Source organism: Sphingomonas sp. GC_Shp_3 (assembly GCF_026540945.1).
In the GTDB taxonomy this organism is placed as follows: domain Bacteria; phylum Pseudomonadota; class Alphaproteobacteria; order Sphingomonadales; family Sphingomonadaceae; genus Sphingomonas.
In genome coordinates this window covers 56,821-114,491 of sequence record NZ_JALNUT010000004.1, presented here as the reverse complement: position 1 = coordinate 114,491, position 57,671 = coordinate 56,821, and the positions used below count along the sequence as shown (strand labels likewise).

The 57,671-nt window shown below is 66.4% G+C and carries 48 protein-coding genes, 1 tRNA gene and 1 pseudogene (2 of these 50 only partly in view); 30 read left to right on the top strand and 20 right to left on the bottom strand.

Going from position 1 to position 57,671, the window contains the following annotated elements; all coding sequences use genetic code 11:
- Positions 1-1,030, top strand: the 3' portion of a protein-coding gene (locus OXR00_RS11135) for a hemerythrin domain-containing protein (protein ID WP_267388295.1). The gene continues 29 nt to the left of window position 1, outside the view; 1,030 of the gene's 1,059 nt are visible here — the last part of the coding sequence; its start codon lies beyond the left edge, outside the window; the stop codon is at positions 1,028-1,030.
- 43 nt (positions 1,031-1,073) lie between these two features.
- On the opposite strand, the gene OXR00_RS11130 is transcribed toward OXR00_RS11135, so the two are convergent.
- Genes OXR00_RS11130 through OXR00_RS11115 form a run of 4 tightly spaced genes read right to left on the bottom strand, consistent with a single transcriptional unit; the run spans position 1,074 to position 7,520 of the window.
- Positions 1,074-2,555, bottom strand: a complete 1,482-nt coding sequence (locus OXR00_RS11130) for a tryptophan halogenase family protein (protein WP_267388294.1) — start codon at positions 2,553-2,555, stop codon at positions 1,074-1,076.
- On the bottom strand, positions 2,552-3,529 hold the full coding sequence (locus tag OXR00_RS11125; RefSeq protein ID WP_267388293.1) for a cupin-like domain-containing protein: 978 nt from the start codon (positions 3,527-3,529) through the stop codon (positions 2,552-2,554). Before OXR00_RS11125 ends, OXR00_RS11130 begins: the two co-directional genes overlap by 4 nt.
- On the bottom strand, positions 3,529-4,287 hold the full coding sequence (locus OXR00_RS11120) for a SapC family protein (RefSeq protein ID WP_346731996.1): 759 nt from the start codon (positions 4,285-4,287) through the stop codon (positions 3,529-3,531). Before OXR00_RS11120 ends, OXR00_RS11125 begins: the two co-directional genes overlap by 1 nt.
- A 32-nt stretch (positions 4,288-4,319) precedes the next feature.
- A complete protein-coding gene (locus tag OXR00_RS11115; protein WP_242150451.1) occupies positions 4,320-7,520 on the bottom strand; it encodes a TonB-dependent receptor in 3,201 nt (1,066 codons plus the stop codon).
- Between the two features lie 327 nt (positions 7,521-7,847).
- On the opposite strand from OXR00_RS11115, the gene OXR00_RS11110 reads away from it, so the two are divergent.
- The 3 genes from OXR00_RS11110 to OXR00_RS11100 all read left to right on the top strand — a co-directional run bounded on the left by OXR00_RS11110 (position 7,848) and on the right by OXR00_RS11100 (position 12,694).
- Positions 7,848-8,858 (top strand): LacI family DNA-binding transcriptional regulator, encoded by a 1,011-nt coding sequence (locus OXR00_RS11110; protein ID WP_267388292.1) that lies wholly within the window; start codon positions 7,848-7,850, stop codon positions 8,856-8,858.
- Complete coding sequence (locus OXR00_RS11105) at positions 8,858-10,111, top strand: MFS transporter (protein WP_267388291.1); 1,254 nt, start codon at positions 8,858-8,860, stop codon at positions 10,109-10,111. The genes OXR00_RS11110 and OXR00_RS11105 overlap by 1 nt, the downstream gene beginning before the upstream one ends.
- An 87-nt stretch (positions 10,112-10,198) precedes the next feature.
- Complete coding sequence (locus OXR00_RS11100; protein ID WP_267388290.1) at positions 10,199-12,694, top strand: exo 1,3/1,4-beta-D-glucan glucohydrolase; 2,496 nt, start codon at positions 10,199-10,201, stop codon at positions 12,692-12,694.
- Between the two features lie 73 nt (positions 12,695-12,767).
- Here the strand turns inward: OXR00_RS11100 and OXR00_RS11095 are convergent, their stop codons facing one another.
- The 3 genes from OXR00_RS11095 to OXR00_RS11085 all read right to left on the bottom strand — a co-directional run bounded on the left by OXR00_RS11095 (position 12,768) and on the right by OXR00_RS11085 (position 21,956).
- Positions 12,768-15,791, bottom strand: a complete 3,024-nt coding sequence (locus OXR00_RS11095) for a glycosyl hydrolase family 28-related protein (RefSeq protein ID WP_267388289.1) — start codon at positions 15,789-15,791, stop codon at positions 12,768-12,770.
- Between the two features lie 92 nt (positions 15,792-15,883).
- Complete coding sequence (locus tag OXR00_RS11090) at positions 15,884-18,910, bottom strand: TonB-dependent receptor (protein WP_267388288.1); 3,027 nt, start codon at positions 18,908-18,910, stop codon at positions 15,884-15,886.
- Positions 18,911-18,932: 22 nt separating this feature from the next.
- Complete coding sequence (locus tag OXR00_RS11085; protein ID WP_267388287.1) at positions 18,933-21,956, bottom strand: glycosyl hydrolase family 28-related protein; 3,024 nt, start codon at positions 21,954-21,956, stop codon at positions 18,933-18,935.
- A 247-nt stretch (positions 21,957-22,203) separates the two neighbouring features.
- Between OXR00_RS11085 and OXR00_RS11080 the strand changes: the two genes are divergently transcribed.
- Together OXR00_RS11080 and OXR00_RS11075 are read left to right on the top strand one after the other, a co-directional pair.
- On the top strand, positions 22,204-22,704 hold the full coding sequence (locus OXR00_RS11080; protein WP_267388384.1) for a gluconokinase: 501 nt from the start codon (positions 22,204-22,206) through the stop codon (positions 22,702-22,704).
- A gap of 15 nt (positions 22,705-22,719) precedes the next feature.
- A complete protein-coding gene (locus OXR00_RS11075) occupies positions 22,720-23,610 on the top strand; it encodes an alpha/beta hydrolase (RefSeq protein ID WP_267388286.1) in 891 nt (296 codons plus the stop codon).
- Positions 23,611-23,613: 3 nt separating this feature from the next.
- Here OXR00_RS11075 and OXR00_RS11070 read toward each other — a convergent pair whose 3' ends face one another.
- From OXR00_RS11070 to OXR00_RS11060, 3 genes are all read right to left on the bottom strand, one after another.
- Positions 23,614-24,300, bottom strand: coding sequence for an FCD domain-containing protein (locus tag OXR00_RS11070; RefSeq protein ID WP_242150431.1), 687 nt, complete (start codon positions 24,298-24,300; stop codon positions 23,614-23,616).
- A 43-nt stretch (positions 24,301-24,343) separates the two neighbouring features.
- Positions 24,344-25,690, bottom strand: a complete 1,347-nt coding sequence (locus tag OXR00_RS11065; protein WP_267388285.1) for a gluconate:H+ symporter — start codon at positions 25,688-25,690, stop codon at positions 24,344-24,346.
- A 115-nt stretch (positions 25,691-25,805) separates the two neighbouring features.
- A complete protein-coding gene (locus OXR00_RS11060; RefSeq protein ID WP_267388284.1) occupies positions 25,806-26,015 on the bottom strand; it encodes a hypothetical protein in 210 nt (69 codons plus the stop codon).
- A gap of 40 nt (positions 26,016-26,055) precedes the next feature.
- Between OXR00_RS11060 and OXR00_RS11055 the strand changes: the two genes are divergently transcribed.
- The 4 genes from OXR00_RS11055 to OXR00_RS11040 all read left to right on the top strand — a co-directional run bounded on the left by OXR00_RS11055 (position 26,056) and on the right by OXR00_RS11040 (position 28,581).
- Positions 26,056-26,289, top strand: a complete 234-nt coding sequence (locus OXR00_RS11055) for a LuxR C-terminal-related transcriptional regulator (RefSeq protein WP_267388383.1) — start codon at positions 26,056-26,058, stop codon at positions 26,287-26,289.
- Positions 26,290-26,314: 25 nt separating this feature from the next.
- Positions 26,315-27,421, top strand: coding sequence for a Gfo/Idh/MocA family oxidoreductase (locus OXR00_RS11050; protein ID WP_267388283.1), 1,107 nt, complete (start codon positions 26,315-26,317; stop codon positions 27,419-27,421).
- Positions 27,418-27,903 carry a cupin domain-containing protein gene (locus tag OXR00_RS11045; protein WP_267388282.1) on the top strand — a complete coding sequence of 162 codons (486 nt, stop codon included), beginning with the start codon at positions 27,418-27,420 and terminating at the stop codon, positions 27,901-27,903. The genes OXR00_RS11050 and OXR00_RS11045 overlap by 4 nt, the downstream gene beginning before the upstream one ends.
- A gap of 90 nt (positions 27,904-27,993) precedes the next feature.
- Positions 27,994-28,581, top strand: coding sequence for a CDP-alcohol phosphatidyltransferase family protein (locus tag OXR00_RS11040; RefSeq protein WP_267388281.1), 588 nt, complete (start codon positions 27,994-27,996; stop codon positions 28,579-28,581).
- On the opposite strand, the gene OXR00_RS11035 is transcribed toward OXR00_RS11040, so the two are convergent.
- The 4 genes from OXR00_RS11035 to aepX are packed head-to-tail and all read right to left on the bottom strand — an operon-like array spanning position 28,558 to position 33,363.
- Positions 28,558-29,646 carry a 2-aminoethylphosphonate--pyruvate transaminase gene (locus OXR00_RS11035; protein WP_267388280.1) on the bottom strand — a complete coding sequence of 363 codons (1,089 nt, stop codon included), beginning with the start codon at positions 29,644-29,646 and terminating at the stop codon, positions 28,558-28,560. The two genes, OXR00_RS11040 and OXR00_RS11035, sit on opposite strands and share 24 nt — an antisense overlap.
- Entirely contained in the window at positions 29,643-30,602 is a 960-nt protein-coding gene (locus tag OXR00_RS11030; RefSeq protein WP_267388279.1) for a flippase-like domain-containing protein, read from the bottom strand. The genes OXR00_RS11035 and OXR00_RS11030 overlap by 4 nt, the downstream gene beginning before the upstream one ends.
- On the bottom strand, positions 30,599-31,735 hold the full coding sequence (gene aepY / locus OXR00_RS11025; protein WP_267388278.1) for a phosphonopyruvate decarboxylase: 1,137 nt from the start codon (positions 31,733-31,735) through the stop codon (positions 30,599-30,601). The genes OXR00_RS11030 and aepY overlap by 4 nt, the downstream gene beginning before the upstream one ends.
- The gene (gene aepX / locus OXR00_RS11020) at positions 31,735-33,363 is read right to left on the bottom strand and encodes a phosphoenolpyruvate mutase (RefSeq protein WP_267388277.1); all 1,629 of its coding nucleotides are present in this window, start codon (positions 33,361-33,363) and stop codon (positions 31,735-31,737) included. The genes aepY and aepX overlap by 1 nt, the downstream gene beginning before the upstream one ends.
- An 85-nt stretch (positions 33,364-33,448) precedes the next feature.
- On the opposite strand from aepX, the gene OXR00_RS11015 reads away from it, so the two are divergent.
- The 4 genes from OXR00_RS11015 (at position 33,449) to OXR00_RS11000 (ending at position 36,652) form a co-directional block, all read left to right on the top strand.
- Positions 33,449-34,210: a phosphocholine cytidylyltransferase family protein gene (locus tag OXR00_RS11015; RefSeq protein WP_267388276.1), complete on the top strand. Its 762-nt coding sequence runs from the start codon at positions 33,449-33,451 to the stop codon at positions 34,208-34,210.
- A gap of 1 nt (position 34,211) precedes the next feature.
- Positions 34,212-34,985, top strand: a complete 774-nt coding sequence (locus OXR00_RS11010) for a phytanoyl-CoA dioxygenase family protein (RefSeq protein ID WP_267388275.1) — start codon at positions 34,212-34,214, stop codon at positions 34,983-34,985.
- 117 nt (positions 34,986-35,102) lie between these two features.
- Positions 35,103-36,200 carry a histidine kinase dimerization/phosphoacceptor domain -containing protein gene (locus OXR00_RS11005; protein WP_267388274.1) on the top strand — a complete coding sequence of 366 codons (1,098 nt, stop codon included), beginning with the start codon at positions 35,103-35,105 and terminating at the stop codon, positions 36,198-36,200.
- A gap of 2 nt (positions 36,201-36,202) precedes the next feature.
- A complete protein-coding gene (locus OXR00_RS11000) occupies positions 36,203-36,652 on the top strand; it encodes a response regulator (RefSeq protein WP_267388273.1) in 450 nt (149 codons plus the stop codon).
- A gap of 3 nt (positions 36,653-36,655) precedes the next feature.
- Here the strand turns inward: OXR00_RS11000 and OXR00_RS10995 are convergent, their stop codons facing one another.
- A complete protein-coding gene (locus OXR00_RS10995) occupies positions 36,656-39,151 on the bottom strand; it encodes an ABC transporter permease (protein ID WP_267388272.1) in 2,496 nt (831 codons plus the stop codon).
- Positions 39,148-39,867, bottom strand: a complete 720-nt coding sequence (locus OXR00_RS10990; protein WP_267388271.1) for an ATP-binding cassette domain-containing protein — start codon at positions 39,865-39,867, stop codon at positions 39,148-39,150. The genes OXR00_RS10995 and OXR00_RS10990 overlap by 4 nt, the downstream gene beginning before the upstream one ends.
- Here OXR00_RS10990 and OXR00_RS10985 point away from each other — a divergent pair.
- On the top strand, positions 39,852-40,514 hold the full coding sequence (locus OXR00_RS10985; RefSeq protein ID WP_267388270.1) for an arylesterase: 663 nt from the start codon (positions 39,852-39,854) through the stop codon (positions 40,512-40,514). The two genes, OXR00_RS10990 and OXR00_RS10985, sit on opposite strands and share 16 nt — an antisense overlap.
- Before the next feature lie 62 nt (positions 40,515-40,576).
- Here the strand turns inward: OXR00_RS10985 and OXR00_RS10980 are convergent.
- Positions 40,577-40,662, bottom strand: a tRNA-Tyr gene (locus tag OXR00_RS10980).
- Between the two features lie 232 nt (positions 40,663-40,894).
- Between OXR00_RS10980 and rlmB the strand changes: the two genes are divergently transcribed.
- The gene (rlmB, locus tag OXR00_RS10975; RefSeq protein WP_267388269.1) at positions 40,895-41,647 is read left to right on the top strand and encodes a 23S rRNA (guanosine(2251)-2'-O)-methyltransferase RlmB; all 753 of its coding nucleotides are present in this window, start codon (positions 40,895-40,897) and stop codon (positions 41,645-41,647) included.
- Between the two features lie 138 nt (positions 41,648-41,785).
- Here rlmB and dnaA read toward each other — a convergent pair whose 3' ends face one another.
- The 3 genes from dnaA to mutM all read right to left on the bottom strand — a co-directional run bounded on the left by dnaA (position 41,786) and on the right by mutM (position 44,869).
- The gene (dnaA, locus tag OXR00_RS10970) at positions 41,786-43,198 is read right to left on the bottom strand and encodes a chromosomal replication initiator protein DnaA (protein ID WP_267388268.1); all 1,413 of its coding nucleotides are present in this window, start codon (positions 43,196-43,198) and stop codon (positions 41,786-41,788) included.
- Between the two features lie 485 nt (positions 43,199-43,683).
- Positions 43,684-43,947 (bottom strand): 30S ribosomal protein S20, encoded by a 264-nt coding sequence (gene rpsT / locus OXR00_RS10965; protein ID WP_242150379.1) that lies wholly within the window; start codon positions 43,945-43,947, stop codon positions 43,684-43,686.
- Positions 43,948-44,056: 109 nt separating this feature from the next.
- Complete coding sequence (gene mutM / locus OXR00_RS10960; protein WP_267388267.1) at positions 44,057-44,869, bottom strand: bifunctional DNA-formamidopyrimidine glycosylase/DNA-(apurinic or apyrimidinic site) lyase; 813 nt, start codon at positions 44,867-44,869, stop codon at positions 44,057-44,059.
- 90 nt (positions 44,870-44,959) lie between these two features.
- Here mutM and OXR00_RS10955 point away from each other — a divergent pair, with 90 nt between their 5' ends.
- From OXR00_RS10955 to OXR00_RS10890, 14 genes and pseudogenes are all read left to right on the top strand, one after another.
- On the top strand, positions 44,960-45,691 hold the full coding sequence (locus OXR00_RS10955; protein ID WP_242150373.1) for a class I SAM-dependent methyltransferase: 732 nt from the start codon (positions 44,960-44,962) through the stop codon (positions 45,689-45,691).
- Positions 45,692-45,704: 13 nt separating this feature from the next.
- Entirely contained in the window at positions 45,705-47,252 is a 1,548-nt protein-coding gene (gene ubiB / locus OXR00_RS10950; protein WP_267388266.1) for a 2-polyprenylphenol 6-hydroxylase, read from the top strand.
- 4 nt (positions 47,253-47,256) lie between these two features.
- Entirely contained in the window at positions 47,257-48,360 is a 1,104-nt protein-coding gene (locus OXR00_RS10945) for a hypothetical protein (RefSeq protein ID WP_267388265.1), read from the top strand.
- A pseudogene (coaBC, locus tag OXR00_RS10940) lies at positions 48,357-49,579 on the top strand (bifunctional phosphopantothenoylcysteine decarboxylase/phosphopantothenate--cysteine ligase CoaBC). Before OXR00_RS10945 ends, coaBC begins: the two are co-directional and overlap by 4 nt.
- 46 nt (positions 49,580-49,625) lie before the next feature.
- Complete coding sequence (gene dut / locus OXR00_RS10935) at positions 49,626-50,075, top strand: dUTP diphosphatase (protein ID WP_267388264.1); 450 nt, start codon at positions 49,626-49,628, stop codon at positions 50,073-50,075.
- Positions 50,072-50,467, top strand: a complete 396-nt coding sequence (locus OXR00_RS10930; protein WP_267388263.1) for a hypothetical protein — start codon at positions 50,072-50,074, stop codon at positions 50,465-50,467. Before dut ends, OXR00_RS10930 begins: the two co-directional genes overlap by 4 nt.
- Positions 50,464-51,225 (top strand): molybdopterin-synthase adenylyltransferase MoeB, encoded by a 762-nt coding sequence (moeB, locus tag OXR00_RS10925; RefSeq protein WP_267388262.1) that lies wholly within the window; start codon positions 50,464-50,466, stop codon positions 51,223-51,225. Before OXR00_RS10930 ends, moeB begins: the two co-directional genes overlap by 4 nt.
- Before the next feature lie 246 nt (positions 51,226-51,471).
- On the top strand, positions 51,472-52,611 hold the full coding sequence (gene wecB / locus OXR00_RS10920) for a UDP-N-acetylglucosamine 2-epimerase (non-hydrolyzing) (protein WP_267388261.1): 1,140 nt from the start codon (positions 51,472-51,474) through the stop codon (positions 52,609-52,611).
- The gene (wecC, locus tag OXR00_RS10915; protein ID WP_267388260.1) at positions 52,595-53,893 is read left to right on the top strand and encodes a UDP-N-acetyl-D-mannosamine dehydrogenase; all 1,299 of its coding nucleotides are present in this window, start codon (positions 52,595-52,597) and stop codon (positions 53,891-53,893) included. The genes wecB and wecC overlap by 17 nt, the downstream gene beginning before the upstream one ends.
- Positions 53,894-54,407: 514 nt before the next feature.
- Positions 54,408-55,826 (top strand): sugar transferase, encoded by a 1,419-nt coding sequence (locus OXR00_RS10910; protein ID WP_267388259.1) that lies wholly within the window; start codon positions 54,408-54,410, stop codon positions 55,824-55,826.
- Between the two features lie 77 nt (positions 55,827-55,903).
- Complete coding sequence (locus OXR00_RS10905) at positions 55,904-56,125, top strand: hypothetical protein (RefSeq protein WP_267388258.1); 222 nt, start codon at positions 55,904-55,906, stop codon at positions 56,123-56,125.
- A 329-nt stretch (positions 56,126-56,454) separates the two neighbouring features.
- Positions 56,455-56,742, top strand: coding sequence for a hypothetical protein (locus OXR00_RS10900; protein WP_267388257.1), 288 nt, complete (start codon positions 56,455-56,457; stop codon positions 56,740-56,742).
- Between the two features lie 15 nt (positions 56,743-56,757).
- Positions 56,758-57,282 (top strand): DUF1003 domain-containing protein, encoded by a 525-nt coding sequence (locus OXR00_RS10895; protein WP_267388256.1) that lies wholly within the window; start codon positions 56,758-56,760, stop codon positions 57,280-57,282.
- A gap of 37 nt (positions 57,283-57,319) precedes the next feature.
- On the top strand, positions 57,320-57,671 hold the 5' end (the start) of the coding sequence (locus OXR00_RS10890; RefSeq protein WP_267388255.1) for a glycosyltransferase family 2 protein. The gene runs 710 nt beyond the window's last position; the window shows 352 of its 1,062 coding nt (coding positions 1-352); the start codon lies at positions 57,320-57,322; its stop codon lies off the right edge, out of view.

Genomic DNA, 57,671 nt, shown 5'->3' with positions numbered 1-57,671 from the left:
GCGGGACCGCGCAACCGTCGCCGCCGGCGAGACCTACGAAGTCGATGCGTTCGCCAACAAACGTAACATCAGCCGCGACGAAGCAAAGGCGCTGATCGAACGGGTCGGCAACAACCGCGCCAAGCTTGACGCGGCGGTCGCGGAGCAACAGCGGCAACCGGCCGTTAAGCCGGTCAAGCGTGCACGCACACCGCGCACGACGCCACAGCCGAGCGCCACCGCGAGACGCGCCCGAGCGCCCAAAATGACGATCTCCGATACGGTTGCCGACACAGTGGCACCAGCCGCAGCCGCTGTGGAAAAGGCGGTTGTCGAGCCGCTCGCCAAGGCTGCGGCACCGACCAAGCGTCGTGCGACGGCTGCCGGCCGCAAAGCCAACGTGGCGGCGCGGCGCGGCACTGCGCGCGCCCGCGCAACAGCGGTTACCGCACCCAGAACCGCGCGCAGACAAGCGCATGCCGCTCTCGAAACCGCGAAAGCCGGTGCGACAAGCCGCACTGCCAAGCTGGTCGGTATGGCCGCAGCAGGACTGGTAACCGCGTTCGCCGTCAACCTTGGTCGCAAGGCGACGGTGCAGGCGCCGACCGCCCTCGCCGGCGACTGGTTTGACGGCATCAAGGTCGAACACAAAGCCGCGCTCGCGCTATTCGACCGTATCCAGGCGACCGACAGCAGCGATACCGTCGAACGCACCGCATTGCTGACGCATCTGAAGCATGCGTTGTCGAAACATGCCTATACGGAAGAGAACGTCATCTACACCGCGCTGCGCGCGTGGGGGGACAAGGCCGATGCCGACAAGCTCAACCACGATCACGGCTATGTGAAGCAGTATCTCTACGAACTCGCCGAGATGGACAATGCCGAGCCCGCCTTCCTCACGAAGGTCGCCGCGTTCCGCGCGGACCTCGAAGCCCATATTCGCGAGGAGGAAAACGCGATCTTCCCGCCGCTTCACGTAAGCCTGGGCGACGCCGGCAACGCAAAACTGACCGCGCTCGCCAACAAGGAAGGCTTCAAGCTCGCCTGAGCGCCGGATCAGTCAATGCCGAGGTGTCACGCGACCAAGTCGTTCACGCGGCGCAATATTGCCTGAGAAACGTCTCGTGCGTCGGCATCCTCGCAACGGTTTGGGCGATATTCTGCTGCACCTCTGCAAAGGCACGCCGCAGATGCGCCTCGCTGAGCATATGGCCCATCCGGTGGTAACCCTCTGGCTCCAGTCGCTGGCCGAACATCACCTGTAACCAACTGTCCGACTGGAACAGATCGTCCGCACTCTGCGGGGTCAGTGCCGCCTCGCGGAACAGGTCGATGCGGTGGGCGAGGCTGTCGGGGATCGGCATCGTACGGCACCGCTCCCAGAACGGATCGTCGCGACGCTGGTTTAGGTAATAATGCAGGATGATGAAGTCCCGCACCCGCTCCAGTTCGGTCTCGGCCAACGCGTTATAGTGCCGCACCAGCGACGGCTTGATGCCGCCGAACGGGAAATTCTGGATCAGCCGCGTCACGCCGATCATGATGAGGTGGATGCTCGTCGATTCCAGCGGCTCGACGAAGCTGCTGGCGAGGCCGAGCGCGACGCAGTTCTTGCTCCACACCTGTTTGCGCCGACCCGTCACATAGCGGATCAGGCGCGGCTCGGTGGTCGGCGGCCCATCAATGCTGCCGAGCAGCGTCTCATGCGCAGCTTCGTCGGACAGGTAATCGCTGCAATAGACCAGCCCGTTGCCGACGCGATGCTGCAACGGGATCTGCCACTGCCAGCCGGCCTCATGCGCAATCGCGCGCGTATACGGGCGTGCCGGGACGAGCGACGCCGTCTGCACGGCAAGCGCGCGATTGGTCGGCAGCCAGTGGCTCCAATCCTCATACCCGGCGTGCAAGGTCTGCTCGATCAGCAGCCCGCGAAAGCCGGTGCAATCCACGAAGAGATCGCCCGCGACGACCCGTCCGTCGCCGAGGTCGAGCGCTTGGATAAAGCCGGTTTCGGCATCTTGTCGCACGCTGGCGATCTTGCCCTCGATCCGCGTGACGCCGCGCGCCTCGCTGAAGCTGCGCAAAAAGCGGGCATATAGCCCGGCATCGAAATGATAGGCGTAGTTGATCCCGCCTTTGTCCGATGTGGCGAACTTGCCCGCTTCGGCAGCGGCCATTTCAAGGCAGTACGCAGCCAGATCGTCAGCGATGCCCGCCTCACGTCCGCGCAGCCACATATGCTGGAAATCGCCCATCCAGATCGACTGTCCGACGCGCCCGAACGCGTGGAAATACCGGTCGCCGCGCCGTGCCCAGTTCTCGAACGCGATGCCGAGCTTGAAGGTCGCCTGCGTCGCGCGCAGAAACGCGCGTTCGTCAAGTTCGAGCAGACGGTGGAAGGTGCGGATCGTCGGGATCGTCGCTTCGCCGACGCCCACCGTGCCGATTTCGTCGGATTCGACCAGTGCCACATCGATCAGCGGACCGAGATGTTTCGACAGCGCCGCCGCCGCAACCCAGCCGGCGGTGCCACCACCGGCGATGACGACGCGCTTCACGGGGGTGGTGCTCATCGGTTCAGCCTCTGGAGAAGGTGCGCGCGCAGCCGGCGCGCGGTGGTCGCATCAAGCGGCGCGAGCGCGCCGCGCGCGCCCTCGGGGAGATGCTCGGCCGCACGGCTCGGTTCGCCGAACACATAATAGTCGAAAAGCGCTCGCCACGCCTGCTTCTCGCTGTCGGATCGGTCGCGGAGGCTCAGCAGGCCGTGCAGCAGCGTCGTCATTGGCGTGTCGAGGAAGCGCGGCGCATCGTTCCACCAGAAATTGACGAGGATGTTGAAGTCGTCCAGCGCCTCGACATGGTGCCACCACAGCGCCGGATAGACGAGCACGTCACCCGGATCGAGATCGAACACCTGCGCCACCTGTAACGCCTCGGCGAAGCGGGGATAGCGTGCAAGATCGGGTGCGCGCACGTCGACCATGCTCACCACCTGCCCGCCCGGTGTCGGTTCGAGCGGGCCGGGGTAGAGGTTCGCGACCTGATCCGGCGGAAACAGCGTGAAGCGCCGCCGCCCCGCCGCGCAGCACGCGACGTTGTTCGACTGGTCCCAATGCGTTGCCGCGATGGTGCGATTGCCGATCCAGATACTCGCCAGGGGTGTCGTCGCCCCGAAACCGGATCCCGGAAGTGCAGTCTCTCCGCGCAGACCGGGCAGATAGGTGTCGAGGTCCGTCGAACCGACGTACAACGCCTCGTCACCACCTGCCAGCAGCCGGTCGAGCCAGCCGTCCAGCGGTATGCGTGCGGCCGTGAAGTTCATCCCCGTCAATGCGGCGTCGTAGAAGAACCGCCCGCCGGCCTCGCGTGGCGCGGTATAGCCGACCACCGGCTTACCATTGTAGAACCGCTTGAGATACGTGGCCGCAGCTGCCGGCCCGGTCAGCCCCGCCTGCACCAGTGGCCAGTCGCGCACCAGCCCGCGCAGCACCACCGGCTGCTGCGCTGCGATCAGGGCAGCCGGATCGAACGCGGCGTCCGCTTGCATCACGCCGCCACCGCAATCCCGTTCAGCCCGCTCCGTCGCCGGTTCTTCATGTCGATCAACCGGCTGATATTTCCTAGCGAGGACGCGACCAGAAAGCCATGCCGAAGGAATCCGGCATGGTTGAGCGCGGCCAGCCCGGCGGCGTCCAGCCCGGCAAGCCGCCCCGCACCGATCGTATAGCAATCCGGAATATCGTAACGGGTCGCTTCATCGAGCGCGATCTCCAGCCGCACCGGCTCGATCAGGTCGGCCGCTTCGAAGGCCGCGAACATCGCGGCGCGCTGCGCAAGCCCGTCGTGCACCACCTGCAACACCCGTACGATATGGTCGAGATACGGCGACTGCCCACCATGCGGCAGGAACACCGCCTGCCCCTCTCCCGAGCCGACGCGTGGATGATCGAGATCGACGTGGATCATCGGCTCGCGCTCGCCCGTGCCGCGATCGACCATGCCGATCATGAAGGCGCCGCGCTGATGCACCACCGGCACGTGCCGCGCCTGCCAGCCAGCGTCGTCCAGAAAGAGGTTCTCGTCGCGGTCGAGCCCGAGGAGCGCCACCGCGTAAAATGCCCCGGCCGCGTCCTTGCGGAACAGGATCGGATATTCGCGCTGAACCTCGTCGAACTCGGTCGGGAACACCGCGCACTGATTGACTGAATCGCCGAAGCGCACGGCATAGCCCGTCGCCACGCGCAGATCGGCGTGCGCGACGTTGTCGAGAAGTACCACCCGCGTCATCACGCCCCCATCGGTCATGCCCGGGGCACCGACACCCCGGGCACCCCTTATCAGAACTTGTAGCGCGCGCCGAACAGGAAGCGCCGCTTCAGTTCCTGTGCGAACCACAGGTTGGTCTCGGACCGACCGTAGGTGCGCAGGCTCTCGTTGGTCAGGTTGATGCCTTCGATCGACAACGCGACGTGCGGGTTGAGATCGTAGCTGATGTTGGCATCGAGCTGACCATATGGCTTGGTGTAGACCGGGTTCTTGTAGCTGTCCCGGTTGAGCGACGTCAGGAAGCTGTCGCGCCAGTTATAGCTCAGCCGTGCCGAGATGCCGTTCTTGTCGTAGATCAGCGTGGCGTTGGCGGTGTTGCTCAGGCCGGTCAGCGCGAACTGATCGATGTTGGGATCGCCCGCGTTGTTGAAGCCGATGTTGCCCTTCACGTAGGTGAAGCTGCCCGACACGCCGAAACCGGTCTGCCCGAGGAAATATTGGCCGGCGATCTCGAAGCCGTAGATCTCCGCGTCCTTGTTGTTGATCGGCCGCGACACGGTGAAGTTATACAGCGGGTCCTGCGCGGTGCCGTCGAGATCGACCGCCGACAGCACGGTGTTGATGAACGCCTGATCGACCGACTTCGTCGTCGGGCTGTAATGCTGCTGGAACTGCGTTGCGGCGGATGCCGCACCATCGCGCAGCAACAAGGCCGAGTAGGTGAACAGATTGACGTCGCTGATATCCGCACCGAGATTGGTCAACGCCGCCTTGGCCTGGCCCGAGATCGTCCCCGCCGCGCCAGAGCTCGGGTCGCGCAGGCCGAACAGCGGGCTCTGCGACTGGCCGGTGCCGATGAAATTGTGCACCCGCTTGTCGAAGAAGCCGACCGAGAAATACGTGTCCGGGCGGAAGTAATATTCGAACGATACGTCGAGGTTGTCCGAAATCAGCGGCGCGAGGTTCGGGTTGCCGGTGTTCGCCGTCGCCACGCCGCCGATCGCGGTCGGGCGCGGCGGGGCCGCGACCGAATAGGAGGCGAACAGATTGTCGTAGTTCGGCCGCGCGATCGTCCGGCTCGCCGAGAAGCGACCGATCAAATTCTGCTTCAATTCGACCTGGAAATCGAACGAGGGCAGGATGTTGTCGTACGATCCGCGCCCGCTCAGCGGTTGTGGTTGCGAGCCGACGTGCACCGTGAAATCGTTGTCCGCCACCCAGCTGATCGAGGTCGGGATCGACTGAAGCGAGATCGCCTCTTCCTTGGTATGCTCATAACGCGCGCCGGCGACGAGGCTGGCGTTGTGCCCGGCCAGTTCGCCCTTCCACGTGACCTGCGCATAGCCGGCGAAGATGGTCTCCTTGACCGTGTTGTTCTGGCTGGCGGTGATGCCGACCGTATTGCCCTGCCCGGCATAATAGGCCGACAATGCCTTGTTCAGCGTCACCGCGTTGCCGCGGAACGCGTCGAGGTTCACGCCCGACGCCTTGGGGTCATAGGCGCTGAACTTGCACAGCAGGCAGAACGGCTGGAGCACGCCGGGTGCGATCTGTTCGATGTCGCCGGGGTGATCGACGCTCCAGTTGCCGAGCGTCTGCTGCGTCGAGACGAGCTGCTGGTTGGTATCGGAATCGCGGTACAGACCACCGAAATCGAACCGGCTGCCGCTGCCCAGATCCCAGCCGAAGTCGATCCGGCCTTCCTTCACCGTCTGGCGCTGGCTGGTGGTATAGGTGCGGCCAATCGTCGAGCCGACATCGCCCACGTCGAACGTGCCGTTGTTGTTACCCTTCGACGCGTCGCTGAACACGATATCCTGCACCGGGATCGGGCCGCTGTAATCGACCGAGTGCGACGTGATGACGTTGGCGCCGGTTGCCACCAGCGTCGAGCTGGTGCCGTCCGGATTGTTCGGCAGCACCGACGATTTGCCGTAATGGCCATCGACAGCGATGGTGAAGTTGTCGGCAACGTCCCACTTCAGGTTGAGGCCGTAATCCTGCAACTCGTTCTTCTGCGCGCGCGACTGCTGCTCGAAATCCTCGTCCTTCACGCCGGCGATCGTCTCGTGGAGGAAGGTGGTAGTCGCGACGTTGGGGTTGTTGTCGAACGTGACGACGTCGAACGGGCGGTTGAACCAGTTCGATTCGTCCGAACGCTGCTCTTCCTGCTTGGTGCGCGCGTACAGCGCATCGGCGGTGACAGTGAGCGAATCGGTCGGCTTGAATTGCACGATCGCCTGACCGTTCAGCCGCTGATATTTGTCGTCGGAGAAGTGATAACGGCTGTCGTTCGGCACCGAGACGAGGTGGTTCGGGTCGGTGGGCGCGTTGTTGATCTTGGTCGCAGCGTTAACGAAGCCGTTGGCCGGATCGATGAAATCCTTATAGGTCCGGATATTCCAGTCGTTCGACGTGGCTGACACGGTCGAGAAGTGCCGCTCCTGATAGCTCCCGAACAACGACACGCCAAAGGTCTGGTCGGCGTTCGACCAGCTGCCGAGCCCGGTGAACTCCGGCGTGACGACCGAGCCGCAATCCACGCAATCGCTCGCGCTGGTGTCATAGTTGAGCTTGGCGCCGACGCTGCCGTTGAAGCCGGATTCGCGCGCATCGAGCGGACGGCGCGTCACCACGTTGATGGTCGCGCCGATGCCGCCCGAGGGGACCGCGGCGCGGCCGGTCTTGTAGACCTCCAGCGTCTTAACGCCTTCCGAGGCGAGGTTGGAAAAGTCGAACGAGCGCGTCACGCCGACGGTGCCGTCCGCGCTCTCGTCGCCGCCGACCGTCTGCGCGTAGGACGAGGCGAGCGTGCGGCCGTTCAGCGTGACGAGGTTGAAGCTCGGCCCGAAGCCGCGCACCGTAACCTGCGCGCCCTGCCCGTTGACGCGGTCGATCGACACACCGGTGATGCGCTGGAGCGATTCCGCCAGGTTGGTGTCGGGGAACTTGCCGATGTCTTCCGCCGAGATCGCGTCGACGATGCCGGTCGAGTTGCGCTTGATCGCGATCGAGCGTTCGAGGCTGGCGCGTACGCCGGTCACGACAATGTCGTCGGCGGCAGCAGCAGGGGTGTCCGGCACGGCGTTGGTCGCGGTGGCACCAGTCTGGGGCGAAGGCGTCGCGGCGGCGGTATCGGCCTGCGGGGTGCCCTGCTGCGCCGACACCGATGCGTCTTGCGCGAATGCGGCATGCGGCAGTGCGAGACCTGCGGCGATCGCGACGACGGACGCCGACCAGCCCAGTACGGACGCGTGATTCCTGCTCTTCATAAATCCCCCTCTCCCAAGTCGCGGCACATTGCGGCCGCCAATATCGTCTCCGATCCCCCTGTTCGGGACCGACGATCGCTGCGCTACTCTCTTGTCCTACGTTGTCAACATTATACTATTCCGGAATGGCGGGACTTGAGTGAACTGCGATGATGCTAACCTGTCGCGTTGCCGCAGAATTACGTCCGATCGCGGCATTGATGCGCGTAGCCTGTCGGTAGCCTATTCGTTCACCGGCGCAATTTGGTGCTGTCAACGCAATCTGGATCGCTGGTGCGGCTGCGCCATTGTCGCTATCGCGTAAAGCGAATGGTTTCGGACGTTGGAATGAAGCGAACCACGATTGTCGATGTAGGACGGCTGGCCGGGGTTTCGGCCAAGACGGTTTCGCGCGTGCTGAACGACGAGCCGCACGTCAGCGCAGCGGTGAAACAGCGTGTGCGCGAGGCGGCGGATCAACTCGATTACCACCCCAACGTCTTTGCGCAGGCGTTGGTCCGGCGCAAATCGAACATGATCGGACTGATCTACGAGAACCCGAGTCCAAGCTATGTCGTCGAGCTGCAGCGCGGCGTGCTCGAACGGCTAAAGGGTGAACGCTATCGGCTGGTGGTGATCCCGATCCGATCCGTGCAGGAACATGCCGCCGAGGTTGTCGGCATCCTTCGCTCCGCCGCGCTCGACGGGGTGGTACTGGCGCCGCCGGCATCGGATAATCCGATCATTCTCACCCAGTTACGGGATGCGCGCATTCTCTGCGCCCGGATCGTGCCGACCCGCATGATTGAAGCGGCGCCAAGCAATCTGGTCGACGACGTCGCCGCCGCCCGCGCGATTGCGGACTATGTGATCGAACTCGGCCACCGCGAGATCGCGATCATCCGTGGCGACCCGACCCACGCCTCGACCGAGGCGCGGATGCTCGGCTACATGCAGGCGCTGCACACGGCCGGCATCGACATGCGGCTGGAACGGATCGAACCCGGGTTGTTCACCTTCGACAGCGGCCTTGTCGCCGGACGGCAGATCTTCGGTCGCGGCGATCGGCCGACCGCCATTCTCGCGCAGAACGACGACATGGCGGTGGGCGCGATGATGGCCGCGCGCGAGTTCGGCTTGTCGATCCCCGACGACGTATCGATTGTCGGGTTCGACGATTCGGAAGTCTCGCGCGTCACCTGGCCCCGGCTGACCACGATCCGGCAACCGGTGTTCGAGATGGCGGTCGCCGCGACCGAAATGCTGGTCGCGCAACTCGAAGGTCAGGAGTTCGCGATGCGCATCATGCACCCACACGAACTGATGATCCGCGAGTCCGCTGCGCCGCCACGGCCCTGATGCTGCGGCGGCGGGAAATCTGGTCTTATGCGGCCGGCGATTTCGGGTTCAACACCGTATGGCAGTCGATCGAACTCTACCTTCTATTCTACTATATCCGTGAACTCGGCATTGCGCCTGCGGTGGCGTCCTCGATCTTCCTAGCCGGCGCGGCTGCGGACTGGCTGATGGACATGCTCGTCGGCGTATTGGCCGACCGGCTGGCGCCACGCGTGTCGCTCGGCGCATGGGTGTCGATCGGCGGACCGCTGTCGGTGCTGATCCTGTGCGCAGCGTTCGCGCCGCCGCCCGTGGCGCCGATGTATGTGCCCTGGTATGCACTCGCTGCCTACCTCGCGCTGCGCTGCGCTTATGGCATCGGCAACATCCCTTACGGGGCACTGACCGCACGGATTTCAGCGGACCCGGCCGATCATCTCCGGCTGACGGGGGCACGGATGCAGGCCGCCGCACTGGGCGGCCTGGTCGCGGCCGCCGTCTATGCCTTGTTCCCGACGGGCGGGCGCAGCGGCGCTGATTTCTCGCTCGGCGCGCCGCTGCTGGCGGGGATCGCCGTGCCGACGTTCTTCGCCACCACCTTCGGAACGCGCATCCGTGTCGCAGCGACGCGCTCGCCGGACCACCAGTTCGGCCGCGCGCTGGCAGGATCGTTCACGCTGCTCACCCGCTCGGCAGCGTTGCGCCGACTGATCGCGACGATCCTTGCCGTCGGGCTGGCCGTATCGCTCATCAACGTGTCGCTGTTGTTCGTGTTCGACCGGCTCGGCGCGCAACGCTGGGGCTATTGGGCCGCGCTGCTGCCTGCGCTATCGCTGCTGCTGACAACACCGCTGTGGACGCAGGCGGCATCGCGTCTTGGTCGGGTCGCGACCCTGCGCATCGCCGCCGCGCTGATGTTCGCGGCTGCGCTGTTCGGCATCGTCGGGCACGGGATCGCACCGACGCTGGCCAGCGTCGCGGTCGTTATCATCGCCAGCCAAGGCGTTTCGGTGATGTTCTGGTCGCTCGTGCCCGCGACGGTCATCGCCTGCGAACAGGACGGTGCAGCCGCCGGCTATGCCGCGCAAGTCTATGCCGCCGCGACGATCGCCCGCAAGCTCGCACAAGCTTTGGCCACGCAAGTGCTTGCATTCACGCTGATCGTTCCCGCTTTCCCAGCCCTCGGAGGCGTGGCGCTGGCAGCGTTAGCCGCACTGCTCTGCGCCTTGATTTACAGCCCTGTTGAGCATCGATCCCATACCGATCAGCCTTGACATCGTTATGTCAACGTTGTCAGTGCATGTTTGACAAGAAAGCGTGTCTGGCAGCGTCGAACTGTCGCGCGGGAGAGAGGATCATCCATGAAAATCATGCTCGGCCTTGCGGGCCTGGCCTGCACCACGACGGCTGCCGTTTGCGCGCAAGCACCGCAGGCGAAGCCAGTGGCCCCCGCACCGACCATCCACCCGGCGCTATGGCCAAGCGCGACCTGGCCAGTGCGTCCGATCGCCGCCGACGAGGCGCGCATCGCCGATCTGCTGAAGCGCATGACGGTAGAGGAGAAGGTCGGCCAGATCCTGCAGGCCAACATCACCGATATCACACCGGACGAGGTGCGAAGGTATCACATCGGCTCCGTGCTCAACGGCGGCAACGCCGGGCCGGGCGGTGACGATTACGCGCCGCCGCCCAAGTGGCTGGAACTCGCCGACCGATTTTGGATAGCGTCGACCGACACGTCGCAGGGCGGCGTCGGCATCCCGATCCTGTGGGGTACCGATGCGGTGCACGGCCATAGCAACATCATCGGCGCTACGCTGTTCCCCCAGAACATCGGTTTGGGCGCTATGCGTGACCCGGCGCTTATCGCGCGGATCGGCGCGGCCACGGCGGCAGAAATCCGCACCACCGGGCAGGAATGGACCTTCGCACCGACGATCACGGTGCCGCAGGATTACCGCTGGGGTCGTGCGTATGAGGGCTATTCGTCAAACCCCGACCTGGTGGCGAGCTACGTCCAGAACATGATTCTCGGGCTGCAAGGAGCGCCCGACGGCAGTCGCATCCTCGCCGGGCCGCACGTGCTTGCCAGCACGAAGCACTTCATCGGCGATGGTGGCACTTTCGAGGGCCACGATCAGGGTGATGCCAGGATCAGCGAGACCGAACTTCGCGACATTCATGGCAAGCCCTACATCCCGGCGGTGGAGGCGGGTGTCGGCACGGTGATGACGAGCTTCTCGAGTTGGCAGGGTCGCAAGATCGCCGGTGAAAAGGCCCTGGTGACGGGTGTGCTGAAGAGCCGGATGCACTTCGGCGGTTTTGTTGTGACCGACTGGAACGCGCACGGCCAGATCGCGGGCTGCACCAACGAAAGCTGCCCGCAGGCGATCAATGCCGGGATCGACATGTATATGGCGCCGGACACGTGGAGGTCGCTTTACACGTCGCTGATCGCGCAGGTGAAAGACGGCACGGTGCCGATGGCGCGGCTTGACGATGCGGTCGGGCGGATTCTGCGCGTGAAGCTGCGGCTCGGCCTGTTCGAGGTCGGCAAGCCTTCGTCGCGCGCGCTCGCCGGCGACTGGAGCATGCTGGGCGCGCCCGCGCACCGCGCGATCGCGCGCGAGGCGGTGGCCAAGTCGCTGGTGCTGCTGAAGGATACCGGCGTGCTGCCGCTCAAGCCGTCCGCCAACATCCTCGTCGCGGGCGATGGCGCGGACGATGTCGGCCGCCAGTCGGGCGGCTGGACGCTGAGCTGGCAGGGCACCGGCCTTTCGGCAAGCATGTTCCCGGGCGCGACGAGCCTGTGGGCGGGCATTAAGGCGGCGGTGAGCGCAGGTGGCGGCCACGCCGAATATGCGCCGGACGGCCACTTCACCAAACGGCCGGATGCGGCCATCGTGGTGTTCGGCGAGACGCCGTATGCCGAGTTCCAGGGCGATCTGCGCACGCTGCAACTGCGCCCGGAACTGCGCCGCCCGCTGGAAACCATGCGGCGGCTGAAGGCGGCGGGCGTGCCTGTCGTTGCAGTGATGCTGACCGGGCGACCGCTGTTCGTGAACCCGGAGTTGAACGCAGCCGACGCGTTCGTCGTGGCGTGGCTGCCCGGCACGGAGGGCGCGGGCCTCGCCGATCGACTGTTTGCCGCCGGCCCGCGCAACGCCAGCTTCACCGGCAAGCTGCCCGCCGCCTGGCCGATGACCGCGCGGCCCGGTGGCCCGGACCTGTACCCGTTCGGCTATGGCCTGAGCGGGGGTGAGCATCATGCCGCCTGGACGCCGCTGTCGGAAGATGCCGGCGTGGTCGATGACAGCAACACGGGCGTCTATCTCGCCGCCGGCGTCGCGCAGCCGAGCTGGTCGCTACAGGTCAGCGACGGCGTGGGCGGTAACACCCGCATCACCACCGTACCCGCGCAGGCGCTGAATGGCCGCATCAAGGTGACCGCGATCGACTATGACGTACAGGAAGGCGCGCGGCGCTTCTCGCTGGCGGGCGGCGGCGCGCAAGTGGTCGAACTCACCACCCATGCGCCGATCGATCTCCGGCGCGAGACGAATGGCGATGTCCTGCTGCTGACGACGATGCGGATCGAGAGCGCCGTTCCCACCGACCTGTCGATCGGCATGGGCTGCGGCCCGGAGTGCCGCGCGAGCGTGCCGCTTCAGTCCACCAAGCTACCGACCGACCTGTGGCAGACGATCGGCATCCCGCTGAAATGTTTCGCGACGACAGCCGACATGGCGAAGATCGACACGCCGTTTCGTCTGAGCACTACGCAACGGTTCCAGGTGAGTATCGCCCGCGTCGCGGTCGGCACGGTGGCCGACAAGGTCATCGCCTGCCCGCGTTAGCCCTGTAGCGGGCACGCTCCCGACGTATCCCTGATGGAGTAGCGCGTCGGACCGGGCGCGCTACTCCGCCGGATCAGCGGCGGACGCGGTACAGGCCGTGGTGGGTTAGGATGAACAGACTGTGCTTGTCCTCGCCGCCGAACACCAGTTGCAACGGCCGTTCGGGAACGTCGATCCGCCCGATCTGCCGGCCGTCGGCGTCGAACACGAACACCTGTCCGTTGGCGACATAGACGTTGCCATCCGGGCCGGCGACCACGCTCTCCCCGCCGCGATCCGCGAAAGCGCGCAGATCCGTGATCGCGCCGTTTTCGCCGAGCAGGCCGCTGTAGGTCTTGTCCTCAGATTCATTGCTGACGAACACGCGGCTGCCGGGTGTCGCGGCGACGAAGCCATAGGCATCGAGCGGATCGGAGAAGCGCCAGCCGCGGAAGTCGGTCGGCCCCTGCCGGATGGCGCGGTACGCAGGCAGCACCAAACTGCCATCGGGCGATACGTAATGGCTGGGTCTGGCGATCGCCATGTCGCGCGCGAACATCCCCGCCAGCGTGGTGAAGCGTAGCGTCGCCGGATCGATCTGATCCTTGAACTCGCCATTCACCCAGTAATTGACCGGCAGCACCGTCTGCGCGTTCGCGGGCGCAGCCGCATCGGTCGGCGCGATGGTGATGATCGCATCGTCGGGGCCACCGGGCTTGAAGCTGTAGACGCTGCCGGCGTGCCCGTCTGATGACAGCACCATCAGATCGCCCGAGCGCGCCACCGCGAGATTGACCGGGTCGAGCGGGCTTTGCTGCACGATCGTCAGTTTCCGCGTGTCCGACCAGCCGTAGATGCGCTGCTGGTGGTGGTCGACGAAATACAGCGTGCCGTCCGGCGCGGCGGCGGCACCGGAGATTGAGTAGAAGCCGTCGGCAAGCTTTTCGACGCTCGCACCTGCCGGAAACACTGCGGGCCTAACCGGGGCCGGAGCGGCGGGGACGTCGAGCGTGGCGAACTCGCGCTCGCGCACCGACAAACCGTGGGTGATATCCTGGATCGCATCACCATAAGGGAATTTGCTCGCGCGCAGATACGTCGCGCAGCCTTCCGCGTCGCACATGCCGATGCCGCTTTCGGCGTTCACATGCACATTGCGGAAACGAATGTCGGCGGAATTGTAGAGCTTGACCGCGCTGTCTGCGGGCTTGATCGTCCGCGTGACCCGGTAGGCATGGTAATTCGCGACGAGGATATCGCGAGAGTCGCGAATTTCGAGCGATACCGTGTCCTGGCTTTCGCCCGCCTCCTCCTCGGTCTGCGGCGCGAGGAACTCCCAGTGCGCGACGCGGTTTAGCGCGATCTCGGTGCGGGCGTGGTGCTCGCTGGAGAGTTGATAGACGTGGCCGGGCGTACCGGTGTCGGACACGTACATGCCGGCCTGCGCGAAGGTGTTCGGCGTCCAGATGTTGGAGAAGGTGCCGCCGCCGCCACGCGTAACCCACAGGCTTGGATATTGCGCGTCCCACCGTTTGGCGGGATCGGGATCGCCGGTGTGGTTGGCATTGTACGGGTCCACGCGCGTGCCATCGGCCAGATTGGTGCCGTGGCCGCCCTGGAACTTCACGTCTTCGACCAGTGAGCCTGCGCCCGCGGTCCAGAACAGCCCGGTCGCGCGCGGGTTGATGCCCCCGGTCGAGATGCCCAGACCCGAGACGATCGCCGCGCCGCCATCGGCCGAGCGGATCACCGCCTTGGGTGCGCCGATTCCCTGATAGCCGGGTGTGCCATCGGGCAGCACGATCTGGGTGAGGCTCGGGTGCAGGCCGATCAGCACCGTGTCGGGCTTCAGCCGCAACGTGTCGCGCACGACATAGCGCCCGGCAGGGAAGTACAGCACGCGGTGCGTATCAATCGCCTGTTGCAGCGAGGCGGTATCGTCGCTGATGTTGTCGCCTTTGGCGCCGAGCGTGCGGACGTCGACCCATTCTGCGGTAGCGGGCAGCGTCGGCAACGCGGGAGCGACCGCGGGCGCCGGAGCGCTGAGCGCCTCCGCCTTCATCACGGTTGTGACCTTACCCATCACGCCCAGCGCCGGCACCGCGACGCCGTGGCTGAACGCGGTGACACGGTAGTTCGCCCCCTGCCCCGAAACCGCCTTGCCGCTGTCGCGCAACCGCGCGAACACCGGCGTGGCGGTCGCGACCGCGTTCTCGAAGCCGATCTGCGTATAGGCGCTGGCTTCGTTGGAGATCACCACGCCCGCGCGCGACACGCGATCGAAGCGGACGTTCTTGCCCCACAGCCAGTCGTTGTAGCCCGCATCGATATCCACGCCCACCGGCACGTTGCGGATCGCGACGTTGACCATGGTGAGGCCCGCCTGATGCTCCCGGATCGCGGCGTCGCGCTGTCCATCGAAGGTGGAATCGATGAGGCTGAACTGCCACGCCGGCGACGTGCCCTCGGCAAGGATGCCGTACCGCCCGCCACGAAAGTGCAGATCGCTGGCGAGGTTGGCGACCTGATAGATACCGGCCAGCCCCGAACCGATATCGAAGTCGATATGGCTGAGGTACGCATGCTGCGCGGCGTGGAAGCGGATTGCGGTCGCCGCCGGATTGCCGTTGCCGATCGCGAAGTCCACGTTGCTGAGCGCGGAATAGAAGGTGCCAGGGTTAGCATCGGCGATCTGTGGGTCATACGGCACGCTGCCGGGGGGCGGGAACGGCACGTGCTTGACCTCGCCTCGCGTCGCCCCGGCGAAGATCAGCATGTTGGCGATGCCGCGCTGAAAGCCGGGTGTCGCATCGCCCAGTACGATCACCGGTCGCGTCGCGCCAACGCCGAACACACGCACGCCCGGCCACAGGTAGATCGTGCGGGTGATGCGGTAGCGACCGGACGGCACGAACACGATGCCGCCGCCAGGCTTCGCCGCGGCGTCGTCGATCGCGCGTTGCAGCACGCCGCTGTCGTCGGCACGGCCATCGCCCCGCCCGGCGACGGTGATGGCGCGCGGATCGTTCGGCTTTGTCTGGAGCACCGATGGTCCGGCAACGGCCACCGCCGGTATCGCAAGCAGGCCAAGGGCAAGGGCAGACCTCAACATGCGCATACTCCTCGATCGGGTATCTGAAATAAAGCGTCCCGACCTTTCGGCCGGGACGAGGAAGCCGCTACCACCGGTTGCGGCAGGGGTCGAACGATCTAGAAGTTATACCGCACGCCGACGCGGAACAGCCGGCCAAGCGTGTCGTACAGCGCCTGGTTGATGTCGATGCCAGTATTGGTCTGCGGCGAAGGCGTGGGATCGCGATCGAGTAGATTGTCGATCTTGAAATAGGCGTTGAGCTTGGGCGTGATGTTGTACGATCCGCCGAGGTCGAGATAAAAGGCGCCCGGCATGGAGTTGTTGTCGATCGTCGGGTGCTGTGTGTTCTCCAGCGCGGTGCGCCCGGTCGGGCAATTACCAGCGCTGCACACCACATATTCCTGCGCGTACACGCCGTCGCTGAACCAGCGCTGCTGCACGTTGAAGCTGAACTTGTCGGTCGTCCAGTTCTCGGTCAGCAGCAGCTTCCACGATGGTGTGTTGCCCGCATTCACCCCCGCGCTCTGAATCGGGATGGTGCCGGGTACGCCGGGATCGGTGATGAAGTTCTTCACGTTGGTGGCAAGGCCGCGCAGCACGAACCGGCCGGGCAGCCCCACCGCGCTCGCCTCCATCTGATAGCTCGCCTCGATATCGAAGCCGTCGGTAAAGATCGACGCAAGGTTGAACGCCTGCAGGTTGACGAAGGCGGTGCCGCTGGTCGGCGTCAGGTCGAACGCGCTGCACAGCGTGGTGATGCCGCTGTAGCACAGGTTCACCTCCTGCTGCGCGCCGAGCGTCGAGATGACCCCGTTCACCTTGATCCGATAGTAATCGAACGAGGCGCTGAACCCGGGCAGCCAGTGCGGCCGCGACAGCGTGATGCCGGCGGTGGTGTTGCGCGCGATCTCCGGCTTGAGATTGGGGTTGCCGATCGCGTTCTGCAGGATCGTCAGCGTCGAGGGCACACCCGCCGCGCGGTTCGGATCGGGGTTGGTGAAGTTCGGCACGGTGGTGGTGATGGGTGCCGCGAACAATTCGGACAGGTTGGGCGCGCGCACGTCGCGCGAGGTGACCGCGCGCAGCCGCACGCCGTCGATCGGCGTATCCCAGGTGCCGCCGATCTTCCACGTGTAGACCGTGCCCGACGTGCTGTAATTGGTGACGCGGCCAGCGACGTTGAGGTTGGCGCTGCCGAGCGTGTCCGACTTGAGGAACGGCAGATTGACCTCAACGAACCCTTCCGCGACGTGATAGCTGCCACGACCGTTGTGGTAATTGCCCGCGTACCAGTTCGCGCCGTTGGTCGAGAGCAGCGGATCGGCCGGATAGGCTGTGCTGTACGGGCTCTCGTCCGACACGCCGTTGCCATAGGGATCGCCGACGACATGGTAGAATTCGTTGCGATATTCCGCACCGAAGGCGAGCGACACCGGCCCTGCCCATAGTGACAGCGGCGATCCGCTGAAGCTCGCGCTCACCGCGTCCTGCGTCTGTCGGGTATGCTGGGTCGGGCCGTTGCCGGGCTCGATATAGTCGAGCGCGGCCTGGCTCGGCGCCGCACCGCCGATGATGTTGATCGGCACGCAGCCGTTCGCGCGCGCGACCGGGTTGGCGCAGACGATCTGGCCGCCCAGGCTGATCGCCTGGATCGCGGCGTTGTAGCGCGGCGTCAGCGTGATGTTGTGGACGGCGATGTCGGTGATGTTCTCGCCGTGTTCATAGGAGACGTCGTAGCTCCAGCTCGATCCGAACACCTGCAACTTACCCGCCGCGCCACCGACGAAGCGGTATTGCTTGCGGGTGGGATAGACCGAGATGTTCTCGGGCAGTTCGCCGTTGCTGGTGCCGAACTGGAACTGCGTGATCCCGGCGTTCTGGCACGCCGAGACGATCGAGGCGGGCACGAACGGGTTGGAGCATTGCAGCGTCAGCCCGGATTTGGTCGCGCCGGGGTTGGGCTGGTTCATCGTGTCGACCTGCGCGATGTTGACGGTCGCGTAGATCTCGTTGTCGGCATCAAGATCGAAACCGATTCGCCCGTAGCCATTATAGCGGTCGAGCCGCGATTGCAGCGTCGTGCCGATGCCGACATTGCCTGACAGATCTCCGCCGAGGCAGAACCCGCCCGAGGTGTAACACCCCGATACGGTGCCAGCGGCGTTGCGCGACGGCACCCCGCCAGAACCGTAATTGAACGGGAACGGATTGCCGCTCGCGTCGAACGCGGTGCCCTGCAACGGGCCGGAACTGATCAGGCCGTATTTGGTGTACTGGTAGGCCTGCGCATGGTCGCGGACGAGGTACTGCGGCGACCCGTCATTGGTCACACCGCGGTTGACGAAGGTGGAGGTGCGATACCAGCGCCGCCCGCCCGGCGCCGCCTCGCCGAAGCCACCCGCAGGCACGCCATCCTCATGATCATATTCCCCGCTTACCTCGACATGAAGGCGATCGTTGAGGAACGCGCGGCCGGCGGCGGCCTGGAACAGCACCTGCTTGTTGTCGCCATACGTGGTGATGCCGCCGGCGAGGTTCGCCTTGAACCCTTCGAAATGCTTGCCGGTGATGAAGTTGACGACGCCGCCGACCGCATCCGAGCCGTAGGAGGCGGACGCGCCGCCGGTCACCACGTCGACCCGCTTGATAAGCAATTGCGGGAACAGGCTGATGTCTGGCACGCCGGTCACGTTCGCACCCACCACACGCTGCCCGTCAAGCAGCGTCAGCGTGCGGATCGTGCCGAGCCCGCGCAGCGAGAACGAACTGAGCCCCTGCTGGCCGCTCGACGTGCTGTTGGTGCCGGTGGTGACGCCGCTCGACCCTTGCAGCGAGGGCAATTGCGCGATCGTGGTGAAGACGTTCGGCTCGGCATTGCGCGCGATGTCCGCCGCACCGATCATCGTGGTCGGCGTCGGCGCGGTGAAGCCACCGGTGGTGATGCGCGAGCCCGTGACGACAATGTCCTTGCCGCCATTGGCGGTATCTTCCGGTGCGGCCGGTTCGGACGGCGCCAATGCCGACTGCGCCGGGTCGGCAGGCGTGGCCGGTGCCTGCGCGTGTGCCGGAAGAGAAAGGCCGATCGCCACCGCCGCGCCGACGGATGCGAGCAGCCGCCCGCGTGTTGCTTTACGTTGAAACATAACGAACCTCCCCATTTATGTTTTAGATCTGAACCGCATAAAGCGCGTGGTGTGTCAGGATGAACAGCGTGCGCCTGTCGGTGCCGCCGAGCAGCAATTGCAGCGGGCGTTCCGGCACGTCGATACGACCTAGCGGCTTCCCGGCCACGTCATAGGCGAACACCTGCCCGTTCGCGATGAAGACGCGGCCCTCGCTGTCGGTCGTCACGCTCTCGCCGCCACGATCAGCGAAGACCTTGAGATCGCTTAGTGCGCCGCCCGTGCCAACCGTAGCGGCATAGGTGCGCGCTTCGGATTCGTTGCTGACCAGGACACGTTCTCCGGGCTTGGCAGAGGTAAAGCCGTACGCATCGAGCGTGTCGGAGAAGCGCCAGCCGACGTGATCGGTCGGGCCCTGCTGCCATACGCGGAACGCAGGCAACGCAAGGCTATTGTCCGGGGAGCGATACTCTAGCGGCTTTGGCATGCCGGCATCGCGCGCGAACATCTCGGCCAGCGTGGTAAAATGGTCGGTCGCCGGATCATACTGGTCGCGGAACTCGCCGTTATTCCACCAGTTCACCGGCAGCAGTGTCGTCGCCGCACCGCCCGCGACCGGCGTCGGCGCGATGACCTTCAGTGCTTCGCGCGGGGCATCGGGATCAAAGCTGTAGACGGTGCCCTGCGGACCCAGCGACGACAGCACCAACAGGTGCCCCGAGCGATCCACCGCGAGGTTGACCGGATCGAGTGCATTGTCGCGCACCACCTCCAGCCCCCGCGCGGCCGTCCAGCGGTAGATACGTTGGAAGCGATGCTCGACAAAATAGAGCGCGCCCTTTGCGTCGACCGCGCCGCCGGAGATCGACCAGAAACCGTCCTCCAGCTTCCGCAAAGGACCCGTGCCCGGCAACGTCGCCGGCGTGACCGCGGCGGGCGTGGCGGCCACGTCGAGCGCGGCGAACTCCCGCTCGCGCATTTCGAGGTGGTGCGTCTTGTCCTGTATCGCATTCTCGAACGGGAACTTGCTGGCGCGAAGATAGGTGCCACAGCCGGCCTCGTCGCAGCTCGCGAAACCGCTCTCGGCGTTCACGTGCACGTTGCGGAAGCGGATATCGCCCGAATTGAACAGCTTCACCGCGCTCGCTGCCGGGTGGAAGGTGCGGGTCACACGGTAGGAGTGATAGTTCGCCAGCAGGATGTTGCGCGAGTTGCGAATCTCGAAGGATACCGCGTCCATGCCCTCTGGCACTTCCTGTTCGGTCTGTGGGGCGAGGAACTCCCAGTTCTCTACCCCGTCGAGCACGATCTCGTTGCGGACATGGTGTTCGTTGGACAGTTCATAGACGTGGCTCGGCGTCTTGGTGTTGGACACGTAGAACCCGGCCTGCGCGAAGGTGTCGGGCGACCAGATCGCGGCGAACGTGCCACCGCCGCCATCGGCGACCCAGATGCTCGGATATTGCGCGTCGATCCGGTTGTCGGCGACCGGATCGCCGCTATGCGCGGACAATGCGTTTAGAGGCTTGCCGTCGGCGGTGGGCGTGCCGCCGCCGCCCATGATCTTGACGTCGTCGATCAGCGAGTCCGCGCCCGCCTTCCACAAAATCGCACTGGCGCGCGGGTTGACGCGTCCAGTGAACAGCCCCAGCCCGGAAACGATGTTGCGCCCACCTGAGGGTGCGGACAGGATCGGGGCGACCGTACCGACGCCGGCGTGGCCGGGATCGTTGTCGGGAATGACAATTTGGGTGATCGCCGGATGCAGCCCGAGCAACACAGTGTCGGCGCGCAGGTTCAGCGTACCGCGCACCATGTAGAAGCCGGCCGGGAAATACAGCACGCGGTGGGTGTCGATCGCGCGCTGCAGCGCGGCGGTGTCGTCCGTCTGCCCGTCGCCTTTCGCACCGAGCGTGCGCACATCGTTCCACTGCGCGACCGGCGGCAGCGGCCTGATCGCGGCGGTGCGTTGGACGGGAAGTTTCGCGAGCGGGGTAATCTGGCTGGTGGTGGCGGTGGTGCCCATCTGGCCAAGGCCGGGCACCGCCAGACCGTGGCTGAAACTCGCTACCCGGTAAGCCGCCCCTGCTCCCGTCACCGTCCGCCCGCTCTCGCGGAAGCGCGCGAACACCGGCGTATTCCGCGCTACCGCATTGTCGAAGCCGATCTGCGTGAACGGGCTGTTCTCGCTCGAGATGATGACGCCCGCCTTCGAGACGTTCTCGAATCGCACATCCTTGCCCCACAGCGAGTCGCTATAGCCCTGGTCGATATCGATCCCGACCGGCGTGTCCCGGATCGCGACGTTGACGAGGGTCAGGTCGACCTCGTGTTCACGGATCGCCGCCGCGCGCTGGCCGGTAAAACTGGAGTCGATCAGCGTGAACTGCCAGGCGGGCGAGGTCTTCTCGGTAACGATACCATAACGGCCGCCGAAGAAGTGCACGTCCTCCATTTCGTTACCGGCCTGGTAGATGCCGGCGAAGCCCGAGCCGAGCCGGAAGTTCATGTGGCTGAGGAAACCATGCTGCGCGAGCCGGAAGCGGATCGCAGCGGCGGCGGAGTTACCTTCACCAAGCTCGATATCGACGTTCGACATGGCCGAATAGAAGGTGCCGGAATTGGCATCGCGCACGATTTTACCGGCGGGGACGATGCCCGGCACCGGTACCGGCACCTTGCCGACCTGATACTGGTCGCCGCCGGTGAACACGATCATCATCGCGAGCCCTGACTGGAAGCCGGGCGTGTTGTCGCCCAGCACCAGCACGGGTCGCGTCCTGCCGACACCGAAGATGCGAACCCCCGCCGGCACCAGCACCGTGCGGCTGATCCGGTAGCGGCCCGAGGGCAGGAAGACGATGCCGTGCCCGGTCTTGTCACGCGCCGCGTCGAGTGCGGACTGGATGGCGGCGGTATCGTCCGCACGGCCATCGCCGACGCCTTGGACGGTCACCGCGCGGGGGTCGGTCGGGGCGGTCACGAGTGCCGACGGCGTGGGCGCGGCCGATGCGACGTGGGGTACGCCCAGAAGCACCGCCGCCGTCATCAACCAAACCGTCTTCATGCCGTCCTCCGCTCGCGCCCGTCTCTTGCGGCCGGCGTCGATTGCACTCGATTACGGCGCAAGCGATCCGCGAACATCCGCGACCAAGGTCGTAGTTCCCGCAAGCGGCGGTGCGGCCGATATGCTCGTACTCGCGCGCCCTCAGGATCATTGCCGGCGCGTGCCCGTTGGGAGGGGCTATGGTTCGAGGCACATCGTGATTGCGGCAGTTCCGGATGGCGCGCTTGCGCCCGTGGCGATCGTCGTCATGGGGGTCAGCGGCAGCGGCAAGTCGACACTTGGCGCGCTGCTGGCGGAGCGGCTCGGCTGCGCGTTCCTGGAGGGTGACGCGTTTCACGCGCGCGAGGCGGTGGCGATGATGCAAGCGGGTCATCCGCTTTCCGACGAGGATCGCTGGCCGTGGCTGGACCGCATCGGTGCGGCGCTCGCCTCGGAGGTCGCCGCGCATGGCGTCGTGGTGGCGGCGTGTTCAGCGCTGAAACGGGTGTACCGCGATCGGCTTGCCGGAGCGCTCGCTGCGCCGGTGCGCTTCGTGCTGCTTGATAGCGATGCCGAAACGCTGCGCGGTCGCGTGAGCCACCGTGCCGGACATTTCATGCCGCCAAGCCTGCTCGCCAGCCAGCTCGCCACGCTGGAACGCCCGCAACCGGACGAGGCCGCGCTGATCCTCGATACCGCCGCCACGCCCGAGCACCTCGTGCATGCGGCGATGACGTGGCTTGCGGCGTCACGCACGGCGCGGCCCTGATACAGGAGAACTAGCATGAGGATCGCGTCCGCACTTCTGTTCGCAACGGTCACACTGGCCGGCCCTGCGGCTGCGCAGGCGCCTGCGGCGCCACCCGCCGTCGCGCTGTGGCCGCAGGGCGCACCGGGTTCGGAAGCCCGGCGCAACGAGCCCGAGATCGTCGAGAACAGCTATGTCCGCAACATCCACCAGCCCTCGTTGACGATCTTCCGCGCCGACGCCGCACATGCCAACGGTGCGGCGATCATCGTCGTGCCGGGTGGTGGCCACCGCATGCTGGTGTGGGTCAACGAAGGCGTGCTGCCGGCGCGCACGCTCAACCGCTTCGGTGTCACGACGTTCGTGTTGAAGTATCGCCTCGCGCGGGAGGCCGGGTCCAAATACGATATCGCACGCGACGCCGCCGCCGATGCCCGCCGCGCGGTGCGATGGGTGCGCGCCCATGCCGCCGAATACAGCGTCGATCCGCACCGCATCGGGCTGATGGGCTTCTCCGCTGGCGGTGAACTCGTGTCGATGGTGGCGGACGCACCCGCGCCGCCGATCGCCAAACCGGACGCGGTCGACCGCACCGATGGGCGGCCCGATTTCCAGGTGCTGATCTACCCCGGCCCGCTCGGCATCCCGGTACCGGCAGCGGCGGGCGCACCACCGGCGTTCCTGGCGGCGGGCACGCTCGACCAGTGTTGCGCGATGCCGACCATCACGCTCTATCAGCAGTTGCGCGCAGCCGGCGTGTCGGCCGAACTGCACCTGTTCGCAGATACCGACCACGGCTTCAACGTCGCCGCTCATTCCGAAAGGGTGAGCTTGGCGCACTGGCCGGATCGGCTCGGCGACTGGCTGAGCGATGGCGGCTGGCTGCGCCCAGGCGGCGGCGCGAAGCCTACGCCGAGCAGTTACTGAAGGTCACGCCTCACCCGGTAACAACCGCTTGCGTCCTTCCGACAGGTGCCAGCGCATCGCCAGCGCGGCGGCGTCGCAATCCTGCACGCGGATCGCCTCGACGATCATCTCATGCTCACGCATCATCACGCCGATGACCTGCGGGGGGCGCGAGCGTGAAATGTCGACACCGGCGCGCATCACGCGCTCGATATCGCCGAACAGCGCCTCGAACGCGAGGCCGAAGGCAGGGTTGGCGGTGGCGGCGGCGATGCAGCGATGGAGCGCCATATCCTCGGCATGGGCGGGTGCGTTCGACAGCAGCGCCTCGCGCAGCCGGTCGAGCGCCGCCTGGATCTCGGCCATCTCCTCGGTCGATCGCCGCGCCGCCGCCAGCCGCGCCGCCTCCGCCTCCAGCACGAAGCGCACCTCGTAGCTGCCCAGCGTAGAGGACATTTCGGCCATCGGCAGGTACGTCATCAGCCGTTCCGAGGGGCGGCTCTTGACGAACGAACCGGCGCCGCGCCGCGCTTCGGTGATGCCGTCCGACGCGAGCCGGACCAGCGCCTCGCGCACCATCGTGCGCGAGATACCGAACATCTCCGCCAGCCGCGCCTCGGACGGTAATCGGTCACCGACATCGAGCGCGTCGGCCTTGATGATCTCGACGATACCCGCATAGGCCTTGTCGGCGAGCCGCTGCTCGGTCATGCCCCCTCCCCGTTGCCGGTCGCCTTATCGCGCAATCGGCAGTTCACAGGAAGTGGCTGGCGATTAGGATGAGAACCAGCCCCACCACCGAGATCGCCGTCTCCAGCAGCGACCAGGTGCGAAACGTGCCCGCCATGTCGGTACCAAGGTAGCTCTTCACCAGCCAGAAACCGGGATCGTTGACGTGGCTGAAGAACACCGACCCCGCGCCGATCGCCAGCACCGTCCATTCCGGCGATACGCCCGAACTGACCACCAGCGCGGGCATGATGCCGGCGGCGGTGATGGTGGCGACGGTGGCCGAACCGATCGACAATCGGATCGCCGCCGCCAGCAACCACGCCACCAGCAGCGGCGACAATGCACCATGGCTGGCGAGCCGGGCGAGCAGATCGGAAATGCCGGCCTGCACCAGCACCTGCTTCAACGCGCCGCCAGCGCCGATCGCGAGCAGGATCGTCCCCGCCGGCGCCATCGCCTCGCTCCACACCGCCTCCTGCACTGACCGGTCGAACAGACGGCGCCCGAACAATAGCGGCAGCGCGGCGAGGCATGCGATCAGCAGCGCCAGCACCGGGTTGCTGGCGACGCTCGCCCACGCGAAACTCGCCGCCACCGGCTTGGGCAGCAGCGCCTCCGCCTGACCGCCAGCGATCAGCACCACCGGCATCAGGATGACGATCAGCGCACGGCCGACGCCGGGCTCCGGCACGTCGAGCCTCGCCGCCGCCAGCACCGGCGGCGCGATCCGCACGCCGCGCGCGGTGAACTTCGAGAGCAGCGGTCCGGCGATGATCGCGGTCGGGACGCCGACCAGCAAGCCGTAACCGATCGTGCGCGCGAGGTTGGCGTGCAGCGCATCCACCGCAAGCAGCGGCCCCGGATGCGGCGGCACCAGCGCGTGGACCACACCGAGCCCGGCGATCGCGCAGAGCATCAGCGACAGCTTGGCTTCGTCACCCTTGCCCTTGACCGGCAACGCCGCCGCCGCCGTCACGACGATCGGCAGCATCAGCACCAGCCCGGTTTCGAAGAACAACGGCAGGCCGATGACCAGCCCGGCGGCCAGCGCCGCGAAGGGCGCGCCGGCCACGCCCGACGCCCTTAGCGCGGCACGGGCAAGCCCCCCCGCCCCGTCCGACAATTGCAGCATCGCACCGAGCGCAAGGCCGAGCGCGACAACCAGGCCGGTGCCGCCGAGAATGTCGCCGACGCCCTTCTGCACCGCCTTGGCAGTATCCGCGATCGGCATGCCCGACAGCAGCCCGACCGCGAATGCGCCACACAGCAGGGCGACGAACGGATGCAACCGCCCCCGAATGACGAGGATCACCGAAAGGGCAATGCCGATGATCGCGGCACCGATCAGCCGTGCGTCGGTTTCGATCATCGCCGCGCCACCGCGCGCGCGCATTTCAATCGACAGGTTTCGAAGCGCAAAGCCAGCTCTCCCTTATCGTACCACGGTCGTCCCTTATCGGGCGCCACGGCATCACTCCCGACAATCAGTATGACAGCATTTGCGTGATCGCCATCGAAAAGTCGCGGCTGCAGCGGCAATTGTGGCTGGAATGTTGCTTTGCCGCTTGAGTCTGTCCAACAAATTCCGCTAATCTCCCTGCATAGGCCGACTCGATCGGCGTCAAGACCGGTGCAAGCCGGCTGGCAGTTGGGGCGAAGTCGAAAGGCAGCGCTTCACAGGGATGAGGTGACATGATGGCGATCCTTACCGAAGACGAAGCGTCCCAAAGCGGAATGTGCGATCCGCGCGAGCGGAGCGTGCATCTCACGCCGACACAGCGCAAGGTTCTCGATGGGGTACATTCGGGCCGCCTCAACAAGCAGATCGCGTTCGATCTCGGCATCGCGGAGGCGACCGTGAAAGCGCATATGACGATCCTGATGCGCAAGCTGAACGTCCGCAACCGCACACAGGTCGCCATCGTCGCGGAATCGATGAACGCCGGGCGCAAGGCCGCAGCCCGCTGATCCACGCCAACGGACGGAGAACGATATGGAACTGGGAAGACGCGACCTTCTGCTCTCCGCGGCCGCCGTCATCGCGGGCTCCAGCGGGGTGGCGCGAGCGGTGCCGGACCGACCGCTTGGCTATGCGATCGTCGGGCTGGGGAGTTACGGACTGAAGGTCATCATTCCGCAGTTCGCCAATTGCGCGCACAGCCGCCTCGCGGCGGTGGTGAGCGGCGATCCCGCCAAGGCGCGGCGTGTCGCAGCCGAACACGGCCTGCCTGAGCGCGCGATCTATTCCTACGAAACGTTCGACACGATCCGCGACAATCCCGATGTCGACATCGTCTACGTCTGCCTGCCCAACTCGATGCACGCCGAATACACCGTGCGCGCCGCCCGTGCCGGCAAGCACGTGATGTGCGAGAAACCGATGGCGGTCTCGGTCGCCGAATGCGAGACGATGATCGCGGCATGCAAGGCCGCCAAGCGCAAGCTGATGATCGGCTATCGCTGCCATTTCGAGCCGTTCAACCTCGAAGCGATGCGGCTGGCGCGCACCGGCACCGCGGGCAAGATCCGCTACGTGCGGTCCGAACATGGCTTCGTGCAGCGTGATCCGTCGGTGTGGCGGCTCAAGCGCGCACTCGCCGGTGGCGGGTCGTTGATGGACATGGGCATCTACAGCCTTCAGGCGGCGCGATACATGACCGGCGAGGAACCGATCGCGGTGACGGCGCGCGAATCCACCGACCGGCGCGACCCGCGCTTCACCGAGGTCGAGGATATCATCGACTGGACGCTGGAGTTCCCCTCCGGTGCGATCGGCAGTTGCCAGTCGATGTATAGCGCCAACCAGAACCACATCCTCTTGATGGGCGACAAGGGCCGGGTCGAGCTTGAACCCGCGACGCGCTACGACGGCAATCACATGTGGATCGGTAAGGATGGCCGCGAGCAGGAGGTGACACCGCCGCCGGGACCGGGCAAAACGCAGTTCGCGGGGCAACTCGACCATTTCGCCGGATGCGTCCGCTCCGGCGCGGAGCCGATCGTATCGGGTGAGGAAGGATTGCGGGACATGCGTATCGTAGAGGCGATCTATCGGTCGGCGCGTGAAGGCCGGACCATTCGGCTGGATCAACGCACATGAGGTGGCGGACCACCTTGGCGGTCGTGGCGCTGCTGGCGCTGGCCTCCTCCGCGTCGGCGCAAATCACGAGCGGCGCATCCGACAGCTTCGCGGGCGCCGGCGACGTGCGTGCCGAAGTTGCGGCAATGGCGGCGGCGATGAAGCCGGGTCAGGGCTTCGCCTGGCATCCGTTGCTGCGTGATGGCGAGCGGGTGGCGGCGTTGGAATATTGGAAGAAGCCGGGACGTCCGGCGGTGCACCCCGATCAGGCGGAATATGCGACGGTGATCGCGGGCGCGGGGACGCTGGTGATGGGCGGTGCGCTCGACAAGCCGGTCGTCGTCAAACCGGACCTGACCGAAGGTGATCGCATCGTCGGCGGCACCACTCGTACGCTGGGTCCGGGCGACGTGTTCCTGATCCCGGCCGGCACGCCGCACTGGTTCGGCATCACCGGCGATCATCTCGTGCTGTTAGGTATCAAGCTGCCGACGAAACGCTGACGCAGCCGCGCCGACGAGGCGGCGCGGTGTTTCACTTGCAACCTACTGCGAACGCATGTCATTAGCGCCGGCTATGATCCGGAACCCGCAGTGAGCCACGACACCGTCATCCACCGCATCGTTCGGCCCGCCGTGCGGGTCGCCGCGCGATCCGGCGTGTCGCCGAACCAGATTACCACCGCTCGGCTGATTTTCGGCGTGGCCGCCGCGCTGTGCTTCGCGAGCGGGACGTCGCTGTGGCTGGCGATTGGTAGCGCCGTGTTCGTGCTGTCGATGCTGCTCGACCGTGCGGATGGCGAACTCGCGCGGCAAACCGGGCAGATGAGCAAGGCCGGCCATCGCTACGATCTCGCCGCCGATTGCCTGGCGAGCATGGCGGCTTTCATTGGCCTGGGTGTCGGACTTGCCGGCGCGCACGGGGCGGTGGCGATCTGGATTGGTGTTGCCGCCGGGGTCGGCATCGGCACGCTGTTCGCGGAACTCAACGTGCTGAACGTGGCGAGCGTGCGCGGCTACACGCTGGCGCCCGGCATCGTCGTCGACCCGGACGATGCGATGATCCTGATGCCGGTGCTGATCTGGCTCGGCCTCGCGTGGCCTACGACCATCGCTGCTGCCGTCATCACGCCAAGCGCGGCGATCGCGCTCGCGCTGTTAGGCTTGCGTCGCAGCCATTAGAGCAGGCGCAAGCGCGGTGGCGAGGCGCCGGAAATCGCCCGGCCCTACCGCGCCGATGCAGCCGATGCGGAAGGACTCTCCGCGCGTCAGCTTACCGGGGTAGATCACGAAGCCGGCCTCGGCGAGCGCGCGATAGAACAGCTCGAACTTGAAACGCGGCGGCGACCGGAACGTCACGATGATCGGTGCCTGCACCGCGCGATCGAGGTAGAGTTCAAGCCCAAGCGCCTCGGCGGCGGCCAGCAACGTCTCGAAATTGGCGGTGTAGCGCGCCAGCCGCGCCGCACTGCCACCCTCCGCTTCCAGCCTGCGCAACGCCTCGACCAGCGCGGCGACGACCTGCACCGGCGGCGTGAAGCGCCACTGTCCGTTCGCCTCGAAGCCTTGCCACTGCGCGTGCAGGTCGAGGCTCATCGAGGCGCTTCGCCCCGCGCAGGTCGCCAGCACGGCGCGATCGACCAGCGCAAAGCCAAGCCCCGGCGTTCCTTCCAGACACTTGTTGCTGGAGGCGAGGATCGCGGCGGCGGGCAAAGTCGCGAGGTCGATCGGTAGCGCCCCGAAGCTCGCCATCGCATCGACGATCAGCAGGCGCCCGGCCTCCGCCACCACCTGCGCGATCGCTGCAAGCGGATTGAGCAGGCCCGTCGTTGTCTCGACATGCACCACCGCCACGTGGGTGATCGCCGGATCGGCGGAGAGCCGTGCCGCCACTGCCGCGGGATCGATCGGCGCGCTCTCATCCCACCGCATCGCCTCGACCGCGTGCCCGAGACCGGCAGCAATCGCCGCCATGCGCTCGCCATAGGCGCCGTTGATGAGCACCAGCAGCCGGTCTCCCTTCGCCAGCAACGTCCCCGCCGCCGCCTCCAGCACATAGGTGCCGCTGCCCTGGATCGGCACCGCGACGTGGCTTGCGCCACCGTTCGCCACATCGACGAGCCGCCGCCGCAGTTCCGCCGTCAGCGCGATGAACGCCGGGTCGCGCGATCCCCAGTCGTCAAGCATCGCGTGGCGCACCGCCGGATCGGTGGTGAGCGGTCCGGGGGTGAGCAGCAGCGGCGTCAAGATACGGTTCCTTCCCTTGCGGCGGCGCCATGCCGCGCCTCCAGCCGGTGCCACAGCGCGAGGCCGGGCAGGCCCAGCGCGAGTTCGCGGATGCGGCGAATCAACGACAGCGCCAGCGCCTTTTGCGGCGGAATACCGAACATCCCGCAGATCACCAGATACCCGCCCTCCTGCACGCCCAGCGCACCGGGGACGAGAAAGCCGACGCTGCGCACCGCCTGGCCCAGCCCCTCGACGATCATCGCCTCGCGGAACGAGGCGTGCACGCCAAGAACATGCAGCGCGGCATAGGTTTCGATGCCGCCGAGCAGCCATGACGCGAGGTGCCAGAACCCGGCGGCGGCCAATCGGCGCGGCTGCCGGTAGAGCGCCAGCACCGCCACGTTGAGGCCGACGAGATCGCGCCCGCGCGTCCAGCGTGTCACCAGACGCTCGATCAAAGCTAACAGGCCAAAGCGCTGCGCGGCGACGAGTGCGACCGCGAGCAGCACGGTGATCGCGGTTACGCCGGCGGCGAGCGGCAGTTCGGCACCTCCATGTGGCCCGGCCACCAGCAGTGCCACGCACAGGATGGTGAACACCGCCTGCGTGGCGCCCTCCACCGAAAGATCGACCATCGTCGCGGCCATCGCATCGGCTAGCGTCGGCCCACGCTGCGCGAGGAGGCGAGCGCGCACCACGTCACCGCCGAGCTGCGCGACCGGCAGCAGCGCGTTGACCGATTCCCGCACCCACCGCAGCGCGTAGAGCCACCCGAACGCCTCGCGCCGCTTGAGCAGCACGCCCCAGCCGATCGCAGAGGCGACCGTCTGCGGCACGTGCAGCAGCACGACGACGGCGATGCCCCATCCCGCCTTCCCGATCGCGCCGAGGATGGCGGACAGATCGTTGGTGGCGATCAGCGTGGCGGCCAGGACCAGCCCGATCCCCACCGCGATGATAGCGGAGCGTTTCACCCGGCGAGGAATGCCTTGAACCGGCGCGCGACCGCCTGAGGGGTGACCGTCGGGCGGCCGAGCGTCGCCATCGATCCAGGTGCGATGCGTAGGTGGATCATCGCCGGCCGGCCGACGGCCGTCGCCTCGCGCCAGGCCTGTTCGAACCCGGCCAGGTCGTCGCAGGACGCGGCGTAGCCATAGCCGCAAGCCAGCGCCACCGCGGCGAAGTCGACCGAGGCAGACACCGTCGCCTGCCCGCCGGTCGAATCGTGCACACCGTTGTCGAGCAGCAGGTGGATGAGGTTGGCCGGGGCTTCGGCACCGATCGTCGCGAATGTGCCGAGCTTCATCAGTGCGGCGCCGTCGCCGTCGATCACCACCACGCGCTTGTCGGTGTTGAGCGCGACGCCCAGCGCCATGCCGGATGCGCCACCCATCGAGCCGACCTGATAGAGATGCTGCTCCCGATCGGCGAGCGTGAACAGTTCACGGCCAGCCTTACCGGTGGTGGCGATGACGGCAGTGGCGTCATCGGTGAGGGCAAGGAAGCGTTCGAGTGCGGCTACGCGGGTCGGCCGCGTGCCGCCGGTGCGGTAATCCGCGCGCCGTCCCGGTGCCGGCAGCGCGCGCGGCGGCTGGTCGAGCGCGGTGTCGGCAACGTCGCCCTTGGCCATGACGAAGGCGAACGGAAGCTGCGTCTCGTCCATCGCCGCCACCGCCGCCCGCAACCGCCCGGCGATCTCGCCTTCGGTGTTCGGGAAGGCTGCATGCCCGATGCCCATCAGGCCGAGCAGATCGTGGGTGATCTCGCCCATCACGACATGCTGCGGCTCATCGGGTTCGCCCGGGCGACCGCGCCATGTCGTCACCAGCAGCGTCGGAATCGCGAACGGCGCGTTCAGCGAGGTGAGCGGGTTGACCATGTTGCCGAGGCCGGAGTTCTGACACATCGCCACCGGGTTGCGGCCAGCCAGCCACGCTCCCGCCGCGATCGCCACCGCCTCGCCCTCGCTCGCCGCACCGACGTAGCGCAACGCGCGGTTGGACAGCACACCGTTGATAAGCGGCGTCAGATAACTGCACGGCACGCCCGTGTAGAAATCGAACCCCGCCGCCGATGCCTCGGCCATGAAGGCTTCCGCGGTAATCATCAGGTGAAGTTGCGCGCGTCGGCGACGTCGGCCAGCGTGTTGACGTCCATCCAGTGCCCGACAAAGTATTTCACGCGCACCGGGTGCTTCGCCGCGATCCGGCTGAGCAGCAGCGGCAGATCGGCGGTTTCGAGCAGCCCCTCTGCCTCCAGCGCGGCGATCTCTTCGCGCAGCCACGCCGTCCCGGTCGCGCTGAAGCGCGCCAGGCCGACCCACTCGCCGCTCGCCTCGGCACCGAGGTCGCTGCCCATCCGCAGCAACTGCGCGGGCGCATCGTCTAGGTAATTGCCCGAGAAGCCGTGATCCGCCAGCACCAGATCACGCTCGCGCGCATCGCTGCGCTTCGACGCATCGACGGCGAGTACGACATCGGCCGCGCTCGAAAGCAGGCTTTCGAGAATGTAGTTGCGGAACAGCACGTCGCCGTAGGACACCACCAGCTCGCCGGACAGCACGGCGTCCGCCTGTGCCAGCGAATAGGCCTCGCCCGTGTCGGCGAAACGATCGTTGTCGACGGTGCGGATGCCCTTCAGCGCCACCGCCTCCTTGGCGAAACCGCGCACCACCGTCACGTCGCGCACGCCGCTGTCGGCGAAGGTCGCGACCGCGCGCGCGAGCAGCGACTGGCCACGCACGTCGATCATGCACTTGGGCCGGTCACGCGTCAGTTCGCCGAGGTCACCGCCCGACGCCGCCAGCACCACCGCGCGCGGGCGCGGCGTTTCGGGCAGATACCGGCGCTCGGCCTCCTCCAGTTCGGCGTTGCCCATCAGGCGGAACACCTCTTTCACCGGGGTCACGCGCCCCTCGACGTTCACCAGCGACTGCTCGTCGTGGATCATCCGTGCGGTCTCGCGCATCGCGGCGATCGACGCGCGCATCAGATGGTTGGCCCAGATCACGGTCGAGATGCCCGCTTCGCGGAACAGGTCGGTCGGGGTCGGGTAGTAGGTGGTCGGCACGATCACCACCGGCGCGCGATTGCCCCAGCGACGGCAGAACTCGAAGATTTCCTTGGCGTCGGTCTTCTTGGAATGGATCAGGATCGCGTCGGCGCCGGCGGCGTGATACGCCTCGGCGCGGCGCAGCGCCTCCTCCATCGGCCGGCTGGAAATCAGCGCCTCGACGCGCGCGACGAGGATGAAGTCGTCGCTGGTCTGGCTATCCTTGCCCGCCGCGATGCGACCGCAGAACTCGTTGATCTCGGCAAGCGGCTGCTCCTCGCCGATGAACGAGTTGGTCTTGGGGAACAGCTTGTCCTCGATGCAGACGCCGGCGATGTTGCGCTCACCGAGCTTGCGGACCAGTCGGCGGACGTTGTTGAAGTTGCCGTAGCCGGTGTCGCCGTCGACCAGGATCGGCAACGTGGTCGCGTCCGCCATATACTCCAGCACGTCGAGCACCTGCGTCCATGACGCCTCGTTGCTGTCGCGCAGGCCGAGGCTGGCGGAAATGCTGAGTCCCGACGCCCAAATGCCGCCGAAGCCCGCCTCCTCGACGATTTTCGCGGAAAGGCCGCTGTGTGCCTCCATCAGAAAGGAGAGTTCGGGGCGTTCGATCGCATGGCGCAGCGCAGACGCGCGCGATTGCGGTGCGGGGCTGATGAGGCCGCTGGACAGGTCGTTCATAGTCACAGGTCTTTCCGTGATCGCATTGATGTCGCGGCGTAATGCTGTTTGCCGCGCGATGGCCGCTCGTTATAGATGCGCGCGCATGCAAACAAGCCAAGCCGATCCGACCGCCCCGCAACCCCGGCCTATCGTCATCCTGCTCGCCGCAGGTGTCGGGAAACGTCTCGGCGAGAGTCACGACGGACCGAAGGTGCTGCTCGACTTCGCCGGCCAGTCGCTGATCGAGCGGCACCTTGCCGCGTTGGCGAGCGTCGGCATCGACGATATCGCGGTGACGGTGGGTCACGAGGCGGATGCGCTGCGCGCGACGCTCGGAGACCGCGCGACGACGGTGTTCAATCCGCAATACCGTGAGGGCAGTCTGGTGTCGCTATGGGTGCAGCGCGAGCGGCTACGGTCCGGTCGCGACGTGCTGCTGATGGACGGTGACGTGCTGTACGATGCGCGTATGTTGGGACGATTGATCGCCGCGCCGGGCGAGGCGGTGCTGCTGGTCGACCGCGAACTCGAACCCGGTGACGAACCGGTCAAGGTGTGCTTTCGCGGCGAGACGATGGTCGATTTCCGCAAGCGCCCCGAACATGCCCATGACTGGCACGGCGAATCGGTCGGCTTCTTCAAGTTCGCGCCCGACATGGCGGCGAAACTCGCCGATGCGTGCGATCGCTATGTCGCCGCTGGCAACACCGCCGTCGAATATGAAGAAGCGATCCGCGATCTGATGCTCGCCGATCCTGCCGCGTTCCACTATGTCGATGTGACCGACCTGCCGTGGACCGAAATTGATTTCCCCGAAGATGTCGACAAGGCGCGCGACACCATCCTGCCGCAGTTGGGGGCCTGATATGTCGCTGCACGACCCTGCCCCGCTCACCGCGCAAGACCTCGCGCATTTCGCCGAGACAGGCTGGCTGGTCCGGCGCGGGCTGTTCAGCACGGCGCAAGCCGGCGAGATCGCGCGCTGGACCGACGAACTGGTCGCGCTGCCCGAAGTGCCGGGCCGCCACATGGTCTATTACGAGGACAGCCTGACCACGCGGGGTGAGCGCGTGATGCAGCGGATCGAGGATTTCTGCCCCTACCACGCTGAATTCGACAACCTCGTCCGCCACGGCAGCCTCGCGGCGGCGGTGGCGCAGTTGCTCGGCGGGCCGGCGGTGCTGTTCAAGGAGAAGATCAACTTTAAGAAAGCGGGCGGCGCAGGATTCGAGCCGCATCAGGACCAGCAAGCAGGTTGGACGACCTATGCGCCGATGTTCGTCACCGCGCTGGTCAGCATCGACCGCGCGACGGTCGAGAACGGATGCCTCGAGATGACGACCGCGCCGCGCCAGACGCAGATGATCGGCGCGGAGTGGGAACCGCTCACCCCTGAGCAGATGGCGGCGTTCGACCTGATCTCGATCCCGACCGAGCCCGGCGACGTGTTGTTCTTCGACAGTTATGCGCCGCACGCTTCCAAGCCGAACCTGACCGACGCGCAGCGCCGTATCCTGTATCTGACGTACAATGCCGCATCGGACGGCGACCATCGCCGCCGCTATTATGATGAGAAGCGGGCGAATTTCCCGCCCGATATCGAACGCTTGCCCGGCGCCAAATACGTTTTCCGGGTCTGACGCGCGGCGGTGGCCGGCCGGTAACCCACAGAGATTTGCGCATGCGACGGAACGGAACGTCGCGCCTGCCCCTTTAACGTGGGTTAGAGACGCTTGGTCTCTGAAACGGGAGGCAGCGTGAAGCAGCGCGACGACTGGCACATTACCGATACCGTGAAGCACGAGCTTGGCCGTGGCGATCCGTTCGCCGCCGCCGTTCGCGCCACGCGCATGCCGATGGTCGTCACCGATCCTGGCCAGCCCGACAACCCGATCGTATTCTGCAACGAGGCGTTTCAGAAGCTTTCGGGCTATGAACGTGACGAGATCATCGGACGCAACTGTCGGTTCCTGCAAGGTCCGGAGACGGACCGGGATGCGGTTCGCTCGGTGCGTGAAGCGATCGAGGCGGGCACCGATATCGCGGTCGATCTGCTCAACTACCGCAAGGACGGCACGACGTTCTGGAACGCACTGTACCTGAGCCCCGTTCGCAACGGTGAGGGCAGGATCCAGTTCTACTTCGCATCGCAGCTCGACGTGTCGGACCGGGTCGAGGCACAAGCGGTTATCCAGCGGCAGAAGATCGAGGTCGAGCGCGAGGTCGAGCGGCGCACCGCCGATCTGAAAGCGGCGCTCGAAGCCAAGACCCTGCTGCTGCATGAGGTCGATCACCGGGTGAAGAACAACCTCACCATGATCGGCTCGCTGCTGCGGCTTCAGGCGCGCACCATCGCCGACCCGGAGATCAGCGACAAGCTGAACGCCATGCTTGAGCGGGTCGATGCCTTGGCCACGGTCCACCGGCGGCTCTATCAGTCCAGTGACGTGACGCGTTTCGATGTCGGCGCGTTCGTAGCGAACCTGGTCAGCGATGTCGTCGGCGCAAGTGGCCGGAGCGACATCGGCGTCAACATCGATGTTGACGTGATCGAGATTTCCGCATCCCTCGCCACCGCGCTTGGGCTCGTCATCAACGAGGTGCTGACCAATGCGATCAAGCATGCATACGGTGATGGCCGCGCCGGTGTCCTGACGGTTTCGGCCAAGCGTCAGGAAGGCCAGGCGATCATCGCGGTGGCTGACGATGGCCCCGGAATGGCGTCGGATGCGCGCACCAATGGCCTTGGCACCGTCCTCATCAATCGCATGTCGCGGCAGGTCGGTGCGACCGCGCAGTGGGCATCATCCCCGACGGGCACGCGTGTGACGCTGTCCCTACCGATCGAGGAATGACGATGGACCGTCCCAAACCTCCGCTGGCGGTGCTGATCGTCGAGGACGAAGCGCTGCTGGCGATGGATATCGAAGCGATGATCGAAGATGTCGGCCACCGTATTGTCGGTGAGGCGGCATCGTTGTTCGAGGTGGAGGCGCTCGATGCTGCGCTTTGCCCGGATCTCGCCTTTGTCGACATTCATCTCGCGAAGGGTACGAGTGGTCTCGATGTGTCGGCACTGATCCGCGCGCGCTGGCCGCGCACGTTTATCGTGTTCGTCACCGCCAATCCCAAGAAACTCCCGGACGACTATGCCGGCGGTCACGGCGTCATCCCCAAGCCGTTTTCCCGCAACGGATTGCTCTCGGCGATGCGCTATATCGAGGAGGGCATTTGCGCGCCGCCGCCGGTGTCCCCGCAGCCGAGCAGCTTCCTTGCCTCGCCCCATTTCGCGGCAAGCTGGAACTGAGCGCTACAGCGCGCGCAAGGCTTCGCCCGGACGTGCGCGGAGCGCCGGCAGGCTGCCGAGCAGACCCGTTCCGAGCGTGACGACGACCGAGGCCGCCAGTGTAATCGCAACGACGCGCCAGTCCGGTACCCAGCCGATCGCGAAGATCCGCACCACCACGAACCACCCGGCTGCAACGCCGATGGCAAGCGCGACCGCGACCAGCACCAGCGACAGCATCGCATATTCGAGCGCCTGCGCCGCCAGCACCTGCCGCCCGCTGCCGCCGAGCAGCTTGAGGATCACCGCATCGTAACGGCGCGCCCGCCCCGACGCCGCCACCGCGCCGACCAGCACAGCGATACCCGCCGCCACCGTCACCAAAGCCGCCGCGCGGATCGCCAGCGCAACCTGACCGAGCACCGCGCCGATCTGGCCGATCACGTCACCGACCCGGATCAACGTGACGGACGGTAGCGCCCGCGCCACCTGCCGCGCGACCGCGCCGTCACGGGACGGTGGCGAATACACACTTGCCAGCAGGCCATGCGGCGCCTCCTCAATATAACCGGGCGAGAACACGATCGCGAAATTGAGGCCGAGCCCGCCCCAGTCGATCTTGCGCAGCGCCGCGATCCGCGCCGGCACGTCAACGCCCAGCACCGACACGGTGATGGTGTCGCCGATCCGGAGATGCAGCGCCTCCGCCGCCTTGTCCTCCAGCGAGACGAGCGGCGGTCCGCGATAATCGTCTGGCCACCATCGCCCCGCCACGACCGCGTTGCGCGGTGGCAGCGTCGCCGACCACGTGAGGGTGCGGTCGCCACGCAGCACCCAGGCCGCATCCGGCAGCGTCTTCATGTCGGCCACGCGCCGCCCGCGCAGCGCGACGATCGACCCGCGTAGCGACGGCACGCTTTCGATCTTCGCGCCCGGCGCGGCAGCGGTGACGGCGGTGCGGAAGCGCGCGGCATCATCGGGTTGCAGATCGATCGCGAAGAAGCGCGGTGCCTTGGTGGGGGCGGCATCGCGCAGCTCGGCGGACAGGCTGGTGTCGATCACCGCCATCGCGACGAACAGCGAGAAACCGAGGCCAAGCGCTACCACCAGCCGATCGGTCTGCGCGCCCGGCCGGTGCAGATTGGCCAGCGCCAGCCGCAGCAACGGGCGGCGCGGTCGCGGCAGGCGCGCGGCACCGCCACGGATCGCCACGCCGAGCGCCCACAGCAGCACGATCAACCCCACCACCGCCGCGACGAAGCCAAGCGCGAGCATCCGGTCCGATGCGGTCAACACCGCGAGCGCGACCAGCGCCGCAAGCAACACCGCCATCGCTGCGAGCGTCCGTAGCGACGGCAGCGTGCGAACCACCAAGGCGTCACGCAGCAGCGTCGCCGCCGGTACGTGCCGTGCGCGGGCGAGCGCGGGCAACGCGAAGACGGTCGCGACCAGCATCGACAGCAACGCCGCCGTCGCCAGTGGGAGCGGATAGAGCGCGAGCCGGGGCGGTACCGGCAGCGCCGCTCCTACCGCTGCCGTCACGATCCACGGCACCAGTGCGCCGATCGCCAGCCCGACCGCGATCGCAGCGGCCGCGACAACCCCGAGTTGCGCGAGGAAGATGGTCGCTATCGTGCTGGACCGTGCGCCCAGCACCTTGAGCGTCGCGATGATCCGCGTCTTCGCGCCGAGATACGCCGCCACGCCGCTCCCCACGCCGATGCCGGCGATGGCGAGCGCCGCCAGCCCAACCAGCAGCAGGAACTGACCGAGTTGCGCGATCCCGCGTCGCAACCCGCCGGCGGCGCGGTCGCTGGTCTTGGCCGACCAGCCAGCACCGGGGAACCGCTTGACGAGCGCGTCGCCGACCGCCTGCGCGGTGTCCGGCCGCGCCAGCGCAATCCGGTAGTGGCTTTCGTACAGGCTGCCAGGCTGAACGATCGCGGTGGCATCGAGACCGACGAGGTCGACCAGCACTGGCGGACCGAGCGCGAAGCCGGCACCGAGCCGGTCCGGTTCCGTGGCGATGATGCCGATCACGCGCAGCGGCGCCATGCCGATCCGCAGCGTATCGCCGACCTTCACCCCAAGCCGATCCGCCAGCGCGGGCGCAATCGCGATCTCACGCCCATGCGGCCGCGCGCTGATCGCCCCCGCCGCGAGCCGGAACCGCCCGACCAGTGGCCAGGCGGCATCGACGCCACGCAGGTCGACCAGCACCGGCCCGGCCGCGCGGCCGGACTCAGCCATCGCGCGTGTGGAAACGACTTCGGAGACGCGCCCGGCCGCGCCGAACGCCGCCAGTTCGGCGACGGTCGCGCGCCGCTGCGAGACGGTCAGCTCGACATCGCCACCGGCGATCTCCCGACCGTTTGCGTCAAGCGCGGCGAGGATGCTGGCGGACAGGCTGCCGATCCCCGCCAGCGCCGCGGTGCCGAGGAACAGGCACAAAGCGAGCAGCAACAGGCCACGCCCGCCCCGCCGCAGATCGCGCAGCGCCAGCCGCCAGGCGACGTTCAAGAGGCGGGCCGATCCGCACGACGATCGCCGACGATACGGCCATCGGCGAGTTCGATCACCCGTGCGCACCGCGCCGCCAGCGCGGGATCGTGGGTGATGACGAACAATGTTGCGCCGCTCTCGGCATGGCGGGCGAACAGCATGTCCATGATCGCGTTGCCGGTCGTGGTATCGAGGTTGCCGGTCGGCTCGTCCGCGAACAGCAGCGCCGGTCGCGCCACCAGCGCACGCGCGATCGCCACCCGCTGCTGCTCGCCACCGGAAAGCTGCGCGGGGTAATGCGTGACCCGGTGGGCAAGGCCGACACCGGCCAGCTCCGCCTCGGCCCGCGCGAACGCATCCCGCTCGCCCGCGAGTTCGAGCGGCACCGCGACATTCTCCAGCGCGGTCATCGTCGGCAGCAGATGGAACGCCTGCAACACGATGCCGATCCGCCCGCGCCGTGCGACTGCCAGCGCATCCTCGTCCAGCCCGACGAAGTCCAGCCCGGCCACTCGCACTTCGCCGCCGTTGGGCCGTTCCAGCCCCGCCAGCACGGCCATCAGCGAGGATTTGCCCGACCCCGACGGCCCAAGCAACGCCACGCTTTCACCCGCGTCGACCCACAGGTCGATGCCACGCAGGATGTCAACGCGCGCGGGCGGGCGACCCAGCGACAGCGAGATGTTGCGCGCGGCGATCAGCGCGCTATCGGCGGGGGATGCAGAAATGGTCACAGACGTTGCGATATGGGTGGCGGCGGGCGGTTGTCCATCTCGCACTGGCGATTGTCGCGACGCCGGCCGCCGCTAGCCCGCAGGCGCCGGTGATCTGGGCGTTCGGCGACAGCCTGACCGCCGGCTACGGCCTGCCACCCGAACAGGGCTTCACCACCCGGCTTCAGGCAGCATTGCGCCGTTCAGGGGTCGCGGCGACGGTGCGCAACGGCGGTGTCGCCGGCGATACCGCCGCGCAGGCGCGGGCACGGCTGCGCTGGGGGCTGCGCGGTTTGGGTTCGCCGCCCGATCTCGTTATCGTCGAGCTCGGCGCGAACGACATGCTGCGCGGGCTGCCGGTAACGCAGGCACGCGCCAACCTCGACGCGATCCTTACCGAGTTGCAGGCGCGTCACATCCCGGTGCTGATCGCCGGCATGCGGGCCGCGCCCAACCTCGGCATACACTACGTCACCGCGTTCGAGGCGATGTACCCGGCGCTTGCAAAGGCGCACCACGCGCCGCTCTATCCGTTCTTCCTTGCCGGCGTGGCGGGCAACCGCGCGCTGATCCAGGCGGACGGACTGCACCCGAACGCACGCGGCGTGGAGATCATTGTTGCGAGGATGGTACCGGCCGTGCGCACAGCACTCCGGTCTCGTCGCTAACGTCGACGGGCTTTGCTCACCGGCTGCTTTGGCAGGTCCGCCGGAGCCCCCGGCAGGAAGGTTGGTGGACAGGGCTGGATTCGAACCAGCGTACGCTTGCACGGGCAGATTTACAGTCTGCTGCCTTTAACCACTCGGCCACCTGTCCAGGTTGGGCCGCTAAAAAAGCGAGGCGTGCCAATGCCGATCCGGAAGCGTGCTGTCAACGGCTTAGCGGTGCAAAAATCCGCAGAGGCTTGCATGCGGGCACGCCCCCGCATACCGGACGACGAGATTTGCTGACCTCAACAAGGGTCCGCGCACCATTTCCGATCAGGACGCCCTATGAGCCTTTCCAGCACTGCCACGCCCCGTCTCGTCTCCTCAGAAGGGCTGATCTGATGGCGCGGCGTGGACATCGCCCGTCGCAGGCGCCCGCCGGCCGGCCCCGCTTCTGGGGTCGCCACGCGGTGACGGCGGCGCTCGCCAATCCGGACCGCGTGGTGCGCAAGATCTGGGCGACGCGCGAGGCGATGGCGAGCCTCGACATCCCGCCGATCATTCCGGTCACCTATGCCGAGGTCACGGACCTGGCCCGGCTGGTGCCGTCCGACGCGCCGCACCAGGGGTTGGTTGCGGAGGTCGATCCGCTCGAGGATATCTGGCTCGCCGATCTGCTCGAACAGGGTGCTGACGACAAGCGGCCGCTGCTGGTGCTCGATCAGGTTACCGACCCGCATAACGTCGGCGCGATCCTGCGCTCGGCGGCGGCGTTCGACGCGCTCGGCATCGTCACGCCCGACCGGCACGCGCCACCCGAGTCCGGCACGATCGCCCGCGCGGCGTCGGGTGCGCTGGAAATGGTGCCATGGGTCCGGGTGGTGAACCTCGCGCGCGCGCTCGACGAAATTGCCGAGGCCGGCTTTTGGCGGGTGGGGCTCGCGGGCGAGGCTACGCAGACGCTGAACGAGGCAATGGGGCAGCAACGTGTCGCACTGGTGCTCGGCGCCGAAGGTGAAGGCATGCGACAAAACACCGCCACGCATTGCGACGAGCTCGGGCGGCTGCCGATCTCGCCGCGGATGGAGAGCCTCAACGTCTCCAACGCCGCCGCGATCGCGCTATATGCTGCGACGACGCGGGTTATGTCCTGACGGATCTGCTGGGCATCCAAACGGTGCCCGGCGTTCTCGCGCGATGAACGTTTCGGTCTGAACGTCTCTTGTACATCCTGACGCGGGGTTCAGCCACGCTGCCGCGAACCCGACCGCGCCTGACCCGATTGGACGCCCCTACCCCTCTAGCGTGTGGAGCAGCGTGCGGACGGCAGTGTCAAGGTCGCGGTCCTTGTCGCGCAGCTCCTCGATCCGGCGGACCGCGTGGATGACCGTGGAATGGTCGCGGCCACCGAACTTGCGGCCGATCTCGGGCAGGGAGCGCGTGGTCAACCGCTTGGCGAGGTACATCGCGATCTGGCGCGGGCGGGCGATGACGACGGCGCGGCGTGCCGAAACAAGATCGACCGGTTTCAGGTCGAAGTGCGCCGATACCGCCTTCTGTATCTCGTCGATCGTGACGCGCCGTTCGGCGCCGCGCAGCACTTCGCCGAGGGTGACGACGGCGAATTCAAGATCAATCGTATCCCCGGTCAGCTGCGAATAGGCGACGACACGGTTGAGCGCGCCTTCAAGATCGCGGATGCTGGCGGTGATGCGGGTGGCGAGGAGATCGACCACTTCGGCCGGCACGGCGACGGTGGGCAGTTCGGCGAGCTTGCGCGCCAGCACCGCGCGGCGCAGCGCGAGATCGGGCGCCTTGATGTCGGCGACGAGGCCGCACGACAGCCGCGAGGTGATCCGCGCCTCGACCCCGTCGAGATCCTGCGGGCAGCGGTCGGCGCTGATGACGAGCCGCTTGCCGGCACCCATCACCTCATTGATGGTGTGGAAGAACTCTTCCTGCGTCGAATCCTTGCCGGCGATGAACTGGAGATCGTCGATCAGCAGCACGTCCGCCGAGCGCAACCGCGCCTTGAAGGCGTGCGTGTCGCGCGCGCGCAGCGCCTGGACGAACTCGAACATGAAGCGTTCGGCCGACATCAGGATGACGTGCGCGTTCGGCACCGCTTCCAGATAGGCCGAACCGATGGCGTGCATCAGGTGCGACTTGCCTTGGCCCGTGCCGCCGTGGAGGAACAAAGGGCTGAACCGCGGCACGCCGGGTTCGGCCAGTGCCTTGGCGGCATTGAACGCAACGCGGTTGGAGGCATCCACCACGAAGCGGTCGAACGTGAAACGCGCGTCGAGCGGTGGCCGCTCGCGGCCCGGCTGGGCGGCGACAGGCGCAGAGGTGGCGACGGCAGCCGTGAGGGGGCGGAGCACCGCCACCTCGGCTACCGCCGCCGAATCGGCCCGCAGCGTTTGCGGCTGCGGCGTGGCCGAACGGGTTTCGATCGAGACGCTGCGCACGCCCGGCATCTGCGCGCGGAACTCCTGCAGCAGTCGATCGGCGTAATGGTTGCTGACCCAATTGGTCATGAACGCGGACGGCAGCGCGAGACGCACCGCATCCGCGTTATCGTCTTCGATCAGTTCAATGGGTTTGAGCCACTTGTCGAACAGGCGTGTGCCGGCCGACTCACGCAGGTGCGAGCGGACCACCGTCCAAGCCCTGGCGATCTCGCCCTGCTCGATCCGGTCATCCACGCGCAACGCTCCTCTGGCCCCCAATCCGTTCACGCAAAAACCTTCCTTTCGGCCACGCGCCGCGCACGCGACCGCAAATTCGGACAAACGTCCCCTCAGGCGGAATCACGTTTCCGTCCGGCGAGGGGCGCTCTTAGTTGAGTTGCGCGAACCATCGTCCGCGCTGTCGAGGGGCAGTTATGAAGATCGACGCGATTCGATCAATGGCCGCAGCCGTCAGATTTCTGAAATAATCCGATTGACTCGGAATTGCCCAAGGTTTCCCGTCAGAAATCTTACAAGTGTCTGTAAACGAGCAATATTTGACGGACGATCGGAACGGAGACGTTGCGAATCGCCGGGAATCCTCGCTTTGCGGGAATGGCGCAGAATGGCTTCACGCCGGCACGTGGATCCGCGTTTTCAGACACCGTCTACGGCGAACGCAGCAAAGCCCGCCCGGTAAACCGGAGCGGGCAAAATGCTTGTAGAACGTTTTGAAACGCTTAGGCGAGCGCGGCGAGACGCTTCGTCAGGCGCGAGAACTTCCGCGCGGCAGTGTTCTTGTGCAGCACGCCCTTCGACACGCCGCGCGCCAGCTCCGGCTGCATTTGCGCCATCGCTTCGGTCGCGGCGGACTTGTCGCCCGATGCGAGCGCAGCTTCCGCCTTCTTCACGAAGGTACGGATACGGCCGACGCGGTTGCCGTTGACTACGGCGCGGTTCGCGTTGCGCCGGATTCGCTTTTTCGCCTGTGGCGTATTGGCCATGAAGCCCTCTAGGTCTGAGATCGGATGACGCGTACGGAATTGCTTCCCCGCGCCGGAAGGCAGGCCCCTTAGCCAGCGGGGTTGATTCGGTCAAGACGTAACGCTGGTCCTACCGCTGACAACGGCTGCACCAGAAGGTCGATCGTCCGCCATCGGCATAGCGCAACACGGTGCCTCCGCAACCGCACGGCTCCCCCTCGCGACCGTAGACGGCGAACTGTTTGGAGAAGTAGCCGAGTTCACCATCGGGCCGCGCGTAATCGCGCAGCGTCGAGCCACCCGCGTCGATCGCGGCGAGCAGCACCGTGCGAATCGCCTCCACCAGCCGGGCGAGCTTCGCGCGCGAGATCCGGCCGGCCGCTCGCTTCGGGCTGATGCCGGCGAGGAACAGCGCTTCGCAGACATAGATATTGCCGAGGCCGGCAACGATGCGCTGGTCGAGCAGCATCGCCTTGATCGGCGCGATCCGCCCTTCCAGCGCCTGGACCAGATACGCCGCTGAAAGCTCGTCGCCGAGTGGTTCCGGCCCAAGCGCCACAAAGGCGGGATAGGCGGCAAGCGATCCGGTCGGCGTCAGATCGATCGAGCCGAATCGCCGCGCGTCATTGAGCGCGAGGCGGCGCCCTGCCCCCGTTTCCAGAACCAGATGATCGTGCGGCAGCAGTTCACCCGGATCGACCCGCCAGCGACCCGACATACCGAGGTGGAAGATCATCGTGTCATCGCGATCGGTATGGATCAGGCCGTATTTGGCGCGCCGCCCCAGCCCCGTCACACGCGCGCCGGTCAGCCGCTGGCGCAGATCTTGAGGGAACGCGCGACGCAGATCGGGCCGGCGCGTCTCGACCAGCATAAGCCGCTGGCCCTCCAGCACCGGCGTGAGGCCGCGCACCGTTGTCTCGACTTCGGGTAATTCTGGCATCGCGCTTTATTCTCCGTTCGCCCGTGCGGTCGAACGCTTGGCAGCTAGGTTGCGTTTGCCCGCGCCACAAGGCGCCGCTAGAGCGGGGGAATGAGCGACACCGTATCCTTTGGCTATCAAGACATCCCCGCAGACGAGAAGACCGCCCGGGTGGGCGGCGTCTTCTCCAACGTGGCCGCGAAATACGACCTGATGAACGACGCCATGTCGGGCGGCATGCACCGGATCTGGAAAGACCGCTTCGTGCGCCGGGTGAAACCGCGCGAAGGCGAGCAGATCCTCGACATGGCAGGCGGCACCGGCGACATCGCGTTCCGGATGGAGCCTTCGGGCGCGTCGATCACCGTGGCCGACATCAACGCGGAGATGCTGAAGGTCGGCATGGACCGCGCCGCCAAGCGCGGCATCGATGGGCTGGTGTGGACCGAGGCCAATGCCGAGACGCTGCAATTCCCCGACCGCTTCTTCGACGCCTATACGATCGCGTTCGGCATCCGCAACGTGACCGACATCCCCAAGGCGTTGCGCGAGGCGCACCGAGTGCTGCGGCGGGGCGGACGGTTCTTCTGCCTGGAGTTCTCCACGACGGTGTGGCCTGGTTTCGCCGAAGTATACGACGCCTATTCGCACAAGATGGTCCCGCAACTCGGCAAGCTGCTCGCCAACGATGCCGACAGCTATCGCTACCTGATCGAATCGATCCGGCGCTTCCCCGACATGCCGACGTTCGAGGCGATGATCGGCGAGGCCGGTTTCGTGCAGACCAAGGTCGAGCCGATGCTGGGCGGGCTGGTGGCGATCCACAGCGGCTGGAAGATTTGAGCAGGACTCCGGCGTGACCGCCCCCGCCGTCCATCTCTGGCGGCTCCTGAAATGGGGCCGCATCCTCGCGCGTCATGGTGCCTTGCAGGGGATCGAGCGCGATCCCAACACGCCTACGGCGGTCAAACGGCTGGTGCGGATCGCACGGCTTGGCGCGCGCGTGCCGCCGGTGCCGCGCTATGCCGATGCGTTGCAGGCGATCGGCCCGGCCGCGATCAAGCTTGGCCAGACGCTGGCGACGCGGCCCGATATCGTTGGCGACGAGGCGGCGAACGACCTGCTGCGCTTGCAGGACGCGTTGCCGCCGCTGCCGTACGAGACGATCCACGCGGCGATGGCCAAGGCGTTCCAGCGGGATCCGGCCACGCTGTTCGCATCGATAGATCCGGTGCCGGTCGGCGCGGCGTCGATCGCGCAGGTCCACCGTGCCGTCACCACCGACGGCCGACACGTCGCGGTAAAAGTGCTGCGGCCGGGCGTGGAGGACGATTTCACCCGCGCGATCGACACGTATGAGTGGGCGGCGGCACAGGTCGAGGGCTTGGCGAGCGGCGGCGAACTCGCCCGGCTGCGCCCGCGCCTCGTTATCGCGACATTTAAGCGCTGGACCGCGCGCGAGCTGGATTTCCGGCGCGAGGGTGCGTCCGCCTCCGAACTCGCCGACGCAATGACGGCGGAACCCGATTTCGTCGTCCCCAAGATCGATTGGGAGCGCACCACCGGCAAGGTGCTGACGCTGGAGTGGATCGACGGCATCAAGCTGTCCAACCGCACCGCGCTGGTGGCGGCGGGTTACGACCTGCCGCGGCTCGCCGACACGCTCGTCCATGCGTTCCTGCGGCAGGCGATCACGGAAGGCTTCTTCCACGCCGACATGCACCAGGGCAACCTGTTCGCGCTGTCCGGGAACCGGATTGCGGCGATCGACTTCGGCATCATGGGCCGGATCGATCGGCGCGCGCGGGTGTGGCTGGCGGAGATCCTCTACGGGCTTATCACCGGCAACTACAAACGCGTGGCGGAGATCCACTTCGAGGCGGGCTACGTGCCGGCGCACCACGACGTCGCCGAGTTCGCCACGGCATTGCGCGCGGTGGGCGAGCCGATGCGGGGCTTGGCGGTCAAGGACATGTCGATCGGCATGATGCTCGACAGCCTGTTCAACATCACGCGCGACTTCGACATGCGCACGCAGCCACACCTGCTGCTGCTGCAAAAGACGATGGTGATGGTCGAAGGCGTCGCCACCAGCCTCAACCCCGACATCAACCTGTGGGACACGGCGGCCCCGTTCGTGCGCGAATGGATCAGGACCGAACTTGGGCCGGAGGCGGCGGTGGCGGATCGGCTCATCACCGATCTGCGCACGCTGTCGCGCATCCCCGAACTGGTCCGCAATATTGAGCGGCACTTCCCCTCCCCCGGCGGTGCCCCGCCCGAGCCGCCGATGCGGCCGATCGCGGTGCTCGGGTCGGGACGCAGCAGCGCGATGCGCTACGTTCTGGTCGCGGTGGTAAGCGCCGGCGTGAGTTTCGCCGCCGCCTGGCTGTCGTTCCACTAAGGCGGTGGCGCGGCCGGTCGCCCCGCTGTGGCTCACCGCCCCCAGCCGCTTCGCGCAGGTGACGCGTGGGCGGGCACGGGCGGTGCTGGCGGCGCTCGCGCTGTTGGTGGCGGCGAGTTTCCTCGCGCTCGGCGTCGTCGCTCCCGCCGGGGCGCCGGCCGATCCGTCGCAGGCCGATCTGACGCTGTACCAGACCATCGTCGATGGGGTCCGCGCCGGTGGCGATTATTACAGCGTGGCGGCACGGTCGCTCCGGGCGGGCGATTACCCGCTGAAGCCGTTCGTCGCGTTCCGTTTGCCGACGCTCGCGGTGATCGAGGCAGCGCTGCCGAACGGCGCGGTGCCGATCCTGCTCGACCTGCTTGCGCTCGGCGTGTTCGCGGCATGGTGGCTGCGGCTGCGGCCCGCCTTCGCACGCCGGGTACCGCTGGTGGTCGCGCTGCTACTGCTCGCCGGGGGCATGGCCGCGTTCGTGCAGAGCGACCTGATCGCCTTCCACGAGATCTGGGCGGGGCTGCTGATCGCGCTGGCGCTGGCGCTGCGCCGGCCGGACCGCTGGGTCGAGGCGGTGGCGTTCGGCATGATGGCGATGCTAATTCGCGAGACCGCCGCGCTGTTCGTCGGGATCATGGCGGTGCTGGCATTTGCGCAAGGGTGCCGCCGTGAGGCGGCCGGCTGGGCGGTGTCGCTCGGCGTGCTGGTGGTGGTGGTTGCGCTGCATGCGCATGCCGTGTCGGAGGTGGTTCATGCGACCGATGCGGCGTCGCCCGGGTGGAGTGGGATGCTCGGCTTCGGCTTCTTCGTGCAGGCGATGGCGGCTTCGACCGCGCTGACGATGCTGCCGCTCGCGCTGGCGGCGCCGCTCGTCGCGCTGGCGCTGGCCGGGTGGGCGGCGTGGCAGAGCGAGCTTGGCCTGCGCGTGACTGCGACCATGTCCGGCTATGCGGTGTTGATCGCGCTGTTCGCGCGTGCCGACACCTTCTATTGGGGGCTGATGATCGCGCCCACGCTCCTCGTTGGTCTGGCGTTCGCGCCCGACGGCCTGCGCGATCTGGTGCGGGTTGCGGCGGCACGGCGGCGGATCACGGTGACACGGGTGGTACGATGAAGATCCTGCTGGTCATCGGCGGCGGCATCGCCGCGTACAAAGCGTGTGAGTTGATCCGGCTGTGTCGCAAGGCGGGCATCGCGGTGCGCTGCGTGCCCACCGCCGCCGCGCAACAGTTCATCACGCCGATGACGCTTGCCGCGCTGAGCGAGCAGCAGGTGTTCACATCCTTGTGGGATCTCAAGGACGAGGCGGAGATGGGCCACATCCAGCTCAGCCGTGAAGCCGATCTGATCGTCGTCGCGCCTGCCACGGCCGACCTGATGGCGCGGATGGCGGCGGGCATGGCGGACGATCTCGCCACGACGGTGCTGCTCGCCACCGACAAGCCGGTGCTCGCGGCGCCGGCGATGAACGTGCGGATGTGGCAACACCCCGCCACCCGTCGCAATGTGGCGACGCTGCGCGACGATGGCGTGACCGTGCTCGAACCCGACGAGGGGCCGATGGCATGTGGCGAGTTCGGCGCGGGACGCCTGCCCGAACCGGAGGCGATCCTCTCGGCGATCAAGGCGGCGCTGCGGATATGACGGTACCGCCTTCCGCTGGGGAACGGCGGGAGGCGCCGCGCGACGGATCGGCCGTCGCCCCCCACATCCTCATCACCGCCGGACCGACGCACGAACCGATCGACCCGGTGCGCTACATCGCCAATCGGTCGTCGGGGAAACAGGGCTTCGCGATCGCGGCGGCGCTGGCAGCCCTTGGTGCACGCGTGACGCTGGTGGCGGGGCCGGTCACGCTCGACACGCCCGCCGGTGTCACCCGCGTCGACGTCGAGACCGCGCGCGAGATGGCGGCGGCGGTTGTGGACGCGCTTCCCGCCGATGCCGCCGTAATGGTCGCGGCGGTAGCCGATTGGCGTGTCGAGAGCGCAGGCCAGAAGATCAAGAAGGGCGACCGCACGCCGGTTCTCCACCTCGTCGAAAATCCCGACATCCTCGCCGATCTCGCGCGCAGCCCGCAGCGGCCACGCCTATTGATCGGGTTCGCGGCGGAAACGCAGCGCGTGATTGAACACGCCGTCGCCAAGCGCGCCCGCAAGGGTGCCGACTGGATCGTCGCCAACGACGTATCGGGCGACGTGATGGGCGGTGAGAGCAATGCCGTTCACATCATCACCGCAGAAGGCTTGGAAAGCTGGGAGCGGAGCGGAAAGCAGGTGGTCGCCGACAGGCTTGCCGCCCGTATCCTCGCCACGCTTGCCGAACCGGGCTGACGCGCTGCGGTTAGACAAACGCCGGCAGTACGCTAAGATACGCAGCATGACGCAGCCGACGATCGCCATTAGCATCAAACGCCTCGATCACGGGACCGACCTGCCCCTGCCCGCCTATGCGACCGCTGGCGCGGCGGGGATGGACGTGGTGGCGGCCGAGGCGACCACGATCGCCCCCGGCGCACGCGTGGCGGTGGCGACCGGTTTCGCAATAGCGATCCCGCCCGGCTTTGAAGTGCAGGTGCGGCCGCGATCGGGGCTGGCGCTCAAACACGGTGTAACGTGCCTCAACACGCCGGGTACGATCGACAGCGACTATCGCGGCGAGGTGAAGGTGATCCTCGCAAACCTCGGCGCGGACGTGTTCGAGATCGCGCGCGGCGACCGCATCGCCCAGCTCGTTCCCGCACCTGTTCAGCGCGCGGCGTTCGAAGAGGTTGCCGAGCTGGACGATACCGGGCGCGGCCACGACGGCTTCGGCTCGACCGGACGATGATGTTGGCTCTTGCTCTGCTGGCCCAGGCGGCACCCGACGTGCAAAATCCTGCACCGCCGCTGCCAAGCGACTGGTCGAATCTCGCGGCAATGCCATTCGTCGTGCAGCCACAGATCACCGCGCCGCTCGACAAGTTCGTGGCGGACGAGATTGCCGCGGGACGGTGCGCGGTCACCAGACCGGTAGACGGGCATTATGTCGTCAGAGTGGACGTGGCGACGCTGGTCGATGCGGACGGTACCGTTCGGCGTGCGGTGCCGCGCGCGATGGGGTGCCCGACCGTCGAGCAATATAGCGCCGGTCTTGTCACCAGCTTTGCGCGGGCCAACCTCCAGGTCCGGGCAGGTAAGCTGTGGTATCGCACCACCATCGTCTACGACTGGCGTGGATGACGCTCAGCGACGCTGAACTGGAGCGCTATGCACGCCACATCGTCCTGCGCGATATTGGCGGCGTAGGGCAGGCGAAACTCAGGGCGTCGCGCGTCGCGGTAATTGGCGCTGGCGGGATCGGGTCGCCGGCGATCCAGTATCTCGCCGCCGCCGGGGTCGGTTTGCTAATTCTTATCGACGACGACCGGGTCGATCTCTCCAACCTGCAACGCCAGACGATCTTTGGCGGCGACGATGTCGGCACGGCTAAGACGACAGCGGCAGCGGCAGCGGTGGCGCGACTCAACCCGCATGTCCACGTCGAGAACCGACAGGCCCGGCTCGACGCCATCAATGCGCCAGCGCTGATCGCGGGCGCGGATGTGGTGCTGGATGGTACCGATAGTTTCGCGACGCGGCTGGCGGTGGCGGACGCGGCATTGGCGGCGCGGGTGCCGTTGGTGTCGGCGGCGGTCGCGCAGTTCGAGGGGCAACTTGCGGTGTTTCGCGGCTGGGAAGCGGACAAGCCCTGCTACCGCTGCTTCGTCGGCCATGATCCCGATCGGCCCGAAACCAGCTGCGCGGAAGCCGGCGTGCTCGGCGCGATGGCCGGCGTGATGGGCAGCCTCGCCGCGCTGGAGGTCCTGCGCGCGATCACCGGTTTCGGAGACGACAGCGCGGGCAAACTGCTGCTCGTCGACGCGCTGGCATTCCGCTTCCGCACCATCGCGCTACCCAAGGATCCGGGTTGCCCGGCGTGCGGTGCGCTCGTCCCCTGACGCTCCACTCTTGCGGGTTGCGGCACTCCCGCGTCCGTAATGCGGTGCCGGCTGTGAAAGTCGCGTACCATCGGCGCACGGCATCCGGCACGTGCCGTGAAACGCCGGGTCGGTTGCACATGATCAGGGGGTCGGACCGCTGAGCGGTCGCTGGATTACGCCTGTTGGAGGACGAAGCGTCGCGAGTTCTGCGTGACACTCACGCAGTTAGCTGCTCCTTAACGCAACCTCGGCCAAGGCTTCGCCATGCAAACCCCCGTGCTTCGCACCGTTCTCGTCATCTTCGGCACGCGACCGGAGGCGATCAAGCTGTTTCCTGTGGTCGCCGCGCTGAAGGCCATACCCGGCCTGAACGTACGTACCTGCGTCACCGCGCAGCATCGCGGGCTGCTCGATCAGGTGCTGGAGATTGCCGGATTGCGCCCGGATATCGACCTCGACCTGATGGAACCCGGCCAGTCGCTCGACCGGCTGACCGCGCGATTGCTGACCGGGCTTGGCGAGGTGATGGACGCGGAGCAGCCCGACCGCGTGATCGTGCAGGGCGACACCGCCACCGCGATGGTGGGTGCGCTCGCCGCATATTACCGCAAGGTGCCGGTCAGCCATGTCGAGGCAGGCTTACGCTCCGGCGACATCTATCAGCCGTGGCCAGAGGAAGTGAACCGTCGCATTGTCGCGCCGATCGCGGATCAGCATTTCGCGCCAACCGAGACGGCCGCGGAAGCGCTGCGTCGCGAGAATATCGCGTCCTCGACCATCCACGTCACCGGCAACACCGTGATCGACGCACTGCATGCCACCCGCGCCAAGCTCGATGCCGATCCGTCACTGGCGGCGGGGTTGGACGATATCGCCGCGCGGTTCGCGGGCAAGCGCCTGATCCTCGTCACCACGCACCGACGCGAAAATTTCGGCGGCGGGATGGAGGGCATCGCGCGCGCGATCGGGCGGATCGCGGACCGCAGCGACACCGCCGTGCTGTTCCCGGTGCACCCCAATCCCAATGTCGTCTCGGTGATGGACGCGCTGCTCGGCGACCGGGCGAACGTCGCGCGGATCGCACCGCTCGACTACCCGCATTTCATCCGTGCGCTCGGCATGTGCGAGATCGCGCTGACCGACTCCGGCGGCGTGCAGGAGGAAGCCCCTGCCCTCGCCAAGCCCGTGCTGGTGATGCGCGAGACGACCGAGCGGCCCGAAGGCGTACACGCGGGCACGGCAAAGCTTATCGGGACGGATTCCGACCGAATCGTTTCCGAAATATCAACCCTACTGGACGACAAGGGCGCGTACACGGCCATGGCCCGCGCCCACAATCCGTTTGGCGATGGTCATGCGTCCGCAAGGATAGCAAGGATCGTCGCCGATGGTTTCGGATGCTGAACTCAAGGTCGTCGTTGTCGGCCTCGGTTATATCGGGCTGCCCACCGCCGCGGTGATCGCGCGGACCGGCGCGAAGGTGCTCGGCATCGACGTCAGCCCGCATGTCGTCGAGACGGTCAATTCGGGCAAGGTACATATCGAGGAGGTCGATCTCGACGGCCTAGTCTCGGGCGTGGTCGCGCGCGGCAATCTGCGCGCCTCGACCGAGGTTGAGGCCGCCGACGTGTTCGTCATCGCGGTGCCGACGCCGTTCGCGGACGATCATGCGCCCAACATCGGGTACGTCCTGCGCGCCGCCACTACCATTGCGGCGGTGTTGAAGGCAGGTGACGTGGTGATCCTCGAATCGACCTCTCCGGTCGGCACCACCGAGCGGGTGCGCGATCTGCTCGCCAAGTTGCGGCCCGATCTGAAGGTGCCGGGCAAGACCGGAGAAGCCGCCGACATCGCCATCGCATATTGTCCGGAGCGAGTGTTGCCGGGCCGCATCCTGGTCGAACTGATCGACAATGATCGCGTGATCGGCGGCATCACACCACGCTGCGCGCGCAAAGCGTTGTCGTTCTACCGTCGCTTCGTGCGGGGCGCCTGTGTCACGACGACAAGCCGCGCGGCCGAGATGACCAAGCTGACCGAAAACGCTTTTCGCGACGTCAACATCGCTTTCGCCAACGAACTGAGTCGGCTGGCCGATACGATGGAGGTCGACGTGTGGGAGGTGATCCGCCTCGCCAATCGCCACCCGCGCGTCAACATCCTGTCGCCCGGCCCGGGTGTCGGCGGCCATTGCATCGCGGTCGATCCGTGGTTCCTGGTCCACGCCGACCCGGCCAATTCGCCGCTGATCCGCACCGCGCGCGAAGTGAACGATGCCAAGATCGACTATGTGGTGGCGCGCGCCGCCGCGATGATCGAGGCGCAACCGGGCGCACGGGTCGCGTGCCTTGGCCTCGCGTTCAAGGCGAACATCGACGATTTCCGAGAGAGCCCGGCGCTGAAAGTCTCCGCCGAACTGGCACGCCGCTTCGGCAGCCGGATCGCGGTTGTCGAGCCCTATACCGCCGCACTACCGGCTGAGTTTAAGGGCACCGGTGCCGGCCTGATCGACATCGACACCGCGATCGAGAGCTGCGGCATCATGATTGTACTGGTCGATCACGACGTATTCAAATCCGTGCCGCTTGATGAGCGTGTGGACAAGCAGGTGTACGACACGCGCGGCATCTGGCCCGATCAGCCGATCCCCAAGGTTCGGCAGGAGTTGCTTCGGCTCGCTGGCTGATCGGCGGGCGAGGGCGCCAGATAGCCCGGGGCCCTCTTTGACATACCTGCCCCGACTACGGCGCGGTGCTGCACGTGGTGCCGCCAATATGGCACCTGTCAGCAGCGTTCTGCGATCGTGTTACTGAGGACTCAAGTCGGCCGAAACGAGCTGCGGGGTGGATGCCGAGCGACCAGCGGAAGATGCGTGCACGCCCTTTGGCCTGTTCGAAGCAAATCCGCACGCCGTTAGCGCTTCTTCGTCAACAGACGCTTGAACGTCACTCCCTCATTATCACGGTTCCGGTCTGTTATATCCGTTCCGGAGGCTTGACGCGATTATCTCGTGAAACACCGGCTATGGTTTCTCGAGTGATTTCGAGGAACATTGGACTCGCCCGACGACACAGACGCGATGACCGAAACGGCTGATCACGTAAGTTGATGCTGCTAAGCAAAATATCCGCTTCATACTTGCATCATCTTCTGTACGTTCATGGGCGCGCTACCATTGATCCCACGTGTAGGATGCGATCATGAACCTGGAAATCGGACGATCCGAGTGGACGCCAGAGAACGGGTATCCTTATACGGTGATGTCGCCGGAGAAGCCTTGGTGGCGCCCGCGTGCTTCGGCTTTGCGGACGCGTGCCTTTACTACCCTGGTGTTGATCGACTTCCTGTCCATCACCGTATCATTCCTGATCGCGGCAGTATTACATGGGCAGTTCGGCGCGGACCGCGTGTGGCTGGTGCTGCTCGCAGTGCTGCTGCCGGTGTATCTCATTACCGCACTCAACGCACATGCCTATGCCGCGGCGAATTTGCAGGATCCGTTCCGTGCGATTGCGAAGGGCGTGCAGGCGCTGGTGATCGCGATCAGCGCAGTGATCCTCGTCGCATTTTGCGTGCGCGCGTCCGAGGGGTTTCCGCGCCTGTTGGTGGCGATCGGATCATTCTTCGCGATGATGACGATGATCGCCGCACGGTATACGTTCGTGAAACGCATGGTGTCGATCATCGGCGGCAATCCGTTCAGCGTGATCCTGATCTGCGAAAGCGGCCAGCCGGTGCCGCCGGGCGTGTTTTCGGTGATGATCTCGCCCGAATCGTTTTTTGATCCCGAAAAACATGATCCGGTGATGTACGACCGGCTCGCCAAGTCGCTGGAAAGCGCGGATCGTGTTGTCGTCGCATGCGACCCTGCGCGCCGCACCGCTTGGGCACACGCGCTGAAAGGTGCCAATATCCAGAGCGAGATCGTCGCGCCGGAGCTACATAACCTCGCCCCACTCGGCCTAGGCAATCACGGCAGCGCAACGACGATCGTTATCGCGCACGGGCCGCTTGGGTTGTTCGACCGTTTCATGAAGCGGGGGTTCGATTTCTCATTGGCACTGGCTATCGTGATAGCGCTGCTGCCGATTCTGGCGGTAATCGCCATTCTGGTCAAGCTCGACAGTCCTGGCCCGGTATTCTTCAAGCAGACCCGCATCGGGCGCGGCAACCAGATGTTCAAGATGCTCAAGTTCCGCAGCATGCGCGTACTCGAATCCGACCATGCCGGCAACCGGTCGGCATCTCGCGACGACGATCGTATCACCCGCGTCGGCAAGGTCATCCGCCGCACCAGTATGGACGAGTTGCCGCAGCTTTTGAACGTGCTGAAAGGTGAAATGAGCATCGTCGGCCCGCGCCCCCATGCGCTCGGCTCACGGGCGGCCGACAAGCTGTTCTGGGAGGTCGATACCCGATACTGGCACCGCCATGCCGCCAAGCCGGGGCTGACCGGGCTGGCGCAGGTGCGTGGGTATCGCGGCGCGACGGTGCACGAGTCGGACCTGAGCAACCGCTTGCAGGCCGATCTCGAGTATCTCGACACCTGGTCGATTTGGCGCGATCTGATGATCATCGCTATGACGTTTCGGGTGCTGCTCCACCGTAACGCGTTCTGATTGCGTCCGCCGCTCGGGCGTTGCCTTGGCGAGCGAACTGCGCCACAGCGACGGCAGATTTGCCATGAGGCGACTGCATGGACCGCGAAGAGATCACCGGCGCCGCCACAGAGATAATGGGCGACGTGTTCGACATCGGCTATTGCGACGATCTGCCCGCGGAGATGATCGCGGGAGGGGATAGCCAGCGCCAAACCTGCTTCGATGTCGCGGTTGAAAAGCGCTTCGGCGTACGCGGCTCCGACACTGAGATCGGAGACCTTTACAAGGTCAGGTTTCTGACCGGCAACATCGCCTGACCGACAGCCCAGAGCCGATGCACGACCCGTTTGGCCTGCCGTGGCTCCTGCCCGCGCCTGCTGATTTGAAAAGGCGTCTGAAGGCGATGCGCAGCGCAGAACGGCTTGACGCGGCGTCATTGCGCGCACTGGCACCAGCTTCGCTCAACGCGACGAAATTAAGACAGGCGAGCTGCGTCGGCACCGCGCGTCGCGTCGGTCTGACGATAACCGACAGGCGCCACAGCAACTGTTCTATCCGGTATCTACGCCGGCGCAGAGCAAAGACGATGCGATCCTGCTTTCCCTTGATGCGCAGGCGCTAGGCGTGGCGCGTCCATGCGTCGACCGTGGCGGTGTTCGCGCGGGGTGCCGAGGAAGGGCATCGCGAGACGCGGCTGATGAAACACCACCTGCTTGGCCGCCGTTTCGAGGAAGCGTTGCCAGCGCATGTCGCCGCTACCGCACCTGCTCTCGGTGCCAAGCGGTTGACCGGCGAGTATATCCCCAGCCGCAGGAACGCGATGGTGTGCGAGCATCTCGGCAGTCTTGGCCTAATGCATGTCGCGGAGCGGGAGGATGGCGGCAACGTGTGGAACTCGACCCGTTGCGCTATGTCGCGCCCGAACTGCCGATAATCGTGGACTGACCTGATGCCTTCCCCGCACAACCCACTATCGCGCATGTTCGGTGCGCACACCCGCCAGCTTGATCCCGAACAGCAGAACGTGCTCGACAAGATCGCGTCGAAGCTGCCGATCGCGCGCGATGCCGCCGATGTCGCTGACGAACGCTCGACCTATGGCGAACGGCTTGCCGATCGGGTCGCGGCGGTGGGTGGTTCGTGGGGCTTCATCATCGCGTTCACGATCGTGCTGTTCGGGTGGATGCTGCTCAACAGCGACGTGCTGGCGCGCTGGGGTCTGGTGTTCGACCCCTATCCGTACATGTTCCTCAATCTGATGCTGTCAACGCTCGCTGCGATCCAAGCGCCGGTCATCATGATGAGCCAGAACCGCCAGTCGCAGAAGGATCGCCTCGCCGCGAGCCTCGATTACGAGGTCAACCTGCGCACCGAACTGGAAATTCTGCGCCTGCACGAGAAGATTGATCTCGCCATCGCCGAGCGGCTCGACCGGATCGAGGCACGGCTCGGCACCCTTCCATCCGCGCCGTAACGGCTTTTTAGCACCCGCCAGCCGATAAGCCGGGACGATGCAGCCCTCCCCTGCCCCCACGATCAGTGTGCTGATGGCGCTGTACAACGGCGCGGCGCTTGTCGGCGAGACGATCGCGACGTTGCAGGCGCAGACGTTCGACGATTGGGAGCTGATCGTGGTCGACGACCGTTCGACCGATGATGGCGTCGCCGTGCTGAAAACCATCGACGATGCGCGTATTCGCATCATCGAACAGCCGGTCAATCAGGGCGTGGTACGTGCCCGCAACACCGCGTTCGCACACGCGCGCGGACGCTACCTCGCCGCGCTGGACCATGACGATCTCTGCCATCCGGAGCGGTTCGCGCGGCAAGTCGCCTACCTTGACGCGCACCCTGATACGGTGC

Coding starts and splice junctions, on each gene's coding strand:
- dut (WP_267388264.1), top strand. CDS start 49,626: ATGACGCAGCCGACGATCGCCATTAGCATCAAACGCCTCGATCACGGG.
- OXR00_RS11085 (WP_267388287.1), bottom strand. CDS start 21,956: ATGAAGACGGTTTGGTTGATGACGGCGGCGGTGCTTCTGGGCGTACCC.
- rlmB (WP_267388269.1), top strand. CDS start 40,895: ATGGCGCGGCGTGGACATCGCCCGTCGCAGGCGCCCGCCGGCCGGCCC.
- OXR00_RS11060 (WP_267388284.1), bottom strand. CDS start 26,015: ATGTCACCTCATCCCTGTGAAGCGCTGCCTTTCGACTTCGCCCCAACT.
- OXR00_RS11070 (WP_242150431.1), bottom strand. CDS start 24,300: ATGACCGAGCAGCGGCTCGCCGACAAGGCCTATGCGGGTATCGTCGAG.
- rpsT (WP_242150379.1), bottom strand. CDS start 43,947: ATGGCCAATACGCCACAGGCGAAAAAGCGAATCCGGCGCAACGCGAAC.
- OXR00_RS11095 (WP_267388289.1), bottom strand. CDS start 15,791: ATGCGCATGTTGAGGTCTGCCCTTGCCCTTGGCCTGCTTGCGATACCG.
- OXR00_RS11130 (WP_267388294.1), bottom strand. CDS start 2,555: ATGAGCACCACCCCCGTGAAGCGCGTCGTCATCGCCGGTGGTGGCACC.
- OXR00_RS11125 (WP_267388293.1), bottom strand. CDS start 3,529: ATGCAAGCGGACGCCGCGTTCGATCCGGCTGCCCTGATCGCAGCGCAG.
- OXR00_RS11105 (WP_267388291.1), top strand. CDS start 8,858: ATGCTGCGGCGGCGGGAAATCTGGTCTTATGCGGCCGGCGATTTCGGG.
- wecC (WP_267388260.1), top strand. CDS start 52,595: ATGGTTTCGGATGCTGAACTCAAGGTCGTCGTTGTCGGCCTCGGTTAT.
- aepY (WP_267388278.1), bottom strand. CDS start 31,735: ATGATTACCGCGGAAGCCTTCATGGCCGAGGCATCGGCGGCGGGGTTC.
- OXR00_RS11000 (WP_267388273.1), top strand. CDS start 36,203: ATGGACCGTCCCAAACCTCCGCTGGCGGTGCTGATCGTCGAGGACGAA.
- moeB (WP_267388262.1), top strand. CDS start 50,464: ATGACGCTCAGCGACGCTGAACTGGAGCGCTATGCACGCCACATCGTC.
- OXR00_RS11045 (WP_267388282.1), top strand. CDS start 27,418: ATGAGGTGGCGGACCACCTTGGCGGTCGTGGCGCTGCTGGCGCTGGCC.
- wecB (WP_267388261.1), top strand. CDS start 51,472: ATGCAAACCCCCGTGCTTCGCACCGTTCTCGTCATCTTCGGCACGCGA.
- OXR00_RS11055 (WP_267388383.1), top strand. CDS start 26,056: ATGTGCGATCCGCGCGAGCGGAGCGTGCATCTCACGCCGACACAGCGC.
- OXR00_RS10930 (WP_267388263.1), top strand. CDS start 50,072: ATGATGTTGGCTCTTGCTCTGCTGGCCCAGGCGGCACCCGACGTGCAA.
- OXR00_RS11015 (WP_267388276.1), top strand. CDS start 33,449: ATGCAAACAAGCCAAGCCGATCCGACCGCCCCGCAACCCCGGCCTATC.
- OXR00_RS11080 (WP_267388384.1), top strand. CDS start 22,204: ATGGGGGTCAGCGGCAGCGGCAAGTCGACACTTGGCGCGCTGCTGGCG.
- OXR00_RS10905 (WP_267388258.1), top strand. CDS start 55,904: ATGGACCGCGAAGAGATCACCGGCGCCGCCACAGAGATAATGGGCGAC.
- OXR00_RS11090 (WP_267388288.1), bottom strand. CDS start 18,910: ATGTTTCAACGTAAAGCAACACGCGGGCGGCTGCTCGCATCCGTCGGC.
- OXR00_RS10910 (WP_267388259.1), top strand. CDS start 54,408: ATGAACCTGGAAATCGGACGATCCGAGTGGACGCCAGAGAACGGGTAT.
- OXR00_RS11120 (WP_346731996.1), bottom strand. CDS start 4,287: ATGACCGATGGGGGCGTGATGACGCGGGTGGTACTTCTCGACAACGTC.
- OXR00_RS11110 (WP_267388292.1), top strand. CDS start 7,848: ATGAAGCGAACCACGATTGTCGATGTAGGACGGCTGGCCGGGGTTTCG.
- OXR00_RS11075 (WP_267388286.1), top strand. CDS start 22,720: ATGAGGATCGCGTCCGCACTTCTGTTCGCAACGGTCACACTGGCCGGC.
- OXR00_RS11010 (WP_267388275.1), top strand. CDS start 34,212: ATGTCGCTGCACGACCCTGCCCCGCTCACCGCGCAAGACCTCGCGCAT.
- mutM (WP_267388267.1), bottom strand. CDS start 44,869: ATGCCAGAATTACCCGAAGTCGAGACAACGGTGCGCGGCCTCACGCCG.
- OXR00_RS10985 (WP_267388270.1), top strand. CDS start 39,852: ATGCAGAAATGGTCACAGACGTTGCGATATGGGTGGCGGCGGGCGGTT.
- OXR00_RS10955 (WP_242150373.1), top strand. CDS start 44,960: ATGAGCGACACCGTATCCTTTGGCTATCAAGACATCCCCGCAGACGAG.
- OXR00_RS11115 (WP_242150451.1), bottom strand. CDS start 7,520: ATGAAGAGCAGGAATCACGCGTCCGTACTGGGCTGGTCGGCGTCCGTC.
- OXR00_RS10895 (WP_267388256.1), top strand. CDS start 56,758: ATGCCTTCCCCGCACAACCCACTATCGCGCATGTTCGGTGCGCACACC.
- aepX (WP_267388277.1), bottom strand. CDS start 33,363: ATGAACGACCTGTCCAGCGGCCTCATCAGCCCCGCACCGCAATCGCGC.
- OXR00_RS11100 (WP_267388290.1), top strand. CDS start 10,199: ATGAAAATCATGCTCGGCCTTGCGGGCCTGGCCTGCACCACGACGGCT.
- OXR00_RS11065 (WP_267388285.1), bottom strand. CDS start 25,690: ATGATCGAAACCGACGCACGGCTGATCGGTGCCGCGATCATCGGCATT.
- OXR00_RS11050 (WP_267388283.1), top strand. CDS start 26,315: ATGGAACTGGGAAGACGCGACCTTCTGCTCTCCGCGGCCGCCGTCATC.